Source organism: Neoroseomonas alkaliterrae, from assembly GCF_014199195.1.
Classification (GTDB): Bacteria; Pseudomonadota; Alphaproteobacteria; order Acetobacterales; family Acetobacteraceae; genus Neoroseomonas; species Neoroseomonas alkaliterrae.
In genome coordinates this window covers 219,329-273,719 of the sequence record NZ_JACIJE010000005.1, presented here as the reverse complement: position 1 = coordinate 273,719, position 54,391 = coordinate 219,329, and the positions used below count along the sequence as shown (strand labels likewise).

General features: G+C 72.7%; 56 protein-coding genes and 1 tRNA gene (2 of these 57 cut by a window edge). 38 read left to right on the top strand and 19 right to left on the bottom strand.

The window, feature by feature from the left end; all coding sequences use genetic code 11:
* Positions 1–155: the 5' end (the start) of a MaoC/PaaZ C-terminal domain-containing protein gene (locus FHS88_RS11020; protein ID WP_184484510.1), read on the bottom strand. It extends 292 nt beyond the left edge of the window; 155 of the gene's 447 nt are visible here — the first part of the coding sequence; its start codon is at positions 153–155; its stop codon lies beyond the left edge, outside the window.
* A gap of 95 nt (positions 156–250) precedes the next feature.
* Here FHS88_RS11020 and FHS88_RS11015 point away from each other — a divergent pair, with 95 nt between their 5' ends.
* From FHS88_RS11015 to FHS88_RS10970, 10 genes are all read left to right on the top strand, one after another.
* Entirely contained in the window at positions 251–1,141 is an 891-nt protein-coding gene (locus FHS88_RS11015; RefSeq protein ID WP_184484508.1) for a hypothetical protein, read from the top strand.
* A 97-nt stretch (positions 1,142–1,238) separates the two neighbouring features.
* Positions 1,239–2,516, top strand: coding sequence for a phosphopyruvate hydratase (gene eno / locus FHS88_RS11010; RefSeq protein WP_184484506.1), 1,278 nt, complete (start codon positions 1,239–1,241; stop codon positions 2,514–2,516).
* 133 nt (positions 2,517–2,649) lie between these two features.
* Positions 2,650–2,970 (top strand): FtsB family cell division protein, encoded by a 321-nt coding sequence (locus FHS88_RS11005; protein ID WP_246419808.1) that lies wholly within the window; start codon positions 2,650–2,652, stop codon positions 2,968–2,970.
* A gap of 306 nt (positions 2,971–3,276) precedes the next feature.
* Entirely contained in the window at positions 3,277–4,299 is a 1,023-nt protein-coding gene (gene pdhA / locus FHS88_RS11000) for a pyruvate dehydrogenase (acetyl-transferring) E1 component subunit alpha (RefSeq protein ID WP_184484502.1), read from the top strand.
* 1 nt (position 4,300) lies between these two features.
* Positions 4,301–5,683, top strand: coding sequence for a pyruvate dehydrogenase complex E1 component subunit beta (locus FHS88_RS10995; RefSeq protein WP_184484500.1), 1,383 nt, complete (start codon positions 4,301–4,303; stop codon positions 5,681–5,683).
* 12 nt (positions 5,684–5,695) lie between these two features.
* Positions 5,696–6,982 (top strand): pyruvate dehydrogenase complex dihydrolipoamide acetyltransferase, encoded by a 1,287-nt coding sequence (locus FHS88_RS10990; RefSeq protein WP_184484498.1) that lies wholly within the window; start codon positions 5,696–5,698, stop codon positions 6,980–6,982.
* The gene (locus FHS88_RS10985; RefSeq protein WP_184484496.1) at positions 6,979–7,467 is read left to right on the top strand and encodes a GNAT family N-acetyltransferase; all 489 of its coding nucleotides are present in this window, start codon (positions 6,979–6,981) and stop codon (positions 7,465–7,467) included. Before FHS88_RS10990 ends, FHS88_RS10985 begins: the two co-directional genes overlap by 4 nt.
* Positions 7,467–8,861, top strand: coding sequence for a dihydrolipoyl dehydrogenase (lpdA, locus tag FHS88_RS10980; RefSeq protein ID WP_184484494.1), 1,395 nt, complete (start codon positions 7,467–7,469; stop codon positions 8,859–8,861). The genes FHS88_RS10985 and lpdA overlap by 1 nt, the downstream gene beginning before the upstream one ends.
* Before the next feature lie 58 nt (positions 8,862–8,919).
* Positions 8,920–9,894, top strand: a complete 975-nt coding sequence (gene lipA / locus FHS88_RS10975; RefSeq protein ID WP_184484493.1) for a lipoyl synthase — start codon at positions 8,920–8,922, stop codon at positions 9,892–9,894.
* Between the two features lies 1 nt (position 9,895).
* Positions 9,896–10,375 (top strand): type II toxin-antitoxin system RatA family toxin, encoded by a 480-nt coding sequence (locus tag FHS88_RS10970; protein ID WP_184484491.1) that lies wholly within the window; start codon positions 9,896–9,898, stop codon positions 10,373–10,375.
* A 21-nt stretch (positions 10,376–10,396) separates the two neighbouring features.
* Here FHS88_RS10970 and FHS88_RS10965 read toward each other — a convergent pair whose 3' ends face one another.
* Positions 10,397–10,942 carry an amino acid synthesis family protein gene (locus tag FHS88_RS10965; protein ID WP_184484489.1) on the bottom strand — a complete coding sequence of 182 codons (546 nt, stop codon included), beginning with the start codon at positions 10,940–10,942 and terminating at the stop codon, positions 10,397–10,399.
* Positions 10,943–11,019: 77 nt separating this feature from the next.
* On the opposite strand from FHS88_RS10965, the gene FHS88_RS10960 reads away from it, so the two are divergent.
* Both FHS88_RS10960 and FHS88_RS10955 read left to right on the top strand, forming a co-directional pair.
* A complete protein-coding gene (locus FHS88_RS10960; protein ID WP_184484487.1) occupies positions 11,020–12,087 on the top strand; it encodes a threonine aldolase family protein in 1,068 nt (355 codons plus the stop codon).
* 37 nt (positions 12,088–12,124) lie between these two features.
* Positions 12,125–12,937: an E3 ubiquitin ligase family protein gene (locus FHS88_RS10955; protein WP_246419838.1), complete on the top strand. Its 813-nt coding sequence runs from the start codon at positions 12,125–12,127 to the stop codon at positions 12,935–12,937.
* A 12-nt stretch (positions 12,938–12,949) separates the two neighbouring features.
* On the opposite strand, the gene FHS88_RS10950 is transcribed toward FHS88_RS10955, so the two are convergent.
* The 5 genes from FHS88_RS10950 to FHS88_RS10930 all read right to left on the bottom strand — a co-directional run bounded on the left by FHS88_RS10950 (position 12,950) and on the right by FHS88_RS10930 (position 17,387).
* Complete coding sequence (locus tag FHS88_RS10950; protein WP_184484484.1) at positions 12,950–13,549, bottom strand: YcbK family protein; 600 nt, start codon at positions 13,547–13,549, stop codon at positions 12,950–12,952.
* A gap of 100 nt (positions 13,550–13,649) precedes the next feature.
* Positions 13,650–14,132, bottom strand: coding sequence for a CinA family protein (locus FHS88_RS10945; protein ID WP_184484482.1), 483 nt, complete (start codon positions 14,130–14,132; stop codon positions 13,650–13,652).
* 2 nt (positions 14,133–14,134) lie between these two features.
* Complete coding sequence (locus FHS88_RS10940) at positions 14,135–14,581, bottom strand: phosphatidylglycerophosphatase A family protein (RefSeq protein ID WP_184484480.1); 447 nt, start codon at positions 14,579–14,581, stop codon at positions 14,135–14,137.
* Positions 14,578–15,429: an alpha/beta fold hydrolase gene (locus FHS88_RS10935; protein ID WP_184484478.1), complete on the bottom strand. Its 852-nt coding sequence runs from the start codon at positions 15,427–15,429 to the stop codon at positions 14,578–14,580. Before FHS88_RS10935 ends, FHS88_RS10940 begins: the two co-directional genes overlap by 4 nt.
* Complete coding sequence (locus tag FHS88_RS10930; RefSeq protein WP_184484476.1) at positions 15,426–17,387, bottom strand: lytic transglycosylase domain-containing protein; 1,962 nt, start codon at positions 17,385–17,387, stop codon at positions 15,426–15,428. The genes FHS88_RS10935 and FHS88_RS10930 overlap by 4 nt, the downstream gene beginning before the upstream one ends.
* Before the next feature lie 106 nt (positions 17,388–17,493).
* Between FHS88_RS10930 and dapA the strand changes: the two genes are divergently transcribed.
* From dapA to FHS88_RS10915, 3 genes are all read left to right on the top strand, one after another.
* Complete coding sequence (gene dapA, locus FHS88_RS10925; protein ID WP_184484474.1) at positions 17,494–18,372, top strand: 4-hydroxy-tetrahydrodipicolinate synthase; 879 nt, start codon at positions 17,494–17,496, stop codon at positions 18,370–18,372.
* A 157-nt stretch (positions 18,373–18,529) separates the two neighbouring features.
* Positions 18,530–19,003: an SsrA-binding protein SmpB gene (gene smpB, locus FHS88_RS10920; RefSeq protein WP_184484472.1), complete on the top strand. Its 474-nt coding sequence runs from the start codon at positions 18,530–18,532 to the stop codon at positions 19,001–19,003.
* Positions 19,004–19,164: 161 nt separating this feature from the next.
* Positions 19,165–19,827 (top strand): hypothetical protein, encoded by a 663-nt coding sequence (locus tag FHS88_RS10915; RefSeq protein ID WP_184484470.1) that lies wholly within the window; start codon positions 19,165–19,167, stop codon positions 19,825–19,827.
* A gap of 279 nt (positions 19,828–20,106) precedes the next feature.
* Here the strand turns inward: FHS88_RS10915 and FHS88_RS10910 are convergent, their stop codons facing one another.
* Positions 20,107–20,589 carry a hypothetical protein gene (locus FHS88_RS10910; RefSeq protein WP_184484468.1) on the bottom strand — a complete coding sequence of 161 codons (483 nt, stop codon included), beginning with the start codon at positions 20,587–20,589 and terminating at the stop codon, positions 20,107–20,109.
* 149 nt (positions 20,590–20,738) lie between these two features.
* On the opposite strand from FHS88_RS10910, the gene FHS88_RS10905 reads away from it, so the two are divergent.
* Positions 20,739–21,407, top strand: coding sequence for a sulfite oxidase-like oxidoreductase (locus FHS88_RS10905; protein WP_184484466.1), 669 nt, complete (start codon positions 20,739–20,741; stop codon positions 21,405–21,407).
* Positions 21,400–21,942 (top strand): glutathione peroxidase, encoded by a 543-nt coding sequence (locus FHS88_RS10900; protein WP_184484463.1) that lies wholly within the window; start codon positions 21,400–21,402, stop codon positions 21,940–21,942. The genes FHS88_RS10905 and FHS88_RS10900 overlap by 8 nt, the downstream gene beginning before the upstream one ends.
* On the opposite strand, the gene FHS88_RS20815 is transcribed toward FHS88_RS10900, so the two are convergent.
* Positions 21,934–22,569 carry a uracil-DNA glycosylase family protein gene (locus FHS88_RS20815; RefSeq protein WP_184484461.1) on the bottom strand — a complete coding sequence of 212 codons (636 nt, stop codon included), beginning with the start codon at positions 22,567–22,569 and terminating at the stop codon, positions 21,934–21,936. The two genes, FHS88_RS10900 and FHS88_RS20815, sit on opposite strands and share 9 nt — an antisense overlap.
* Entirely contained in the window at positions 22,566–23,231 is a 666-nt protein-coding gene (locus FHS88_RS20810; RefSeq protein WP_246419801.1) for a LabA-like NYN domain-containing protein, read from the bottom strand. Before FHS88_RS20810 ends, FHS88_RS20815 begins: the two co-directional genes overlap by 4 nt.
* 59 nt (positions 23,232–23,290) lie before the next feature.
* Here FHS88_RS20810 and folK point away from each other — a divergent pair, with 59 nt between their 5' ends.
* The 8 genes from folK to recO all read left to right on the top strand — a co-directional run bounded on the left by folK (position 23,291) and on the right by recO (position 30,202).
* Positions 23,291–23,809, top strand: coding sequence for a 2-amino-4-hydroxy-6-hydroxymethyldihydropteridine diphosphokinase (folK, locus tag FHS88_RS10885; protein WP_184484459.1), 519 nt, complete (start codon positions 23,291–23,293; stop codon positions 23,807–23,809).
* Positions 23,810–23,921: 112 nt separating this feature from the next.
* Positions 23,922–24,314 (top strand): DNA-directed RNA polymerase subunit omega, encoded by a 393-nt coding sequence (rpoZ, locus tag FHS88_RS10880; protein ID WP_184484457.1) that lies wholly within the window; start codon positions 23,922–23,924, stop codon positions 24,312–24,314.
* A 12-nt stretch (positions 24,315–24,326) separates the two neighbouring features.
* A complete protein-coding gene (locus tag FHS88_RS10875) occupies positions 24,327–26,603 on the top strand; it encodes a RelA/SpoT family protein (RefSeq protein WP_184484455.1) in 2,277 nt (758 codons plus the stop codon).
* Positions 26,600–27,007: a holo-ACP synthase gene (gene acpS / locus FHS88_RS10870; RefSeq protein WP_184484453.1), complete on the top strand. Its 408-nt coding sequence runs from the start codon at positions 26,600–26,602 to the stop codon at positions 27,005–27,007. The genes FHS88_RS10875 and acpS overlap by 4 nt, the downstream gene beginning before the upstream one ends.
* A gap of 61 nt (positions 27,008–27,068) precedes the next feature.
* Complete coding sequence (gene lepB, locus FHS88_RS10865; RefSeq protein WP_246419797.1) at positions 27,069–27,845, top strand: signal peptidase I; 777 nt, start codon at positions 27,069–27,071, stop codon at positions 27,843–27,845.
* Positions 27,842–28,510: a ribonuclease III gene (gene rnc, locus FHS88_RS10860; RefSeq protein WP_184484451.1), complete on the top strand. Its 669-nt coding sequence runs from the start codon at positions 27,842–27,844 to the stop codon at positions 28,508–28,510. The genes lepB and rnc overlap by 4 nt, the downstream gene beginning before the upstream one ends.
* A complete protein-coding gene (era, locus tag FHS88_RS10855; RefSeq protein WP_184484449.1) occupies positions 28,507–29,397 on the top strand; it encodes a GTPase Era in 891 nt (296 codons plus the stop codon). Before rnc ends, era begins: the two co-directional genes overlap by 4 nt.
* Before the next feature lie 67 nt (positions 29,398–29,464).
* The gene (gene recO / locus FHS88_RS10850) at positions 29,465–30,202 is read left to right on the top strand and encodes a DNA repair protein RecO (protein WP_184484447.1); all 738 of its coding nucleotides are present in this window, start codon (positions 29,465–29,467) and stop codon (positions 30,200–30,202) included.
* On the opposite strand, the gene FHS88_RS10845 is transcribed toward recO, so the two are convergent.
* Complete coding sequence (locus FHS88_RS10845; protein WP_184484445.1) at positions 30,199–30,510, bottom strand: hypothetical protein; 312 nt, start codon at positions 30,508–30,510, stop codon at positions 30,199–30,201. The genes recO and FHS88_RS10845 overlap by 4 nt on opposite strands.
* 101 nt (positions 30,511–30,611) lie before the next feature.
* On the opposite strand from FHS88_RS10845, the gene parC reads away from it, so the two are divergent.
* A complete protein-coding gene (gene parC, locus FHS88_RS10840) occupies positions 30,612–32,837 on the top strand; it encodes a DNA topoisomerase IV subunit A (protein WP_184484443.1) in 2,226 nt (741 codons plus the stop codon).
* 111 nt (positions 32,838–32,948) lie between these two features.
* Here the strand turns inward: parC and tyrS are convergent, their stop codons facing one another.
* Positions 32,949–34,175: a tyrosine--tRNA ligase gene (gene tyrS, locus FHS88_RS10835; RefSeq protein WP_184484441.1), complete on the bottom strand. Its 1,227-nt coding sequence runs from the start codon at positions 34,173–34,175 to the stop codon at positions 32,949–32,951.
* 81 nt (positions 34,176–34,256) lie between these two features.
* On the opposite strand from tyrS, the gene FHS88_RS10830 reads away from it, so the two are divergent.
* Complete coding sequence (locus FHS88_RS10830; RefSeq protein ID WP_184484602.1) at positions 34,257–35,351, top strand: anhydro-N-acetylmuramic acid kinase; 1,095 nt, start codon at positions 34,257–34,259, stop codon at positions 35,349–35,351.
* A 40-nt stretch (positions 35,352–35,391) separates the two neighbouring features.
* Complete coding sequence (locus FHS88_RS10825; protein ID WP_184484439.1) at positions 35,392–36,450, top strand: site-2 protease family protein; 1,059 nt, start codon at positions 35,392–35,394, stop codon at positions 36,448–36,450.
* Between the two features lie 425 nt (positions 36,451–36,875).
* On the opposite strand, the gene FHS88_RS10820 is transcribed toward FHS88_RS10825, so the two are convergent.
* Positions 36,876–37,544 carry an alpha/beta hydrolase gene (locus FHS88_RS10820; RefSeq protein WP_184484437.1) on the bottom strand — a complete coding sequence of 223 codons (669 nt, stop codon included), beginning with the start codon at positions 37,542–37,544 and terminating at the stop codon, positions 36,876–36,878.
* Positions 37,545–37,929: 385 nt separating this feature from the next.
* Between FHS88_RS10820 and FHS88_RS10815 the strand changes: the two genes are divergently transcribed.
* The 9 genes from FHS88_RS10815 to fdhF all read left to right on the top strand — a co-directional run bounded on the left by FHS88_RS10815 (position 37,930) and on the right by fdhF (position 47,528).
* Positions 37,930–38,412: an Rrf2 family transcriptional regulator gene (locus tag FHS88_RS10815; RefSeq protein WP_184484435.1), complete on the top strand. Its 483-nt coding sequence runs from the start codon at positions 37,930–37,932 to the stop codon at positions 38,410–38,412.
* Entirely contained in the window at positions 38,409–39,506 is a 1,098-nt protein-coding gene (locus tag FHS88_RS10810; protein WP_184484433.1) for a cysteine desulfurase family protein, read from the top strand. The genes FHS88_RS10815 and FHS88_RS10810 overlap by 4 nt, the downstream gene beginning before the upstream one ends.
* A gap of 120 nt (positions 39,507–39,626) precedes the next feature.
* A complete protein-coding gene (locus tag FHS88_RS10805) occupies positions 39,627–40,817 on the top strand; it encodes a cysteine desulfurase family protein (RefSeq protein WP_184484431.1) in 1,191 nt (396 codons plus the stop codon).
* Positions 40,818–40,819: 2 nt separating this feature from the next.
* Entirely contained in the window at positions 40,820–41,149 is a 330-nt protein-coding gene (locus FHS88_RS10800; RefSeq protein WP_184484429.1) for a ferredoxin family 2Fe-2S iron-sulfur cluster binding protein, read from the top strand.
* A gap of 10 nt (positions 41,150–41,159) precedes the next feature.
* Positions 41,160–41,891, top strand: a complete 732-nt coding sequence (locus tag FHS88_RS10795) for a TenA family protein (RefSeq protein ID WP_184484427.1) — start codon at positions 41,160–41,162, stop codon at positions 41,889–41,891.
* On the top strand, positions 41,884–42,990 hold the full coding sequence (mnmA, locus tag FHS88_RS10790) for a tRNA 2-thiouridine(34) synthase MnmA (RefSeq protein ID WP_184484425.1): 1,107 nt from the start codon (positions 41,884–41,886) through the stop codon (positions 42,988–42,990). The genes FHS88_RS10795 and mnmA overlap by 8 nt, the downstream gene beginning before the upstream one ends.
* 20 nt (positions 42,991–43,010) lie before the next feature.
* Positions 43,011–43,087: transfer RNA gene (locus FHS88_RS10785), tRNA-Met, on the top strand.
* Between the two features lie 77 nt (positions 43,088–43,164).
* Positions 43,165–44,790, top strand: a complete 1,626-nt coding sequence (locus FHS88_RS10780; protein WP_184484423.1) for an NADH-ubiquinone oxidoreductase-F iron-sulfur binding region domain-containing protein — start codon at positions 43,165–43,167, stop codon at positions 44,788–44,790.
* The gene (gene fdhF, locus FHS88_RS10775) at positions 44,787–47,528 is read left to right on the top strand and encodes a formate dehydrogenase subunit alpha (RefSeq protein ID WP_184484421.1); all 2,742 of its coding nucleotides are present in this window, start codon (positions 44,787–44,789) and stop codon (positions 47,526–47,528) included. Before FHS88_RS10780 ends, fdhF begins: the two co-directional genes overlap by 4 nt.
* A 9-nt stretch (positions 47,529–47,537) precedes the next feature.
* Here the strand turns inward: fdhF and hmgA are convergent, their stop codons facing one another.
* The 3 genes from hmgA to FHS88_RS10760 form a co-directional block, all read right to left on the bottom strand.
* Positions 47,538–48,851, bottom strand: coding sequence for a homogentisate 1,2-dioxygenase (gene hmgA, locus FHS88_RS10770; protein WP_184484419.1), 1,314 nt, complete (start codon positions 48,849–48,851; stop codon positions 47,538–47,540).
* A 64-nt stretch (positions 48,852–48,915) separates the two neighbouring features.
* On the bottom strand, positions 48,916–49,773 hold the full coding sequence (locus FHS88_RS10765; protein WP_184484417.1) for an amidohydrolase family protein: 858 nt from the start codon (positions 49,771–49,773) through the stop codon (positions 48,916–48,918).
* Positions 49,773–50,813 carry a uroporphyrinogen decarboxylase family protein gene (locus FHS88_RS10760; RefSeq protein ID WP_184484415.1) on the bottom strand — a complete coding sequence of 347 codons (1,041 nt, stop codon included), beginning with the start codon at positions 50,811–50,813 and terminating at the stop codon, positions 49,773–49,775. The genes FHS88_RS10765 and FHS88_RS10760 overlap by 1 nt, the downstream gene beginning before the upstream one ends.
* A gap of 126 nt (positions 50,814–50,939) precedes the next feature.
* Between FHS88_RS10760 and FHS88_RS21210 the strand changes: the two genes are divergently transcribed.
* The gene (locus FHS88_RS21210; RefSeq protein WP_338146525.1) at positions 50,940–52,547 is read left to right on the top strand and encodes a GMC family oxidoreductase; all 1,608 of its coding nucleotides are present in this window, start codon (positions 50,940–50,942) and stop codon (positions 52,545–52,547) included.
* A gap of 88 nt (positions 52,548–52,635) precedes the next feature.
* On the opposite strand, the gene FHS88_RS10750 is transcribed toward FHS88_RS21210, so the two are convergent.
* The 3 genes from FHS88_RS10750 to FHS88_RS10740 all read right to left on the bottom strand — a co-directional run.
* Complete coding sequence (locus tag FHS88_RS10750) at positions 52,636–53,376, bottom strand: PEP-CTERM sorting domain-containing protein (protein WP_184484413.1); 741 nt, start codon at positions 53,374–53,376, stop codon at positions 52,636–52,638.
* 203 nt (positions 53,377–53,579) lie between these two features.
* On the bottom strand, positions 53,580–54,347 hold the full coding sequence (locus FHS88_RS10745) for an arginyltransferase (RefSeq protein ID WP_184484411.1): 768 nt from the start codon (positions 54,345–54,347) through the stop codon (positions 53,580–53,582).
* Between the two features lie 37 nt (positions 54,348–54,384).
* Positions 54,385–54,391 carry the end of a penicillin acylase family protein gene (locus FHS88_RS10740; protein WP_184484409.1) on the bottom strand. Its footprint extends 2,393 nt past the window's final position, so the window shows 7 of its 2,400 coding nt (coding positions 2,394–2,400); its start codon lies beyond the right edge, outside the window; it ends in the stop codon at positions 54,385–54,387.

The following is a 54,391-nucleotide window of genomic DNA, read 5'->3' as shown; positions in this document are numbered from 1 at the left end:
ATGCTCTCGCGCGCCGCCTCGGGATCGAGATGGAAGTATTGCGGGTCGTACTTGGCGGCGAAGGCGACGACCTCCTCGTGCGAAAGCGTCAGCGTGCCGAGGTCCCAGGCCATGCCGGGGGCGAGGTCGTCGAGGGAGCGGATCGGTTCGGTCATCGGGGCCGAGCCTAGGCGGCCCGCGCGCGGAGCGGGAGGCCTTGCGGCGGCCCGGCAGGCTGGCGCAGGCTCCGCCGCCGTCGAGGAGGGCCGCCATGACGCCGATGCCGAACCCGTCACGCCGCGCACTGACCGCGGGGCTTCTCGGCCTGCCGCTGGCCGGCTGCGTGGTGGTGGGGCCGCCCGCAGCGCAGGGGCCGGCCGCGCGCCACGCCGCGCTCGTGATCGCCGCCGATGCCGCGGCGGGGCAGGTGGTGGACCATCTCGCCGCCCGCGAGAGGGTGGAGACGGAACAGGCGGCGGCGCTGCGCTTCGGCGCGGGCGCGATGCCCCGCAGCCCGGCCGCGCCGGTGACGCCGCTCGTGGGGCAGGTGCTGGACCCGGGGATGGACCTCATCGTGCTGCAGGCGCGGCGGCTCGCGGTGCTGGCCGGGGCGGGCGCGGCGACGGAGGGGCAGGAGGGGGCGGCGATGCTCGCGCGCCTCGATGCCGCGCTCGCGGGGCTGCGCGGCCTGCCCGGGCGCTGGCCCGCCGAGGCGGTGCGCCGGCGCGGTGTCGCGGGCTTCGGGATGCTTGCCCAGCCGGCGCCGGCGGGGGCGGATGCGGCCTCGCTCGCCGCCGCGCGCCAGCAGGGGCTCGCCGATGCCGTGGCGCTGCTGCGCGCCCTGGTGGGCGAGGATCAGCGCTCGGGCCTGCGCGCGGCGCTCGCGCAGCGGCACCAGGCCTGGCGGGAGGCGCAGAACGCGATGCTCAACGCCGCGCGCAACGACCGCAGCCTGAGCGGGGTGGACCGGATGGAGTTGTGGCGCGCCACGCAGCAGCGCCTCGCCGGCGATCCGCCCGATGTCGCCGCGGCGGAACTGTTGCGCCTGCTCGGCGCGCTGCCGGCCGCCCATGCCGCCGCGGGGGCGGGCGATGCGGCGGGGGTCGAGGCCTTCGCCGCCGAGGTCGCGCGATTCCAGGCGCTGGCCGCCCAGGCGCGCTGAGCGGGCCTTAGCCCCGCGAAGGCCGGCGCGGGGGTTGGCGCGCGGCGGGACGCGGTGTAGCCAGCCGCCACCGCAGCCCGACCGGAGTGAGTGCGCCATGGCCGCCATCGCCGACATCATCGCCCGCGAAGTCCTCGATTCCCGCGGCAACCCGACCATCGAGGCGGAGGTGGTGCTGGATTCCGGCGCGCGCGGCCACGCCATCGTGCCCTCCGGCGCCTCGACCGGCGCGCATGAGGCGGTGGAGCTGCGCGACGGCGACAAGGCCCGCTACGGCGGCAAGGGCGTGCTGAAGGCCGTGGCGAATGTCGAGGGCGAGATCTTCGACGCCATCTCCGGCATGGAGGCGCTCGACCAGGTCAAGATCGACGAGACGATGATCGAGCTCGACGGCACGCCGAACAAGGCGCGCCTCGGGGCCAATGCGATGCTGGCGGTCAGCCTCGCGGTGGCCAAGGCGGCGGCGGCGGATCTCGGCATCCCGCTCTATCGCCATGTCGGCGGCGTCTTTGCGCGCACCCTGCCGGTGCCGATGATGAACATCATCAATGGCGGCAAGCATGCCGACAACCCGATCGACATCCAGGAATTCATGATCATGCCGGTCGGCGCCGGGACGGTGGCCGATGCGGTGCGGATCGGCTCCGAGGTGTTCATGGCGCTGAAGAAGGCGCTGCACGATGCCGGGCATTCGACCAATGTGGGCGACGAGGGCGGCTTCGCGCCGAATATCGGCTCGGCCGACGAGGCGCTCGGCTTCATCGCCCGCGCCTGCGAGGCGGCCGGGCACCGGGTGGGGGAGGATGTGGTCTTCGCCCTCGACTGCGCGGCGACCGAGTTCTTCCACGACGGAAAGTACGTGATGGAAGGGGAGGGCAAGACCCTCGATGCCGGCGGGATGGTGGAGTACCTCGCCGCGCTGACCGCCAAGTGGCCGATCGTCTCGATCGAGGACGGCATGAGCGAGGACGACTGGGAGGGCTGGAAGGCGCTGACCGACCGCCTGGGGGGCAAGGTGCAGCTCGTCGGCGACGACCTGTTCGTGACCAACCCGGAGCGGCTGCGCCTGGGCATCGAGCGGCAGACCGCCAACGCCATCCTGGTGAAGGTGAACCAGATCGGCACCCTGACCGAGACGCTCGAGGCGGTGGAGACCGCCCATCGCGCCGCCTATCGGGCGGTGATGAGCCACCGTTCGGGCGAGACGGAGGATGCGACCATCGCCGACCTCGCGGTGGCGACGAATTGCGGGCAGATCAAGACCGGCTCGCTGTCGCGCTCCGACCGGCTGGCGAAGTACAACCAGCTCATCCGGATCGAGCAGGATCTGGGCCCCGCGGCGCGCTATGCGGGGCGTCTCGCGCTGCGGCGCTGATGCGGGGGTGAGTCCTGCGGGACTCGCCGCAGGAAAAATCTGCGCAGGGCGCCATTTTTCCTGGACGAAGCGGATGACACGGAGTCGCGGCGGCGACTAGAATCGCCGCACGTCTCGATCCCGGATGTGGTCCTTGCGGTTCCTCAAGCGCGTCGTCCAGGCCATCGCCATGCCCTGCCTGTTCCTGGCGCTGACCGGCTATGCCGGCTGGAATGTCATGCATGGCGACCTCGGGCTCATCGCCAAGCAGCAGCGCATGGCCGAGATCGCGGCTGCGCGGGAGGAACTCGCGCGCGCCGAGGCCGAGCGCGACGCGATGGAGCGGCGCGTGGCCGGGCTGCGCGGCGAGCGGCTGGACCGGGACCAGCTCGAAGAACGGGCGCGGTCCCTGCTGAACCTCGTCGGGCGCGACGAGATCGTTGTGCCCTACGGGCCGGAGCGACGCCTCTACTGACACGGGCCTGACCGCCAAGCGGCGGGGCTGGCCGGGCCTCGTGCCATGCCCCCGCCTTGGGCGCGCGTGTTCCTTTGTGTCGCGATTCACCCGGCAGGCGGCCGGCGCCTTCCGCGATGGTCCCGTGGCTGCGACAGGAAGTTGCGTGCAGCCCGGCCATCGCATGGCGCAACAATGGCTTAACTGATATTCGGTTAAACGTCGTATTGCATTGCAAAAACAGGCTTTTTTCGGGCGAGGGCGCTTGCGCGAAGCCGCTTGCGGGCCCTATTGCGCTGGATAGGGATCTATCCGGAGGAGACGCGCATGGCCCAGGCCGCCGAGTCCAGTTCCAAGCGTCGCGGCAAGGCGAAGGAACCGCCGATCTCGCGGGAGGATCTGCTCCGCGCCTACCGGGACATGCTGCTGATCCGCCGCTTCGAGGAGAAGGCCGGCCAGCTCTACGGCATGGGCCTGATCGGCGGCTTCTGCCACCTCTACATCGGCCAGGAAGCGGTCGTCGTCGGCATGCAGATGTGCCTCAAGGAGGGCGACCAGGTCATCACCTCCTACCGCGACCACGGGCACATGCTCGCCTGCGGGATGGAAGCGCGCGGCGTGATGGCGGAACTCACCGGGCGCATCGGCGGCTATTCCAAGGGCAAGGGCGGGAGCATGCACATGTTCTCGCGCGAGAAGGGCTTCTACGGCGGGCACGGCATCGTGGGCGCGCAGGTCAGCCTCGGCGCGGGCCTCGCCTTCGCCAACAGGTACCGCGGCAACGACCATGTCGCGCTGACCTATTTCGGCGAGGGCGCGTCGAACCAGGGGCAGGTCTATGAGAGCCTGAACCTCGCCGCGCTGTTCAAGCTGCCCTGCATCTTCATCATCGAGAACAACAAGTACGGCATGGGCACGAGCGTCGAGCGCGCCTCCGCCTCGCGCGACCTCTCCCAGAACGGCGCGCCCTGGGGCATCCCGGGCGAGGCGGTGAACGGCATGGACGTGATCGCGGTCCGCGAGGCGGGCGAGCGCGCCGTCGCCCACTGCCGCGCCGGCAAGGGCCCGTATCTGCTGGAGATGAAGACCTACCGCTACCGCGGCCACTCCATGTCCGACCCGGCCAAGTACCGCACGCGGGAGGAGGTGCAGAAGATGCGCGAGACCTCCGACTGCATCGAGACGGCGCGCAAGATCCTGGTCGAGCAGTTCGCGGTGACCGAGGCGGAGCTGAAGGTGATCGACGACGAGGTGAAGGCGATCGTGCAGGACAGCGCCGACTTCGCGCAGCAGAGCCCCGAGCCGCCCGAATCCGAACTCTGGACCGACGTGCTGGTGGAGGCCCGCTGAGATGGGTGCTGTGATCCTGATGCCCGCCCTCTCGCCGACCATGACCGAGGGCAAGCTCGCGCGCTGGCTGAAGAAGGAAGGCGATGCGGTGAAGTCCGGCGACGTGATCGCCGAGATCGAGACCGACAAGGCCACGATGGAGGTCGAGGCGGTGGACGAGGGCACCATCACCGCCATCCTGGTGCCCGAGGGCACCGAGGGCGTGCAGGTCAACAGCCCGATCGCCGAGCTCGACGGCGGCGCCAATGGCGGGGCGGCGCAGACCATGCACGGCATCACGCAGAAGAACCCGCGCGAGAACGAGAAGATGATCGCCGATGCCGGCGCGGCGCAGCGCCTGGATGCGACCGTTCCCGCCGCGCCGCGCGCGCCCGAGGTGCAACCCGAGCGCGACTGGGGCCCGACCAGGCCCATCACGGTGCGCGAGGCGCTGCGGGATGCCATGGCCGCCGAGATGCGTGCCGACCCCGACGTGTTCCTGATCGGCGAGGAGGTCGCGCAGTACCAGGGTGCCTACAAGGTCAGCCAGGGGCTGCTCGACGAGTTCGGGCCGAAGCGCGTGATGGACATGCCCATCACCGAGCACGGCTTCACCGGCATGGCGGTCGGCGCGGCCTTCACCGGCCTCAAGCCGATCGTCGAGTTCATGACCTTCAACTTCTCGATGCAGGCGATCGACCAGATCATCAACTCGGCCGCCAAGACGCTCTACATGTCGGGCGGGCAGCTCGGCTGCCAGATCGTCTTCCGCGGGCCGAACGGTGCGGCCTCGCGCGTCGCCGCACAGCACTCGCAGTGCTACGCCTCCTGGTATGCGCATTGCCCGGGGCTGAAAGTGGTCGCGCCGTGGTCCTCGGCCGATGCCAAGGGGCTGCTGCGCGCGGCGATCCGCGACCCGAACCCGGTCATCGTTCTCGAGAACGAGATCATGTACGGGCAGACCTTCGATTGCCCGACGGATGAGGACTTCATCCTGCCGATCGGCAAAGCGAAGGTGGAGCGTCCGGGCACGGACGTGACGATCGTTGCCTTCTCGATCATGGTCGGCATGGCGATGCAGGCCGCCGAGAAGCTCGCCGAGCAGGGCATCAGCGCGGAGGTGATCAACCTGCGCTCGCTCCGGCCGCTGGACACGCAGACGATCGCGAATTCCGTCCGCAAGACCAACCGCCTCGTCACGCTGGAGGAGGGCTGGCCCTTCGCCGGCATCGGCGCCGAGGTCGCGATGCAGATCATGGAGACCTGCTTCGACCACCTCGACGCCCCGCCGGTGCGCGTGACGGGCGCGGACGTGCCCATGCCCTATGCGGCGAACCTCGAGAAACTCGCGCTGCCCCGCCTCGAGCAGGTGGTCGAGGCGGCGCGCCGCGTGACCTACAAGTGAGGGGCTGAGACGATGGCGACCAACATCCTGATGCCCGCGCTCTCCCCCACCATGACGGAGGGCAACCTGGCGCGCTGGCTGAAGAAGGAAGGCGAGCGCATCAAGGCCGGCGACGTCATCGCCGAGATCGAGACCGACAAGGCCACGATGGAAGTCGAGGCCGTGGACGAGGGCATCCTCGGCAGGATCCTGGTGCCCGGCGGCACCCAGGGCGTGAAGGTGAACGACGTGATCGCGGTGCTGGTGGAGGAAGGCGAGGCGGTGCCCGCTGCCGGCGCACCGGCCGCCGCGCCCGCGCCCGCGGCCACGCCGGCACCGGCTGCCACCCCGTCCCCTGCCGCGACGAAGGGTTTTGACCCGCAGCCGGACCCGCCGGTGAAGGGCGAGCGCATCTTCGTCTCTCCGCTCGCGCGGCGCATGGCGCAGCAGGCGGGGCTCGACCTCGCGCGCATCAAGGGCTCGGGGCCGAACGGGCGCATCGTGAAGGCGGATGTGGAGGCGGCGCTCGCGCGCGGGCCGGCCGCCGCACCCGCCTCGGCGGCAGCCGCGGCCGCTCCCGCGCCCGCGCCGAAGCCCGCCCCGGCGCCGGTCGCCATCACCGCGCCGCACACCGCCGTGCCGAACAGCACGATGCGCAAGGTGATCGCCCGCCGCCTGTCGGAATCCAAGGCGACCATCCCGCATTTCTACGTGACGATGGACATCGAGATCGACGCGCTGCTGAAGCTGCGCGCCGACCTCAATGCGCGTTCGCCCAAGGACGGCCCGGGGGCCTACAAGCTCAGCGTCAACGACCTCGTCATCAAGGCCACGGCCGCCACGCTGCGCCGCTTCCCGCAGTGCAACGCGAGCTGGACGGAGGAGGCGATCCTTCAGTACCACGACGTGGACATCTCGGTGGCGGTGTCCATCCCGGAAGGGCTGATCACGCCGATCGTGCGGCAGGCGGACAAGAAGGGCCTGGCTGCGATCAGCAACGAGATGAAGGATCTCGCGGCGCGCGCGAAGGCCGGCAAGCTGAAGCCCGAGGAGTTCCAGGGCGGCGGCTTCTCCATCTCCAACATGGGGATGTATGGCGTCAGCGATTTCAGCGCGATCATCAACCCGCCGCAGGCCGGCATCCTGGCGGTCTCCGCCGGGCTGCAGAAGCCTGTGGTGAAGGATGGCGCGCTGGCGATCGCGACGGTGATGACCTGCACGCTCTCGGTTGACCATCGCGTGATCGACGGGGCGCTGGCGGCGGAGTTCATGCAGGCGCTCAAGCGCACCATCGAGGATCCGCTGAGCCTGCTGCTGTGACGGCCCTGGTCATCCGGGAGGCGGTGCCCGCCGACGTGCCGACCATCACGCGCTTCGTCCATGCGCTGGCCGCGTACGAGAGGCTCGCGCACGAGGCGCGCGGCACCGAGGCCGATTTCCACGCCGCCATCTTCGGCACCCCGCAGCGCGCGGGGTGCCTGGTGGCGGAGTGGGAGGGCGAACCGGCGGGCATGGCGCTCTACCACTGGACCTTCTCGACCTTCCTCGCGCGGCACGGGCGGTGGCTCGAGGATCTCTGGGTGGAACCGCGCTTCCGCCGCCGCGGCATCGCCAGGGCGCTGTTCGCCCGGCTGGCGAGGGACACGCTGGAAGAAGGCGGCGGGCGGCTCGCCTGGAACGTGCTGGACTGGAACCAGCCTGCCATCGCGACCTATGACGCGATGGGCGCGGAGAGCATGAAGGAATGGATCACGCGGCGCCTGGCCGGCGACGCGCTCGCAACGCTTGCGAAGGAGGCTGCGTGATGGCCGAGCAGTTCGATCTGGTGGTGGTGGGCGGCGGCCCCGGCGGCTATGTCGCCGCGATCCGCGCCGCGCAGCTCAAGATGAAGGTCGCGCTGGTGGAGCGCGAGCACCTCGGCGGCATCTGCCTCAACTGGGGCTGCATCCCGACCAAGGCGCTGCTGCGCGCTTCCGAGATCAACCACCTGCTGCACAGCCTCGACGCCTATGGCTTCGCCGCCGACAATGTGCGCTTCGACTTCGCCAAGGTGGTCAAGCGTTCGCGCGCGGTGGCGGGCCAGCTCTCGATGGGCGTGAAGGGGCTGCTGAAGAAGAACAAGGTCACGGTCTTCGACGGGCACGGCGCGCTGGCCGGCCCCGGCAAGGTGGCGGTGACCAAGGACGGCAAGCCGGTCGCGGAACTGGCGGCCAAGCACATCATCCTCGCCACCGGCGCGCGGGCGCGCGTGCTGCCGGGGATCGAGCCCGACGGCAGGCTGATCTGGACCTACAAGGAAGCGCTGGTGCCGCCGGCCATGCCGAAGCGCCTGATCGTTATCGGCTCGGGCGCGATCGGCTCGGAATTCGCCTCCTTCTTCCTCAACATGGGCGCCGAGGTCACGCTCATCGAGGTGATGGATCGCATCCTGCCGGTCGAGGATGCCGAGGTTTCCGCCTTCGTGCAGAAGGCCTTCGTCAAGCAGGGCATGAAGGTCATCACGGGCGCCAAGGTCCAGGGCGTCCGCAAGGAGGGCGATGGCGTCGCCGCCATCGTCGAGGCCGGGGGCAAGGTCACCGAGATCAAGGCCGACCGGCTGATCTCGGCGGTTGGCATCGTCGGCAATGTCGAGAACATTGGCCTGGAAGGCTCCAGGGTGCAGGTGGACCGCACGCATGTCGTGACGGATGCGATGTGCCGCACGGGCGAGCCCGGTGTCTATGCCATCGGCGACCTGACCGGCCCGCCCTGGCTCGCCCACAAGGCGAGCCACGAGGGCATCGTCGCCGTCGAGGCCATCGCCGGCCTGCACCCGCATCCCATGGACACATCGAACATCCCGGGCTGCACCTATTGCCGCCCGCAGGTGGCGAGCGTCGGGCTCACCGAGGCCGCCGCCAAGGCCAAGGGCCACGAGGTCAGGGTCGGCCGCTTCCCCTTCATCGGCAACGGCAAGGCAATCGCCCTCGGCGAGCCGGAGGGCTTCGTCAAGACCGTGTTCGATGCGAAGACCGGCGCGCTGCTCGGCGCCCACATGGTCGGTCCCGAGGTCACCGAAATGATCCAAGGCTACACCATCGCCCGCACGCTCGAGACGACGGAGGCGGAACTGATGCACACCGTCTTCCCGCACCCCACGGTGAGCGAGGCGATGCACGAATCCGTCCTCGACGCCTATGGCCGGGTGATCCACATCTGAGGCGGGGCAGCCTCGCGCAAGCCGCGGGAACCCCCTATATGGCGGGCCGGAACACCCCATGACGACCCGCATCGAGATCGACCACCGGAAGCCCCGCACGGGTGCCGAGAGGCACCCGGAGAAGGCGCATCGCCCGGACAACCCGATCCAGCGCAAGCCCGCCTGGATTCGCGTCAAGGCCCCGACGCACCCGGTCTATCACGAGACGCGCACCCTGATGCGCGAGCAGAAGCTGGTCACGGTCTGCGAGGAAGCCGCCTGCCCGAACATCGGTGAATGCTGGTCGCAGCGCCACGCCACCATGATGATCATGGGCGAGACCTGCACCCGCGCCTGTTCCTTCTGCAACGTCGCCACCGGCATCCCGCGCCCCCTCGATGCCGACGAGCCGCGCCGCGTGGCCGAGGCGGTCGCCGCCCTCGGCCTGCGCCATGTGGTGGTGACGAGCGTGGACCGCGACGACCTGCCCGATGGCGGGGCGGAGCATTTCGCGCGGACCATCCGCGCCATCCGCGCCACCGCCCCCGGCACCACCATCGAGGTGCTGACGCCGGATTTCCTGCGCAAGGACGGCGCGCTGGAGGTGGTGGTCGAGGCCCGCCCGGACGTCTTCAACCACAACCTCGAGACTGTGCCCGCGCTCTACCCGACGATCCGGCCCGGTGCGCGCTACTACCATTCGTTGAGGCTGCTCGACCGGGTGAAGCAGCTCGATCCCTCGGTCTTCACCAAGTCCGGCCTGATGGTGGGCCTCGGGGAGAAGCGGATCGAGGTGCTGCAGGTGATGGACGACCTGCGCTCGGCCGATGTCGATTTCCTGACCATCGGCCAGTATCTGCAGCCGACCGTCAAGCACGCCGCGGTGGACCGCTTCGTGACGCCCGAGGAGTTCGAGGACTACGCCAAGGCCGCGCGCGGCAAGGGATTCCTGCTGGTCTCGGCGACGCCACTCACGCGCAGCAGCTACCACGCCGATCGCGACTTCGCCGCCCTGCGCGCCGCGCGCGAGGCACGCCTGCCGGCCCGCGCCTGACATGCCGACCCACGCCGAGAAGAAGATCCTCCGCTACACGCCGGAGCAGATGTTCGACCTGGTGGCGGATGTGCGGCGCTACCCGGAGTTCCTGCCCTGGTGCGTCGGCGCACGCATCCTCTCGCGCGACGAGCAGGTGCTGGTCGCGGACCTGACCATCGGCTTCAAGATGTTCCGAGAGACCTTCCGCTCGCGCGTCGGCCTCGACCGGCCGGGGCACATCCACGTCACCTACGAGACGGGCCCCTTCCGCTACCTCAACAACCACTGGCGTTTCAGCCCGGTGCCGCAGGGCTGCGAGGTGGACTTCTTCGTGGATTTCGAGTTCCGCTCGCGCATCCTGCAGATGGCGATCGGCGTGGTGTTCAACGAGGCGGTGCGCCTGATGGTGCGCGCCTTCGAGCGCCGCGCCATGGCGCTCTACGGGCGTAGCACGGCCGCGGTGGCGCCGGGCAGCGCGGCGCCCTCCGCGACGGGCTGACCCGCGCGCGCGGCGCCGGGCTCAGCGCTTCGCGCCTTCGCCGATCCGGTGCAGCAGCCGCCCGCCATCGGCCAGCGCGATCGCGACCAGGATCTCCTCCGGGCGCGGCGCATCGCCGAGGCTGACGGTGATGGCGTCGAAATGCCCGCGGGACCAGGCATCGTCCTTGTGGCCGAGCGGCAGGTCCAGCGCCGCCCCCGGCGCCCCGATCTTGGCCGCCGAGGGGATGAGCGCCGCGCCGCCGCCGATCGCCGCGCGCAGCGGCGCGCCCATCTTCGGGTGCAGCAGCGCGTGGCCGTGCTCGATCTCGCCCGCCGTGCCGATGATCGCCCCCTTGCCGTAGGAGACCGCCGGTCCCGGCAGCAACCGCACCAGATCCGGGGCGACGCGCGCGGCGATCATCCCGCCCGCCTCCACCAGGGCGGAAAGATCCGCGACGAAGCGCCCCGCGCAGGGGTTGGCGATCGCCACCAGCGCCACCGCGCGCACGACCGGCCGCGCGCCGGCCTCGCCGAGTTCGGAAGAGGCTTCCTCGCGCAGCAACGCGATCTTGCGGATGGCGACCATGGCGGAACTCCCCCCTCTGGCCGGATGCTCGCGCGGCGGGCATCCTCGGCGCAACCGCATCCAGGACAGGACGAGACATGGTCCACGCCCCCCTTCGCCCGCCCGCCGGCGCGCCGCCCGTGCGCATCAACCTCTATTCCGACACCCAGACGCGCCCGACGCCCGCGATGAAGGAGGCGATGATGCGCGCCGAGGTCGGCGACGAGCAGCACGGCGACGACCCGACGGTGCACGAACTCTGCGACCGCATGGCGGCGCTGATGGGCAAGGAGGCGGCGGTGTTCCTGCCCTCCGGCACCATGTGCAACGTCATCGCGATCCTGACGCATTGCTCGAAGGGCGATGAGGTCGTCGCGCACGAGACGAGCCACATCCTGCACAGCGAGGGCGGCACCCATGCCGCGCTGGCCGGGGTGCAGATCATGCCGCTCAAGGGCCCGCGCGGGATGTTCACCGCCGAGGACGTGCGCGCCGCGATCCGCCCGCGCACGCGCTACGCGCCGCCGCAGCGGCTGCTCGAGGTGGAGCAGACGGCGAACATCGGCGGCGGGGCGATCTGGCCGCTCGCGCAATTGAACGCGGTCGCGGATGTCGCGCATGAGCAGGGCTGGGCGACGCACATGGATGGCGCGCGGCTGATGAATGCCTGCGTCGCCGCCGGCATCGCGCCGAAGGACATGGTGGCGAACTACGACAGCGTCTGGCTCGACTTCACCAAGGGGCTCGGCGCGCCGCTCGGCGCCGTGCTGTGCGGCAGCGCCGAGTTCATCGGCCAGGCCTGGCGGTGGAAGCAGCGGCTCGGCGGCTCGATGCGCCAGGCCGGCATCTGCGCCGCCGCCTGCCTCTACGCCCTCGACCACCATGTGGACCGGCTCGCCGAGGACCATGCCAATGCCAAGGCGCTCGCGCGCGGGCTGCGGCAGATCCCCGGCGTGGTGGTGGAGGAGCCCGACACCAACCTCGTCTTCTTCGACATCAAGGGATGCGGCATGACGGTCGCGCAGCTGCAGGAGAGGCTCCGCCTGCGCGGCGTGGCCGTCTCGGGCCTCGGCGGGCGGGTGCGCGCCTGCACGCATCTCGACGTCACGGCACCGATAATCGAGGAGGCCGTCTTGGAGATCCGCGCCGCGCTCGCCGCGGCCTGACGATCCCGCCGCGGGAGGAGGAACCGCCGTGAGCACGATGCCCTTCGCCTTCTTCGCCTTCTTCATGCTCTTCCCCCTCGCGATGATCGTGATGGGGATCGGCATCGCGATCTGGTCGAAATGGGTCGCGCGCACCATGCGGCGGATGCGCCCGGTGGAGGTCTCGGACCTCGCGCCCGGCTATGGCGTGGTCTGGGGGAAGGTCGCCGAGGGGAACCTGCGCGCGCCGCTCTCCGGGCGGCGCTGCGCCTGGTTCGAGGCCTGGGTGGAGGAACTCCGCCCCCCGCCGCTCACCCAGCGGGACCGGCCCGGCGACACCGGCCCGCGCTGGGAGCGCATCTTCGAGCAGACCAGCGCGCAGCCGATCCACGTGACCGACGGCAAGGCGACCTGCCTCGTGATGCCCGAGGGCGCGCGCGTGCACGAGACCGGCTGGAGCGCCTGGGAGGGCGCCGAGGAGCGCCCCGCCCCCGGCGCCGCCGAGCCCGAGCTGCAGCCGGGCAGCTACACCCCGCCCGTCCTCCGCGTCTCGGGCGGATTCTCCTCCATCCTCGGCAGCACGCCGACGCGCTATCGCTATGTCGAGCGCTACATCCTCGCGGGCGATCCGATCTTCGCGATGGGGGAGGCCGAGCCGCGCCGCGCCCGCGGCCGGGGCGAGGCGGGCGACGGCCCGGCCCCGGCGCGGATGCGGATCCGCAAGCCGGAGGGCCGCCAGCCCTTCGTCGTCTCCACCCAGGATCCCTCCGCGGTGCATGCGGAGAACGAACTCGCCTCCACGGGCGGCATCATCCTCGCGGTGATGGGCGCGGTCGGCGCCTATGTGCTCTGGCGGCTGCGCTACGGGTAGGCGCGCGCGGCGCTACAGCATCCGCGACCAGGACGCCTTCGGCCCGATGTCCACATGGGTGAAGGAGCCGTACCAGCCGATCCCCATGAAGCCGAGATGGTGCGAGAGCAGCATGGCATGGGCGCAGACATCCGCCTGCGCCATGCCCGGCACCACGATGTCGGCCGCCATGCCGCGCATGTGCAGGCTGTTCGGCGCGGCGAAGGGCAGGGAGGCGTTGGTCTGCGGCGTGCGGTAGCCCGAGATCACGTGCAGCGGCCGCGTATAGCCGATGCGTTCCTGGATCAACGAGAGCATGTCGAGCAGCAGCGCGGGCACCGGCCCCGCCACATCGGCGCGCAGGTCGCGCAGCAGGCGCTGGATGCGCACCATCGCGCGCAGGTCGTAGTCCTGGCCCGCGCGGTAGGCGACCGCGACCTCCTCGCCGACATTGTTCTGCAGCCACAGCCAGCGTTCGCGCGGCGGCAGCGTGGCGGGCACGGGCAGCGGCACATCGCCGTAGCCGAGCAGGTCCGCCCGCGCGGACGGCACGCCGAGCGCCGCCGCCCCCATGGCGCCGAGCCAGGCGCGGCGCGGGATACGGCGGGGCTTGGCGGCATCCTCGCTGCTCATGCGGGCATCCTGCCTCCGCGCCGTGCAGGCGAGCAACGTCGCGGCCGAGTCGCGCCGCACGCGCATCGCCGCTGTGGCCTTCGCGCCGCAGTCCCGGCGCTCAGCCCGGCATCGCGAGGCGCAGCGCCGCCGCGACCGTCGCCGCGCGCACCGCCGTCCGGTCCCCGGGAAAGACGTGGCGCTCGACCCGCGTCGCCGCGCCGCGCCGCGCGCAGCCGATGAACACCAGCCCGACCGGCTTGCCCGGCGTCGCCCCGCCGGGGCCCGCGATGCCGGTGCAGGAGAGGGCGACATCCACCTCCGCGCGCGCCAGCGCGCCCTCGGCCATCTCGCGCGCGACCGGCTCGCTCACCGCGCCATGGGCGGCCAGCGTCTCGGCCCGCACGCCGAGCATGCGGATCTTGGCCTCGTTGGAATAGGTCACGAAGCCTGCCATCACCACCGCGGAGGACCCGGCGATCGCCGTCAGCGCGGCGGCGATCAGCCCGCCGGTGCAGGATTCGGCGGTGGCGAGCGTCTGCCCGCGCGCCTCCAGCGCGGCGAGCAGCGCGCGAGCCTCATCGAGTGTGGCCTCGGGCAGCATGGTCACAACAGGCCGGGCGCGATCGCGCCCAGCGCCAGCAGCACCGCCGCGGCCATCGCCCCGGCGAGGATGTCGTCCAGCATCACGCCCGTCGCGCCCTCCTGCCTGTCGGCCCAGGATACCGGCCAGGGCTTGAGGATGTCGAAGGCGCGGAACAGCAGGAAGGCCAGCGCCACGCCGGCCCAGCCCGCCCCGGCCGGCAGCGCGGCGAGGGCGAGCAGCATCCCCGCCGCCTCGTCCACCACGATCCAGCCGGGATCCTGCGGCCCGTCCGCCGGCAGCGCGCGCACCGCGAGCCAGCCGGCCACGGCCGCGACGGCGGCGAGCAGCAGCGCGCCCGCGGGGCCGAGGAGGGCCGCCGGCAGCACCGCGAGCGAGCCCCAGGTGCCCGGCCCCGGCCGCAGCCGCCCGATCCCGCCGAGGGTCGCGACCATCATCGCCGCGCTCATGGCTGCGCCGCGATGAAGGCGTCGAGGGCCGCGATGGCCGCCGCCTCGTGCAGGCTCGGCGCGTGGCCGGTGCCGGGCAGGGCGGTGACGGCCATGTCGGGCCGTGCGGCGCGCATCGCCGCGACCGTTGCGGCGGTCAGCAGCGTGCTCGCCTCGCCCCAGACCAGCATCAGCGGCAGCCGCCGCAGCGCGCCGAAGAACGCCCAGAGGTCCGGCGGCTTGCCCGCCGCCGCGCCGATCGCCTGCTGCCCGATGCGGATGTCCCAGCGCGGATGCCAGCGCCCGTCCTCGCCCGGCGCGAAGGTGCGGGCGGTGAAGGCGCGCCAGCCTTCCTCGTCGAGGCCGGGCAGCGGCGGGTGGTGGGCGCGCAGCCAGGAAGCGGCCTCGTCCAGCGAGGCGAGTGCGGGGTCGCGGCCGATCAGGTCGAGCACCGCCTCGCGCGCTGCCGGCGCGATCTCCGGGCCGATGTCGTTCAGCGCCACGGCGGCAAGCGCGGCCGGGCGCATCGCGCCGATCGCCATGGCGCAGAGGCCGCCGAAGGATGTGCCCACCAGCACCACGCGGTGCAGGTGCAGCGCGGCCATGGCGTCGAGCACGTCGCGGATCAGCGCCTCCGGCCGGTAGCGGGCGGGATCGGCCGCGCGCGCGCTGTCGCCATGGCCGATGTAGTCGAGCGCGACGACGCGCCGCCTGCCCGCATGCCGCGCGCCGAGGGCCGCGAAGTCGAGCCGCGTTCGGCAGATGCCCGGCAGGCACAGCACCGCCGCCCGATCGCGCGCGCCGGGCCATTCGGTCGCCGCGATGCGCAGCCCGTCGCGGGCGCAGAGCGCGACCTCCCGCGCCGTCACCGCGCCTGCCGCAGCCAGGGGGAGAGGGGATGGTCGAGTGCTGCGCTCGCCGCGTCGCGCGCGCGATAGACGATGACGTTCTCGATCACGCGCTGGACGTAGTTGCGCGTCTCGGTGAAGGGGATCTGCTCGATCCAGTCGAGCATGTCCACATCGCCCCCGCGCGGGTCGCCATAGGTGCCGAGCCACTGGTCCACCCGCCCCGGGCCCGCATTGTAGGCGGCGGCGGCGAGCGGCAGCGCGCCGGCGTAGCGCTCGAGCATCTGCTCGAGATAGGCGGCGCCGAGGCGCATGTTGGTCTCGGGGCTCTGGGTGAGCTGCGCCACGCTCACCTGCATGCCGAGCCGCCGCGCGACCACCGTCGCGGTCGAGGGCAGGAGCTGCATCAGCCCGCGCGCATTGGCGCCGGAGACGGCCTCGGTGTCGAAATTGCTCTCCTGGCGGGTGATGGCGTGGATGAGGGCGGGCTCGGGGCTCGTGACCGGCGGGCGGTAGGGCGTCGGCCAGCCCTCGGGGAACAGGATGTCGCCCGCCGCACCCGCGCGGCGGGCCACCCACACGGCATGGTCGGGGCGGCCGATATGGTTCGCGAGCCGCGCGGCGAGCATCCGGTCGGTGCCGTCATTCGCCATGTCCTCGAGGCGCAGCAGGAAGATGCGGGCACGCCGCGTGTCGCCGAGATCGGCGAGCGTCAGCACCGCGCGCGCCAGTTCGCGCGCCGCGAAATCCGCCGCGCGCGGCGTCGTCACCGGCGGCGCCGGGGCGCGGGCGATGCGCGCGGAGAGCTGCGCCGTGCTCTCGCCGAGCGCGAGGGCGGAGAGCTGGCCGTAGAAGGCGACCGGCAGCTCGGCCCCGGCGGCGTAGCGCGCCCGCGCCGCGCCACGGTCGCCGCGCGCCTCGAGCGCCCGCCCCTGCCAATAGGCGGCGCGGGCGCGGGTGATGACCGAGCGGCTGTCCTGCCCGACCAGGCCGAAATGGCGCTCGGCGGCGGCGGGGTCGTTCAGCCGCCGCAGCGCGATGAAGCCGGCGAGGAACTCGGCCTCCTGGCGCGGCTCGCCCGGGGTGGCGATGCCGTGGCCGGCGGCGGTGCGATAGGCCTCGCGCTCCTGGCCGAGGCGCAGAAGCTTGCGCGAGAGCACCTGGCGCTCGGCCCAGATGGCCCGCGCGGCCTCGGGCTCGGCCGGCAGGGGCAGGCGCTCGGCGGCGGCCCAGACGGCGGCGGCCTCGCTGTCGCGGTCGCGGCGGCGCAGCAGCCGCGCCTGCTCGAAGGCGAGGCCGATATCGGCGGGGCGCGCGGCGAGCCCGGCGTCATCCTCGCGGGCGAGGGCGAGCCGCGCATTGGCCGCCGCGGCGCGGGCGCCCGAAAGGCGCTGCGCGGCGCGCGCCGCCCCCGCGAGGTCGCGCGCGAAGGCGAGACGGTCGAAGCGCTGCCAGTGGTGCTCCTCGGTCAGCGCGCTGCCGAAGCGCAGCAGCAGCGTCTCCTCCGCGAGCGGGTCGGCGCCGAGGCTCGTCCAGCCCGCGCGCACGACCGCCTGCGCCTCGGCGGCGCGCCCGGCGCGGGCGAGCGTCTCGGCATGGCGCAGCGTGCCCTGCAGGGTGCGGGCGGGGTGGCGCGCGAAGTGCCGCAGCGCGAGCGCATCCTCGCCCTCGACGGCGAGCGCGGCCTCGGCCCGGCGGATCATGGCGTCCTGGAAGGGCCAGTCGGGGTTCTCGGCGAGGAAGGCCACGAGTTCCGCGGCCGAGGCCGGCGCGGTGCGGTTCGACAGGCGGATCCACAGCGCGATCTTGGCGGCGAGCGGGTCGGCCGCGGCGGCGAAGGACTCCGATTCCCCCCAGCGCCCGGCGGCGGCGGCGGCGAGCGCCTGGCGCCCGGCCGCGCGCGCGCCCTCGGGCGCCCAGGGCTGCGCGGCGGCGGGGAGCGGCAGGGCGAGGAGGGCGAGGATCAGCAGGCGGCGCATGGCTGCTTCCTAGCCGATCCGGCCCCCGCTTGTCCCGGCGGCCTTGTCCCATGACCGGGCGGAGCCTAGGTTGCGCGCCATTGCCGGATATCGGGAGGATGCCGTGATGTTCAGGGGTTCGATGGTCGCGCTGATCACGCCGATGCGCGCGGACGGATCCCTGGACGAGAAAGCCTTCCTCGACCTCGTGGACTGGCAGATCGCCGAGGGGACCGAGGCGCTGATCCCTGTCGGCACCACCGGCGAGAGCCCGACGCTCTCGCATGACGAGCACAAGCGCGTGGTCGAGATGTGCATCGAGGGTGCGAAGGGCCGCGTGCCGGTGATCGCCGGGGCGGGGAGCAACTCGACCGCCGAGGCGATCGACCTCGCGGACCATGCGAAGAAGGCCGGGGCGGACGCGATCCTCGTCGTCACGCCCTACTACAACAAGCCGACGCAGGAGGGGATGTTCCTGCACTTCACGGCCATCGCGGATGCCGTGGACATCCCGATGTTCATCTACAACATCCCCGGGCGCAGCGTGGTGGACATGTCGGTCGAGACCATGGCCCGGCTCGCGCGGCACAAGAACATCGTGGGCGTGAAGGACGCGACCGCCAACCTCACGCGCCCGCTGCACACCAGGCGCGCCTGCGGGGAGGCGTTCATCCAGCTCTCGGGCGAGGACCACACGGCGCTCGCCTTCAACGCCTCGGGCGGGGTGGGCTGCATCAGCGTGACCGCGAATGTCGCCCCGCGCCTCTGCGCCGAGATGCAGAAGGCCTGGCGCGAGGGGCGCACGCGCGAGGCGATGGCGATCCAGGATCGCCTCGTGCCGCTGCACGACGCCCTGTTCTGCGAGACCTCGCCGGGCCCGGTGAAGTATGCGGCGAGCCTGATCGGCCGCAGCACCGAGCATTGCCGCCTGCCGCTCGCGCCGCTGGCCGAGCAGAGCAAGGCGCGGGTGCGCGAGGCGATGGTCTCGGTGGGGCTACTGAACTGACCCGGCCGGCACGGACCATCCAGGGCGGCCCGAGGCCTTGCCTCGGGCCGGAAGCGCGAAGCGCGACCGCGCCGAGACCGCCTGTTGCGACCGGGGCGACAGTGCGGGGCGCGAAGCCAAGGCGCGCGGAGGCGCGCCGCCCGGCATCTGAGGGCACATGAAAAAGGGCCTCATCTCGCACGGCGTCGCGGCGCAGAACCGCAAGGCGCGCTTCGACTACAAGATCGGCGAGACGATCGAGGCCGGCCTCGCGCTGATCGGCCCCGAGGTGAAGTCGCTGCGCGCGGGCCGCGCCACGCTGTCCGAGGCCTGGGCGGGCGAGCGCGACGGGGAGATGTGGCTGTTCAACTGCTACATCCCCGAATGGCAGGCCGGATCCTTCATGGCGAAGTTCGAGCCGCGCCGGCCGCGCAAGCTGCTGCTGCACCGCAAGCAGGTGCAGTCCCTGACCGGCGCCATCACGCGCGAGGGGGCGACGCTGGTGCCGCTCGACATCCACTTCAACGAGCGCGGGCGGGCCAAGGTGCTGCTCGGCCTCGCGGAGGGGAAGAAGAAGCACGACAAGCGGGCTGCCATCGCCGCGCGCGACTGGCAGCGCGACAAGGCGCGGCTGATGCGCGAGAAGGGGTGAGGCGGCGTCGGGATTCCTGACACTTCCGCCTCACCCGGCCGGGCGGCGCCTGCGAAGTGCCTGGAATGTCTCGATGTCCGGGACCGGCACGGATCGTGCTTCCTGATTTGCGTCGTTTGTCTCGAAAACCGAGACGCTTCTTCTTGCGCTCGGAATGACACATGATCCTGCGCTCTCTCGCGGCCGCGCTTGCCGGCCTCGCGATGCTGGGCGGCGCCGCCTCCGCCTCCTCCCTGATCGTCAATGGCGGTTTCGAGGCCGGATATTCGGGCTTCGCCACCGAACTCGCGCCTGTGGCCGCCCCCGGCGGCTTGGGGCTGTGGGCGGAAGGCCGCTACGCCATCGCCGGCACCGCGCCGGGGCGGGAGGTGCCCGCCTTCCACCCGCTGTTCTCGGGTGCGCCGCATTCGGGTTCGGCCTTCATGGCGGTCAATGGCGCGGCCGCCGGCAGCGGCCTCGTCTGGTCCACGGCCGCGCCGCTCGGCGTCCTGCCGGGCACGGTCTATGCCTTCACCGGCTGGATCACGCTGCTCTATCCGGATGCACCGCCGAGCCTGTCGCTGGCCATCAACGGGGAGGAGATCCTGCACTTCACGCCCTCGGCGACGGTGGGCGCCTGGGTGCCCTTCACCGCGCGGTGGTCATCGGGAACGGCGGAGACGGCGAGCATCGCCCTGCGCAACGCGAACCGTGTCGCGGTCGGGAACGATTTCGGGCTGGACACGCTCTCCTTCGTGGCCGTGCCGGGGCCGGGCCCGGCGCCCCTGCTGGCGGCCGGGCTTGCGGGCCTGTTCGGGCTCGGGCGGTTCCGCCGGCGCCGCTGACGGCACCGTCCAGGCAAGCGGGGATCGGGCGGCCGCGCGGGACACGCTGGGCCGTCGACACGCCGGGAAGGCGCGATTGCTTGACCGCGCGCGGGGCGCTTCCCGGATGGCCGGGCCGTCGAGGGGCGTCGGCCGGCCGGCCCGGGGCGTTCCATGCCCGGCCGGGCAGGGGTGGCCAGGGCCTCGCCGGCCGCCGCGCTCGCCGCGACGTCTCCGGCCGCGTGCCGGTGCGGGGCGCCCCATGCCGTCCTGCCCCGCGGCTCCTCGCCGCCCCGCCCCTCACGGGCGCCGCCGCAGCGCCTCCTCCTCGCAGGCGATGGCGCCATCGGCGGCGCGCAGGAAGCGCACCCGCGCGGTGGCGTCGAAGCTGCGCCAGCCTGCATCCCCGGCGGCATGCAGGCGGATCGGGCGGTCGCGCTCGGCGTTCGTCGTGCAGATCTCGCGCCAGGCGCCGTCCGGCCCGCGGGTCAGGACGAAGACGCTGCAGCCCGCCGAGCCGCACCAGCCGCGCAGGCTCATGTGCAGCAGCACCTCGGGCCGGCCGTCCCCGTTCAGGTCCACGCTGATCTGCCGCAGCCCCTGCGCCGGGGCGAAGCGGGCGGCGCGGACCTCGGCGGCAAGGTCCGGATTGGCCGCGAGCAGCGCGCGCCAGGCGGCATCCCCCGCGGCATCGGGCGCGCGCCAGCGCAGCGCGGGCTCGCCCTCGGCGAGCGCCGGCGCGGCGAGCAGGCAGAGAAGGGCAGAAAGGCTTCGCAGTCGCATGGCATCCCCATCAGGGCCGGCGCGCCATCCCTCGCGGCGCCGCTCCGGGGATGCAGCATGCTGCATGACGGCGGCGCATCGTCCAGGGGGGCCACGGGGCTTGCATCCGCGCGCCACCCGCGCACCTAGTGGGGGCGAGGAGGGCCCCGATGGCCGAGGACGACATCCCGCTCACCGGCGCGGTGAAGGAGAATCTGATCCGCACCAAGGAACGCTGGGCGGAGGAGGGCCGGCTGCTGACCGGCACCACCGCCGACCCGGCGCGCGAGCGCCTGCCGCCGGGCCAGACCCTGGTGCGCGACTGGCCGGTGCTCGATCTCGGCGTGCAGCCGGACATCGCGCGGGAGAAGTTCCGCCTGCGCGTGGAGGGCCTCGTCGAGAACCGCCTCGCGCTCGACTGGGACGGCTTCATGGCCCTGCCGCAGAGCGAGATGGTGGTGGACATCCACTGCGTGACGCAATGGAGCCGCTACGACAACCGCTTCGCCGGGGTGAAGGTGGCCGACATCCTCGCGCTCGCCCGGCCGAAGCCGGAGGCGCGCTTCGTCAGCCTCACCTGCTACGACGGCTACACGACCAACCTGACGCTCGAGGATTTCGCCGCCCCCGACGTGATGTTCGCCCATTCCTGGGAGGGCGAGCCGCTGAGCCGCCAGCATGGCGGGCCGGTGCGCCTCGTCCTGCCGCGCCTCTATTTCTGGAAGAGCCCGAAATGGGTGACGCGGGTGGAACTGCTCGCCGCCGACCGGCCCGGCTTCTGGGAGGTGCGCGGCTACCACAACCGCGGCGATCCCTGGATGGAGGAACGCTATGGCTGAGATCGCGCGCCGTGCCCTCCTGGCCGCCCCGCTGCTGATGGCCGCCGCACCGGCCGCGGATGCCTGGTCCTTCCGCTTCCCCGCCCTCGAAGGGGGCGAGCACGACCTCGCCGCCTGGCGGGGGCGGGTGCTGCTGGTGGTCAACACCGCCTCCTTCTGCGGCTTCACCCCGCAATACGCGGCGCTGCAGCGGCTGCACGAGCGCTACCGGGAGCGCGGGCTCGTGGTGTTCGGCGTGCCCTCGAACGACTTCAACCAGGAAGCGCGCAGCAACCGCGAGGTGCGCGAGTTCTGCGACGCGCAGTTCGGCATCGACTTTCCGATGGCCGCCATCTCGCATGTGCGGGGCCCGCAGGCGCATCCCTTCTTCGCCTGGGCGGCGGCGCGGGCGGGCGGCGAGCCGCGCTGGAACTTCCACAAGTATCTCGTGGCGCGGGACGGGCGCAGCGTGCGCGGCTTCGCCACGCGCGTCGCCCCCGACAGCGCGGAGATGATCCGCGCGATCGAGGCCGCGCTCGCCGCGCCCTCAGCCTGACAGGCGGGCGAGCAGGGCGGCGACCGCGGCCTCGAACATCTCGGCCGTCAGCCGCCTCGTCGAGGTGTTGTAGCGGCTCACGTGGTAGGAATCGGCGAGCAGCAGCCCGTCCGGCAGCGTGTGGATGGCGCCATGGGCGAAGCCGAAGCGGCTGGCCGGGATGGCTTTCGCGCGCAGCAGCGCGTTGTGCGCCACCACGCCGAGGGCGAGCACCGCGCGCAAGCCGGGCATGGCCGCGAGCTCGGCCTTGAGGAAGCCGTTGCAGGCGCGGATCTCGGCCGGCGTCGGCAGGTTCTCCGGCGGCACGCAGCGCACCGCATTGGCGATGCGGCAGCCGGTCAGTTCCAGGCCGTCATCGGGGCTTTCGCGGAACTCCCCGCGCGCCTGGCCGAAGCGCAGCAGCGTCGCGTAGAGCAGCCGCCCGGCATAATCGCCCGTGAAGGGGCGGCCGGTGCGATTCGCCCCGCGCAGGCCGGGGGCGAGGCCGAGCACCAGCAGCGGCGCCTCCCGCGGCCCCCAGGAGGGCACGGGCGCGTTGTGCCAGTCCGGGTTGGCGGCCCGGTTCGCCTCCCGGTAGGCGACGAGGCGCGGGCAGAGCGGGCAGTCCCGCCCCGGCGCCTCGCTCACGCCTCGGGCTCCCCTGAGGTGTCGGCGTAGGGGTCGGCGGGGGTGGCGCGGCTCGGGCGCGGCGCTGACGCCGGGGGCGGGAGCGGGGCGCGGCCGCGCGGCTCGACCTGGCGGCGGGTGAACTCCGGCGCGATCTCCGCGATCTCGATGAAGGCATCGGCCTGGCGGCGGAGTTCGTCGGCGATCATCGGCGGCTGGACGCGCGTGCTGGAAACCACCGTCACCCGCACGCCCATGCGCTGCACCGCTTCCACCAGCCGGCGGAAAGCCCCGTCGCCCGAGAACAGCACCACATGGTCGAGCTGCGGCGCAAGCTCCAGCATGTCCACCGCGAGTTCGACATCCATGTTGCCCTTGAGGCGCAATCGCCCCGCGGGATCGGCCTGCTGCTTGGCCGGCTTGGTCACCACCTGCCAGCCATTGTAGGCGAGCCAGTCGGTCAGGGGCCGCAGCGGGGAGTAGTCCTCGGTCTCGACCAGCGCGGTGTAGTAGAAGGCGCGCACGAGGTAGGTGCCGCCGCGGAAATAGTCGAGCATGGCGGCGAAATCGATCTCGAAGCCGAGGGCGCGCGAGGTGTGGTAGAGGTTCGCCCCGTCCACGAAGAGCCCGACCCGCTCCATCCCGCCGCCGCGCCGCATGCCCGTGCCCATCCTCGACTCCATCGCCCCGGGCCCGCCTGCGGCCGGGGTGCCGTCCGCTACACCCTCCGCCCGGCGCTGTCATGGCGGTTGAGGCGGCGCTGGTCGCGCTCGGCGCCAACCTTCCGCGCGCGGACGGCGCGAGCCCGCGCGAGACCTGCGAATGGGCGGTGCGGGCGCTCTCGCGCGTGGCGGGGATGCGCGTGCTCGCCGTCTCCTCCTGGTGGGAATCGGCGCCGATCCCGCCCGACCCGGCCTCGCCGCCCTTCGTGAACGGGGTGGTGCGGATGGAGGGCGAGACGACGCCCGAGGTGCTGCTGTCCGCCCTGCACGCCATCGAGGCCGAGGCCGGGCGGGCGCGGCCCTATCCGAACGCGCCGAGGGTGCTCGACCTCGACCTGATCGATCTCGGCGGGCGGGTGCAGGCGGGGCCGCCGGTGCTGCCGCATCCGCGCGCGCATGAGCGTGCCTTCGTGCTCCGCCCGCTGGCCGAGGTGGCGCCGGGCTGGGTGCATCCGGCCCTCGGCCTGCCGGTGGAGGCGCTGCTCGGCGGTGTGGAGGGCCAGGAGATCCGCCGCCTCGGCGCGGCCGGGCAGGGCTGAGGGCTGCCGGCATCTTGCACCGCAGCGCGGCGCTGTCTATGTGGGGAGGTTACCGGACAGACCAGGGCGCACGGCCCCCAAGCCGCGCGCCCCTCTACCCATTGGAGCCTCCATGGCGCGCGTCACCGTCGAAGACTGCATCGAGAAGGTCCCCAACCGCTTCGAGCTCGTGCTGCTCGCGGCCCAGCGGGCGCGCAACATCAGCCGCGGCGAGGCGATCGAGGTCGAGCGCGACAACGACAAGAACCCGGTCGTGGCCCTGCGCGAGATCGCGGAGGAGAAGGTGGACCTCGCCGCGCTGGAGCAGGACCTGATCAAGTCCCTCAGCCGCGCGCCGGAGCCCGAGCCGGCCGAGGAGGAGGTCATCGACATCGTCGCCACCGACGAGAACATCTTCGGCATCATGGAAGTCCAGGAGGAGACGCTGCCCGAGGCCGCGTCCGAGGACCTCTCGCCCGACGATCTCGAGGCCGCCATCGCCGCGGAACTGGGCGGCAAGCGCTAAGGGCGCGCGCGCATGGGCCAGGGCGCCGGCGGCACCCGAGCAACCGGCCCCGCGCTGGCCCCCGAGGGGCTGCGCACCCAGGAGGCGACGAGCCCCGGCACCGAGCTCGCGGCCAAGGTCGCCGCCTACGACCCGCGCGCCGACCGCCGCCTGATCGAGGACGCCTACGCGCTGGCCGCCGAGGCCCACGCGCCGCAGAAGCGCGAGGACGGGCAGCCCTACATCGTCCATCCCCTCGCGGTGGCCGAGATCCTCGCGGGCTACCGGCTCGACGCCGCCACCATCGCCACCGCCCTGCTGCACGACACGGTGGAGGACACCGGCGTCACCCTGCCCGAGCTCGAGAAGCGCTTCGGCAAGGAAGTCGCGCGCCTCGTGGACGGCGTCACCAAGCTGACGCGCCTCGAGCTGCAGTCCGAGCGCACCAAGCAGGCGGAGAACTTCCGCAAGCTGGTGCTGGCGATGAGCGAGGACATCCGCGTCCTGCTCGTCAAGCTCGCCGACCGGCTGCACAACATGCGCACCCTCGGCGCCAAGGGCAGCCCCGAGAAGCGCCGCAAGACCGCGCGCGAGACGCTCGAGATCTACGCCCCGCTCGCCGAGCGCATCGGCATGGACGCGCTCAAGACCGAGCTCGAGACGCTTGCCTTCCGGGAGATGAACCCGGATGCCTGGCAGACCATCGCCGCGCGCCTGACCTATCTGCGCGGCCAGGGGGCGGACCTGATCGAGGAGATCGAGCAGGATCTCAGGCGCGTGCTGCGCGAGGCCGGCGTCGAGGCCATCGAGGTGCAGGGGCGCGAGAAGTCGCCCTACTCGATCTGGCTCAAGATGCAGCGCAAGAACGTGGCGTTCGAGCAGCTTTCGGACATCATGGCCTTCCGCGTCATCGTGAAGGACAAGCACGACTGCTACGCCGCGCTCGGCGCCATCCATTCCGCCTATCGCGTGGTGCCCGGGCGCTTCAAGGACTGGATCAGCACGCCCAAGACCAACGGCTACCAGTCGCTGCACACCGGCGTGACCGTGCCCGAGCGCCGCAACGCCAAGATCGAGGTGCAGATCCGCACGCGCGAGATGCACGAGGTCGCCGAGTTCGGCGTCGCGGCCCACTGGGTCTACAAGCAGGGCGAGCAGGCCGCGCGGGACCGCAAGCGCTACCCCTGGGTGCGCGACCTGCTCGAGATCCTGGAATCCGCCGCCGAGCCGCAGGAGTTCCTCGAGCACACCAAGCTCGAACTGCACCGCGACCAGGTCTTCTGCTTCACACCCAAGGGCGACCTGATCGAACTGCCGCGCGGCGCGACGCCGGTCGATTTCGCCTACCAGGTGCACAGCCAGGTCGGCGACAACACGGTGGGTGCGAAGGTCAACGGCAAGATCGTGCCGCTGCGCCACACGCTCGAGAACGGCGACCAGGTCGAGATCATCACCGCCCGCGGCGGCACGCCCAACCCGGCCTGGGAACGCTTCGTCGTCACCGGCAAGGCGCGCGCGCGCATCCGCCGCTTCGTCCATGCCCGCCAGCGCGCCGAGCAGAAGGAGGAAGGCCGCGCGGCCATCGCCAAGGCCTTCCGCGCCGCGGGGCTCGACTTCAGCGAGAAGATCGCCGAGCCCGCGCTCAAGCCGCTGAAGCAGCCGGATTTCGAGACGCTGTGCATCGCGGTGGCCGCGGGCAACATCTCCCCGCGCGAGGTGCTGCACGCCGCGGTGCCCGAGCTTCGCGCCCCCGCGCGCAGCGTGGACCAGATGCCGCTCGCGCGCCCGCGCGGCCGCCTCGGTGCGGGGCCGACGCTGACGCCGGGCAAGGCCGAGCGCCCCGCCGCGCGGCGCGAGGCGGCGATGGGCGTCACCGGCCTCGTCGCCGGCATGGCGGTGCATTTCGCCGGCTGCTGCCACCCGCTGCCGGGCGACAGGATCGTGGGCATCGTCACGACCGGGCGCGGCGTGACCATCCACAAGAACGACTGCCACGGGCTCGAGGCCTTCGCGGCCACGCCCGAACGCTTCATCGACGTGGACTGGGAATATGACGGCGGGGCGCGCGGCGGCCATGTCGGGCGCATCGAGCTGACGGCCGAGAACAACGCCGGCGCGCTCGCCGGCCTGACCACCGCGATCGCGCGCCAGGAGGGGGCGGTGAACAGCCTGCGCATCGTCAACCGCTCCGGCGAATGGTGCGAGGTGCTGGTGGATGTCGAGGTGCGCGACACCGGCCATCTCGCTTCCATCCTCGCCGCGCTGCGCGCCTGCCCGGGCGTCACGCAGGTCGAGAGGGCGCGCGGATGATCATCGGCATCGGCTCGGACGTGCTGGACATCCGGCGCATCGAGAAGACCATCGCCCGCCACGGGGACCGTTTCCTCGAACGCATCTTCACCCCCATCGAGCGCGCCAAGGCCGAGCGGCGGGCCGAACGCATCCGCACCGCCACCTACGCGAAGCGCTTCGCGGCGAAGGAGGCGGCGTCGAAGGCCCTTGGCACCGGCTTCCGCGCCGGGGTGTTCTGGCGGGATCTCGGGGTGGTGAACCTGCCCTCCGGCCAGCCGACGCTGCACATGACGGGCGGGGCGGCGGCGCGCCTCGCGGCCATCACGCCCCCCGGCCACCGGGCCGAGGTGGCGCTGACCATGACCGACGAGTTCCCCTACGCCCAGGCCATGGTGGTGATCACCGCGGTGCCCCTGCCTTGACCTGCGAATCGCCTTCTGGCGCGAGAGCGGCGCCCGTGCCACAAGGCGCGCGCGCAACCCCATGACCAGGCCGTCCTACAGCACCATGGCGAAGAAGAAGTCCGGCGGCTGGCTGGAGAGCATCAAGACCATCGTCTATGCGGCGCTGATCGCGATCGGCATCCGCACGGTCGCCTTCGAGCCGTTCAACATCCCCTCCGGCTCCATGATCCCGACGCTGCTGGTGGGGGACTACCTTTTCGTCTCGAAGTATTCCTACGGCTATTCGCGGCACTCGCTGCCCTTCAGCCCGAACCTGTTCTCCGGCCGCATCTTCGGCGCCCTGCCGCGGCGCGGCGATGTCGCGGTGTTCAAGCTGCCGCGCGACGGCAGCACGGACTACATCAAGCGCATCGTCGGCCTGCCCGGGGACCGCATCCAGGTCCGCGGGGGCATCCTGCACATCAACGGCCAGGCGGTGCGGCGCGACAGCCTCGGGCCCTTCACGGTGGAAGGGGACGGGCCGCGCATGACCGTCCGCCGCTTCCTCGAGACGCTGCCCGCGCTCGACGGCCAGCCCGGCGTCTCGCACCAGATCCTCGAAGCCACCGACGACGGGCCCTTCGACAACACGCCCGAGTTCCGCGTGCCCGAGGGCCATGTCTTCGCCATGGGCGACAACCGCGACAACAGCCTCGATTCGCGGGCGATGAACGCGGTCGGCTTCATCCCGGTCGAGAACCTCGTGGGCCGCGCGGAGTTCATCTTCTTCTCCGTGGACGGCTCGGCGGCCTGGTGGGAGGTCTGGGGCTGGCCCTTCGCCATTCGCTGGAGCCGCCTCTTCACCGCCGTGCGATGAGCCCGATCGAGGAGCGCCTCGGCCACGCCTTCGCCGACCCCGCCCTGCTCGCGCAGGCGCTGACCCATCGCAGCGCGGCCGATGCCCGCGCCGGGCAGCTCGATTCCAACGAGAGGCTGGAGTTCCTCGGCGACCGCGTGCTCGGCCTCGTGATGGCGGAATGGCTGATCGAGCGCTTCCCCGCCGAGCGCGAGGGGAGCCTGACGCGGCGCCTCTCGGCGCTGGTCGCCTGGGAGACGCTCGCGCGCGTGGGCGAGGCGCTGGGCCTCGAGGCGGAGATCCGCGTCCCGCCCGGGGAGGAGCGCGCCGGGCTGCGCGCGCGCCAGACCGTGCTGGCCGATGCGATGGAGGCTTTGCTCGGCGCGATCTACCGCGACGGCGGGCTGCCGGCGGCGCGCGCCGTGATCCGCCGCCACTGGGCCGGGCTGATCGGGGCGGACGCCAAGCCGCCCGTCTCGGCCAAGAACCGGCTGCAGGAATACACGCTCGGGCGCGGGCTCGGCCTGCCCGAATACCGGCTGGTCTCATCGAGCGGGCCGTCGCATGCGCCGCTCTTCGTCGTCAGCGTCGCCGCCGGCGGGCGGGAGGCGGAAGGCGCGGGCGAGACCAAGCGCGCGGCCGAGCAGGCGGCGGCCGAGGCCTGGCTGGCCGGGGCCGCGCCATGACGCGCTGCGGCCTCGTCGCCATCCTCGGCGCGCCCAATGCGGGCAAGTCCACGCTGGTGAACCGGCTCGCGGGCACCAAGGTCAGCATCGTCTCGCCCAAGCCGCAGACCACGCGCTTCCGCATCCGCGCCGTGGTCATGCATGGGCAGAGCCAGATCATCCTGGTGGACACGCCGGGCATCTTCGCCCCGCGCCGGCGGCTCGACCGCGCCATGGTCGCCGCCGCCTGGGGTGGCGCGCAGGATGCCGACCTCTCGCTGCTGGTGGTGGATGCGCGGGCGGGGCTGACGGATGCGGTGCGGCGGATCGTGGAGACGCTCGCGAAGTCGCGCCGGCCGGTCTGGCTCGCCCTGAACAAGACCGACCTCATTCCGCGCGAGCGTCTGCTGCCGCTGGCCGCCGAGCTCAACGCCATGATGACCTTCGCCGAGACATTCATGGTCTCGGCCGAGACGGGGGACGGGCTCGACCGGCTGGAGGCGAGGCTCGCCGCGGCGATGCCCCCCGGGCCCTACCTCTTCCCCGAGGACGAGCTGACCGACCTGCCCAACCGGATGCTCGCCGCCGAGATCGTGCGCGAGCAGATCCTGCGCCAGACGCACCAGGAGGTGCCGCACCACGCCTCGGTCGAGACCGAGCAGTGGACGGAGAATGCCGACGGATCGGTGCGGGTGGACTGCACCATCTACGTCTCGCGCCGCACGCAGAAGGCGATCCTGATCGGCGAGAAGGGCGCGCGGATCCGCGCCATCGGGCAGTCGGCGCGGATGGAGCTCGCGAGGCTGCTCGAACGCCCGGTCCACCTCTTCCTCAACGTCAAGGAGCGCGAGGGCTGGGACGAGGAACGCGCGCGGCTGCGCGCGATCGGCCTGGAGGATGCCGGATAGCCCCGGCCTCGCGGCGCACGCCGACGGGGCGCTGGCGCCGTCCCGGCCCTCGCTCCATATGCGGGCGATGGAATGGCAGGCCCCCGCGGTGGTGCTCGATGCCCGGCCCTATGGCGAGGGCGCGGCGGTCGTCACGCTGCTGACCGAGGCGCATGGGCGCCATGCCGGGCTCGCCAAGGGCGGTGCCTCGCGCGTGCAGGCCGGGCTCTGGCTGCCCGGGAACCTCGTTGAGGCGCGCTGGACCGCGCGGCTGGCCGACCAGCTCGGCGCGCTCTCGGGCGAGCTCGTCCACCCGGCCGCGGCGCTGGCGATGGAGGACCCGCTGGCGCTGGCGCTGCTCTCCTCCGCCTGCGCCATCGCCGCGGATGCGCTGCCCGAGCGCGAGCCGCATCCGCGCGCCTTCCAAGCGCTGGTCTCGCTGATCGGCCATCTGGCCGGCGGGGCGGAAGGGGTGATGGCCGACTACGTCCGCTGGGAATGCATCGTGCTCGCCGAGCTGGGCTACGGGCTCGATCTCGGCGCCTGCGCCGTGACGGGGGTGCGGGAGGGGCTGACGCATGTCTCGCCGCGCACCGGGCGGGCGGTCTCGGCCGGTGCGGCCGCGCCCTATGCCGGGCGGCTGCTCGACCTGCCGCGTTTCCTGCTCGATGGCGGCGCGGGCGGGCCGCGGGGCTGGCAGGCCGGGCTGCGCCTGACCGGGCATTTCCTGGAGCGCGACGCCTTCGGCGCGCGGCACCGCCCGGTGCCCGAGGCCCGCCACCGCCTCGCCGACCGCATCGCGGCGCTGGCTGGCGCGGAGGACTAGGCGGCGATGAAACCCGCCTGGATCAGCACCTGTGCGGCGGCGGCGAGCGCCAGCGCGGCGGCGAGGCCGCGCGCCCAGCCGGGCGTTGGCGGCGCGTCCTCGCGCACCGAGACGGTGCGGCGCAGCGCCGCGCCGAGCGCGAGGACGAAGGCGATCACGGCAAGCAGCGTGCCGGCGTAGTTCACCTGGTATTCGCCGACGACCTCGCCGTTCACCACCGTCCGCCCCGTCTCGCCGACGAAGACCACGAGCGGCAGCGCCAGCAGCAGCGCGATGAGGCCGAGCCTCTTCCAGATCATCGTTTCCATGCCGCCTCGTCCCCCGCGCGCCGTCCCCCGTGCCGTCGCTGGCGCCGTTCCGCCGGCCGGTGCTAGTCAGGCGCCCCGACAGGCAGGACCGAATCCCACCCATGCCCGACGACGTGAAGACCCCGGCCGAGGATGGCGGCGCGACGCGCGAGACGCGCCTCGCCGACGCGCTGTCCGAACGCTACCTCGCCTATGCGCTGTCCACCATCACCGCCCGCTCGCTGCCCGATGTGCGGGACGGGCTGAAGCCGGTCCATCGCCGCCTTCTGTGGGCGATGCACCAGCTGCGCCTCGACCCCGAGGCGGGCTTCAAGAAATGCGCGCGCATCGTCGGCGACGTGATGGGCAAGTATCACCCGCACGGCGATTCCAGCATCTACGAGGCGCTGGTGCGCCAGGCGCAGGATTTCGCCGCGCGCTACCCGCTGGTCGAGGGCCAGGGCAATTTCGGCAACATCGACGGCGATAACGCCGCGGCCATGCGCTACACCGAGGCGCGGCTGACCGAGGTCGCGCAGGCGATGCTCGACGGCATCGAGGAGAACGCCGTCGATTTCCGCGCCACCTATGATGGCGAGGAGCGCGAGCCCGTCGTCCTGCCGGCCGCCTTCCCGAACCTGCTGGCCAATGGCGCGGCGGGCATCGCGGTGGGCATGGCGACCTCCATCCCGCCGCACAACGCGGGCGAGCTGTGCGACGCGGCGCTGGCGCTGATCCGCGACCCGGATGCCGACCTGATGGAGCACATCGCGGGCCCCGATTTCCCGACCGGCGGCGTGCTGGTCGAGCCGAAGGAGGCGATCCGCGAGGCCTACGAGACCGGCCGCGGCGGCTTCCGCGTCCGCGCGCGATGGGAGCGCGAGGCGCTGAAGAACGGCACCTGGCAGATCGTGGTGACGGAAATCCCGTACCAGGTGCAGAAGGCCAAGCTGATCGAGCAGATCGCCCAGTTGCTCGAGGAGAAGAAGCTTCCGCTGCTCGCCGATGTGCGCGACGAGAGCACGGATGTGGTGCGCCTCGTGCTGGAGCCGAAATCCCGCACCGTCGAGCCCGCCGTGCTGATGGAGACGCTGTTCCGCGCCACCGCGCTGGAATCGCGCTTCGCGCTGAACATGAACGTGCTGGATGCCGATCGCACGCCGCGCGTGATGGGCCTGCGCGAGGTGCTGCGCGCCTGGCTCGACCATCGCCATGCCGTGCTGGTGCGGCGGACGGAGCATCGCCTGGCGGCGATTGCGCGGCGGCTCGAGATCCTGGACGGCTACCTGATCGTCTATCTCAACCTCGACGAGGTGATCCGCATCATCCGCAGCGAGGACGAGCCGAAGCCCGTACTGATGGCGGCCTTCTCGCTGACCGACCTGCAGGCGGATTCCATCCTCAACATGCGCCTGCGCAGCTTGCGCAAGCTCGAGGAGATGGAGATCCGCAAGGAGCACCGGAAGCTCAGCGCCGAGCAGAAGAAGCTGCAGGGGTTGATGGCCTCCGAGAAGAAGCGCTGGGAGGCGATCGCCGAGCAGATCGCCGAGACGCGCGCGAGGTTCGGCGACGGGCCGCTCGGCCGCCGGCGCACCGAGGCCGGCCGCGTGCTGCCCGCGGTGCTGGTGGACGAGACCGCCTTCGTCGAGCGCGAGCCGATTACCGTCATCCTCTCGGAGAAGGGCTGGATCCGCGCGCAGAAGGGGCACATCCCGCTCGACGGCGAGATCCGCTTCAAGGAGGGCGACGGGCTGCTCGCCGCGCTGCACGCGCAGACGACCGACCGCATCGTGATCTTCGCGACCAACGGCAAGGCTTACACGCTGAAGGCCGATGCCATCCCGCGCGGGCGCGGCGACGGCCAGCCGGTGCGGCTGATGGTGGACCTGACCAACGAGGATGCGGTCGTGTCCATGTTCGTCCATGAGGAGGGGCGGCGCTTCCTGCTCGCCGCTTCGGACGGCAAGGGCTTCGTCGTGAAGGGCGAGGACCTGCTGGCGGAGAAGCGCACCGGCAAGCAGGTGCTGAATGTCGATCCGCCGGTCGAGGCCGCGGTCTGCGCGCCGGTCGAGGGCGACAGCGTGGCGGTGATCGGGGAGAACCGGAAGCTGCTGGTCTTCCCGCTGGAGCAGGTGCCGGAGATGACGCGCGGGCGCGGCGTGCAGCTGCAATCCTACCGCGATGGCGGGCTGTCGGACGCCAAGGTGTTCTGCCTCGCCGAGGGGCTGACCTGGACGCTCGGCGGGCGGACGCGGACGGAGACGGATCTGCGGCCCTGGATCGGCAACCGGGCGGGGGCGGGCAAGGCGCCGCCGAACGGGTTCCCGCGCTCGAACAGGTTCGAGTAACGACGCGCGGCGGGGCTCCCCGTTATCTGCAGCCTGCCGGGCGGCAAGCGGGTTACACGGGGGTTCCGGCCCTTGGCGGGACGGCCAGGGAGAGCAGCGCCCTCCCGGGGATCACCCCGCCCGCACCAGCACGTGCCGCTTGCGCCCCGCGCTCAGCTTCGCCGCCCCGTCGCGCAGGTCGGCCGGCGTGACGCTCAGCGCCACGTCGCTCACCACCGCATCGTTCAGCCGCAGCCCGTTCTGCGCGATCAGCCGCCGTGCCTCGCCCTTGCTCGCCGCCAGCCCCGCCTGCACCACGAGGTCCACGAAGGGCGCGGGCAGCGCGGCGACGATGCTCGGCAGCGTCTCGGCCGCCGCCCCCTCCTCGAAGGCGCGGCGCGCCGTCTCGGCCGCCTGCTCGGCTGCCGCGCGGCCATGCAGCAGCGCCGTCGCCTCGGTGGCGAGCACCTTCTTCGCCTCGTTCACCTCCGCGCCCTGCAGCGCGCCGAGGCGGCGGACCTCCGCCATCGGCAGTTCGGTGAAGAGGGCGAGGAAGCGGCCGACATCCGCATCCTCGGTGTTGCGCCAGAACTGCCAGTAGTCATAGGGGCTGAGCCGGTCGGGGTTCAGCCACACCGCCCCCGCCGCGGTCTTGCCCATCTTGGCACCCGAGGCGGTGGTCAGCAGCGGCGTCGTCAGCACATGCGCGTGCCCGCCCGCCATGCGGCGGATCAGCTCCGCGCCCATGACGATGTTCCCCCACTGGTCGGAGCCGCCCATCTGCAGCACGGCGCCGTGGCGGCGGTGCAGCTCGAGGTAGTCGTAGGACTGCAGCAGCATGTAGTTGAACTCGAGGAAGGAGAGCGAGTGCTCGCGCTCGAGCCTGAGGCGCACGCTGTCCATCGTCAGCATGCGGTTGACGCTGAAGTGCCGGCCGACATCGCGCAGGAAGGGGATGTAGCGCAGCTCGTCCAGCCACTCGGCGTTGTCGAGCATCATCGCGCCGGCCTTGAAGTCGAGCAGGGATTCGAAGGTGCGGCGGATGCCGGCCTTGTTCGCTTCGATCTGCGCCTCGCTCAGCAGCTGGCGCGCCTCGTCCTTGCCGGAAGGGTCGCCCACCTTGGTGGTGCCGCCGCCGATCAGCGCGATCGGCCGCCCGCCGGTCTTCTGCAGCAGGCGCAGCAGCATGGTCGGCAGCAGGTGGCCCACATGCAGGCTGTCCGCCGTGCAGTCGTAGCCGATATAGGCGACCAGCCCCCCCTTGTTCAGCGCGGCATCCAGCGCCTCCTCGTCGGAGGTCTGGTGGACATAGCCGCGTTCCTTGGCGATGCGGAGGAAGTCGCTGGTGGGGCCGCTCATCGTGCTGTCCTGATGCGCCGGGGGCTTTCGCCGGAAGGGCAGCGGGGCTAGCACGGCTCAGGCATCACGGCAAAAGGCATGCTGAGAACCATCGGGCTGATGAGCGGCACCTCCCTCGACGGGGTGGACGCCGCATGGCTGGAGACGGACGGGGAGACGATCGCCCGGCTGGGGCCGCGCCTGACCCTGCCCTACGACCCGAAGCTCCGGCGGTCGCTGCGCGGCCTGCTCGACCGCGCCGAGACGCTCGCCGAGGACGACCCGGAACTGCTCGACGCCGTGAAGCGCCTGACCGACCGCCATGCCGAGGCGGTCGAGGCGCTGCGGCTCGAGGCCGACATCATCGGCTTCCACGGCCAGACCATCCTGCACCGCCCGCCCGTCAGGGGGCGCAGCGTCAGGCCCTTCACCTGGCAGGTCGGCGATGCCGCGGCGCTCGCCAAGCGCACCGGCATGACGGTGGCCTATGATTTCCGCTCCGCCGATGTGGCCGCGGGCGGGCAGGGGGCGCCGCTCGTGCCCGTCTTCCACCGCGCGCTGGCCGCGCCGCTGCCGAAGCCGCTCGCCATCCTCAACCTCGGCGGCGTCGGCAACGTCACCTGGCTCGGCGCGGAGGGGGAGATGCTCGCCTTCGACACCGGCCCGGCGAATGGCCCGCTCGACGACTGGGCGCGCAAGCATACGGGCAAGGACTACGACGCGGCGGGCCGGCTCGCGCTGGCGGGGCAGGCCGATGGCGCGGTGCTGGGGCGGCTGATGGCCCATCCCTACCTGACCGAGCCGCCGCCGAAATCGCTCGACCGGCTCGATTTCGACCGCGCGCTGAAGGAGGCGGGGGCGGCGGAACTCTCGGCCGCCGATGGCGCGGCGACCCTCTGCGCCTTCTGCGCCGTCTGTGTCGCCGCCGCGGCGCGGCTGTTTCCCGAACCGCCCCTGCAATGGCTGGTGGCCGGCGGGGGGCGGCGCAACCCGGCGATCATGAAGGCGCTCGCGGGCGCGCTGGAGGAGCCGGTGCGCCCGGTCGAGGTGGCCGGCTGGGACGGTGACGCGCTGGAAGCCCAGGCCTTCGGGCTGCTCGCCGCGCGCGTTGCGCGCGGGCTGCCCATCACCTTCCCCGGCACGACGGGGGCGCCGCGGCCGCTCACCGGCGGGCGGATCGTGGGCTCGCTGCTGTAGCGGGGCGCGCGGGCCCCGCAACCGGGCTAGGCTGCGGGGCATGAGCTGGTCCTTCCCCATCGCGACCGTGCGCGGCACGGTCATCCGCATCCACGTCACCTTCTTCCTGCTGCTCGCCTGGATCGGGGCGATGCACGCCACGCGCGGCGGCATGGCCGAGGCCTTGGCCGGCATCGCCTTCATCGCCGCGGTCTTCGCCTGCGTGGTGCTGCACGAACTCGGCCATGCCGCCGCGGCCAGCCGCTACGGCATCGCGACGCCGGACATCACGCTGCTGCCGATCGGTGGTCTCGCGCGGCTCGAACGCATCCCCGAGGAGCCCTGGCGGGAGATCGCCATCGCCCTTGCCGGGCCGGCGGTGAATGTCGCGATCTGCCTGCTGCTGCTGGTCGTGATCGGCGCCATGCCCGCGCCGGAGGAAGGGCTGGCGGTGGAGGACCCGCGCACCGGCTTCCTCGCGCGGCTGTTCTGGGTCAACGCCTTCCTCGTCATCTTCAACATGATCCCCGCCTTCCCGATGGATGGCGGGCGCGTGCTGCGCGCGGCGCTGACCTTCCGCATGGGCCATCGCCGCGCCACCCATGCGGCGGCGACGGTGGGCCAGGCGGTCGCCATCATGCTCGGCTTCGCGGGGCTGTTCGGCGCGCCGCTGCTGATCTTCATCGCGCTCTTCGTCTGGCTCGGCGCGGCCGCGGAATCGGCCGAGGTGGACCTGCGCGCGACCACCCGCGGGATGCTGGCCGCGGATGCGATGGAGACGCGCTTCGAGGCGCTTCCGCCCGAGGCCGATGTCGCCATGGCGGCCGAGGCGCTGCTGCGCACGCCGCAGCAGGATTTCCCGGTGGTGGATGGCCGCGGGCGCATCCTCGGGCTGCTCACGCGCGATGCCATCATCCACACGCTGCGCCAGCAGGGGCCGGAGACGCCGGTGGCGGATGCGATGCGCGAGGTGCCGCGCGTGCCGCGCCGGATGCCGCTGCAGGATGCGATCAAGGGGCTTCAGGAATCGCCGGCCGTCGCGGTGGAGGACGCCGACGGCAGGCTGGCCGGGCTGCTGACGGCGGCCAACCTCGCGGACCTGCTGGCGCTGCGGGGCTGACACCCAGCGGAAAGAGGATCAACCGTTGTCGGCAGGGCTTCGGGATCCGGGGCCGCGCGACCGCCCCACCAGCCCCGCGCGCCATGCCGGCGAGCGAAAGGCCGAACCTTTCGCTCGCCGGCATGAGGCCGGCAGGCGGGCGGCCGAACCATCCGCCTGCGGGCCTCGCGGGAGGGGTCGGCGCGGTGATCGCGCAAAGCCGGCCGTCATGGCGGGCGGGCGAGGGATCATCCCCGCCCGCCATGCACCGCCTGCGGCGGCCGGCGATGCGGCCCCGCCGTCCGCGGCGTGATGCAGGTCGCAGCGGCGCGGGGGCGCGGCGTGCAGGCTCGCTCCGGTTCCCATCGCGCGCCGCGGGCGCGCACGAAAAAGGGCCGCCGGCGGCTCCCCCGGCGGCCCCATCGGCCCCGATCCGGGGCGAAGGCTCAGTCGGCGGCGAGCGCCATCCGGCCGCGGTTCAGCACGCCCATCACGTGGTCCTCGGCGGCGTCCACCACCTTCTCGGTCTGCTCGGGCGTGAAGACATGGCCGGCGCCGGGCATCACGCGGTAGTCGATGGTGATGCCCTTCTGGGTGTTCAGCTTGTCCACCAGCTTGCGCACCGAGGCTTCGGGCACGAGCTCGTCATCCGCGCCGTGGAAGATCAGCCCGTTGCAGGGACAGGGGGCGAGGAAGCCGAAATCGTAGTGCGAGGCCGGCGCGCTGATGGAGACGAAGCCGCCCATCTCGGGCCGGCGCATCAGCACCTGCATCCCGACATAGGCGCCGAAGGAATAGCCCGCGACCCAGAGCATCGAGGCGTTGGGGTTCACCGCCTGCAGGAAGTCGAGCCCGGCGCAGGCGTCCGAGACCTCCCCGATGCCGCCGTCGTAGCGGCCCTGGCTGCGGCCGACGCCGCGGTAGTTGAACCGCAGGACCGAGAAGCCCATCGCCTGGAACCGCTGGTAGAGGCTGTAGGTCACCCGGTTGTTCATGGTCCCGCCATGCAGCGGGTGGGGGTGGAGGATCAGGGCCACCGGGGCATTGGGGCGCTTCGAGTGATGGTATCGTCCCTCGAGCCGGCCATCCGGCCCGGCGAACATGACCTCGGGCATCGTGCGTTCAGTCCAATGCTCTTGCCGCAGGCCGCATGTTCCCTGCCCGCCCCCGAGGGGGCCTGGGCCTGGCACGGCGGCGACCTGCCGCAGTTTGGGGAACCTCGCTCGTCGGCGCGGCGGCGCCGGCACGCGGGGCGCATCCTGGAACCCAATTCTTGACCGGCCCGGTCGGGAACAATAGCGTGCTGCCCACGCCGCGTTGCCCGACAGGCAATGCCGGAAAATCAAGCCCTTGGATGCGAACCGTGTGTCTCCGGGGAAGGTTCCCGTGTCCCGGAGCGGCGGCAATATACGGATCCGGCGGCTGATCGCATAACAGAATCGCCACAGAGTGCCCATGTGCGAGGCGGGCATCTGGGTTGCGAGGATAGCGGAGTAGAGGATGCGACTTTCCACCCGCGGACGCTATGCCGTCATGGCCATGGTGGAGATGGCGGCCCGGGAGGGCCGCAACGAGGCCTGCCAGCAGGGCCGCCCCGTGACGCTGAACGAGATCGCCGCCGCCCAGCACCTCTCGGTCGCCTATCTCGAGCAGCTCTTCGGCCGGCTGAGGCGCGCGGGGCTGGTGGCCTCCGCCCGCGGGCCCGGCGGCGGCTACCGCCTCGCGCGCCCCGCCGCCGAGATCCCCATCGCCGCCGTGGTCGAGGCGGCCGACGAGCCCATCATCGCCACCCGCTGCGAGGATGGCGGCCCCGGCTGCCTCGCCGGCGATCGCTGCCTGACCCACGACCTCTGGGCCGAGCTCGGCGACCAGATCCGGCTCTTCCTCGGCGGCATGACGCTCGCCGACGTGGTGGAGCGGCGCGTGACCGGCCGCGCCCGCCCGCCCGCCCCGGCCGAGGGGGCGCGGCCTGCCGCCGAATGAACACGCCGCTCGACCTCGACGCCAACGCCACCGAACCGCTGCGCCCGGAGGCGCGGGCGGCGGCGATCGCGGCGCTCGACCTGCCGGGCAATCCCTCCTCCGTGCATGGCGGCGGGCGCGCGGCGCGGCGCCTGCTCGAGGACAGCCGCGCGCGGCTGGCCGCCCGCTTCGGCGCCCGGCCGCAGGATGTCGTCTTCACCGCCGGCGGCACGGAGGCGAATGCGCTGGCGGTGCGCGGGCTCGCGCCGGGCCGGCGAGTGCTGGCGGGGGCGACGGAACATCCCGCCGTGCTGCGCGCCGCCCCCGATGCGGTGCTGCTGCCGGTGCTGGCCGATGGCCGGCTCGATCTCGCCGCGCTCGATGCCGCGCTGGCCGCCGCCGGCCCCGCCCTGGTCTGCCTGATGGCGGCGAACAACGAGACCGGCGTGCTGCACCCGATCGCCGAGGCCGCCGGGATCTGCCGCCGGCACGGCGCGCTGCTGCATGTGGATGCGGTGCAGGCGGCGGGCCGCGTGGAGGCTGCGTGGAACCTCGCCGACAGCCTGGCGCTGTCGGGGCACAAGATGGGCGGGCCCAAGGGGGCGGGGGCGCTGCTGCTGCGCCCGGGGCTCGATGTCCCCGCGTTGGTCGCCGGCGGCGGGCAGGAGCGCGGGCGGCGGGGCGGGACGGAGCCGCTGCCGGCCATCGCCGGCCTCGCCGCGGCGGCCGAGGCCGCCACGCCCGATGCCGCCCTGCGTCTCGCGCCCCTGCGCGACGCCATCGAGGCCGCGATCGCCGCCATTGCCCCCGAGGCCCGCTTTCCCGGCCGCGGCGCGCCGCGCCTTCCCAACACCACCTCCATCCTGCTGCCCGGCGTGCCGGCGGAGACGCAGGTGATCGCGCTCGACCTCGCGGGCGTGCGGGTCAGCGCGGGGGCGGCCTGTTCCTCGGGCAAGGTCGGGCCTTCGCATGTGCTGGCGGCGATGGGGCTCGGCGCCGACGCCGCCTGCGCGATCCGCGTCTCGCTGCCATGGAACGCGGCGGAGGACGCCGCCGAGCGCTTCGTCGCGGCCTGGGCGGCGATGCGGGCGCGGCTCGTGCGGGTGGCGGCGTGACGCCCCGGCCGCACCCGGCCGCGCTGCGGCCGCCACGGCCCGCGCGCAGCCCGGAGGCGCAGGGCGGGCATGCAGCGCCGCCGCCTTCCGCCGCTGGCCGCCACGCCCCAGCTTGACGCCATGACCGCCGGACCGAACCGCCCGATCTACCTCGATTGCCACGCCACCACGCCGGTGGATCCGCGCGTGCTCGCCGCCATGCGCCCATGGTGGGAGGAGAACTTCGCCAACCCCGGCTCCGTCGAGCACGCCATGGGCCGCGCGGCGGAGGAGGCGGTGGAGCAGGCGCGCGCCCTGATCGCCGAGCTCATCGGCGCCGAGGCGCGGGAGATCGTGCTGACCTCCGGCGCGACCGAGGCGAACAACCTCGCGATCAAGGGTGCGGCCCGCTTCGCCGCCTCCCAGGGCAGCGAGCGGAGGCGCATCGTCACCGTCGCGACCGAGCACAAATGCGTCCTGGAAAGCGTGAAGGCGCTGGCCGATGAGGGCTTCGAGCCCGTCATCCTGCCGGTGGACGGCAACGGGCTGCTCGACCTCGGCGCGCTGCGCGCGGCGGTGGACGGGCGCACGCTGCTGGTTTCCGTGATGGCGGTGAACAACGAGATCGGCGTCATCCAGGACCTTGCCGCCATCGGGACCATCGCCAAGGAGGCCGGGGCGCTGTTCCACACCGACGCCGCCCAGGCCGCGGGGCGAATCCCGCTCGATGTGGAGGAGATCCGCGCCGACCTGCTCTCGCTCTCGGGCCACAAGGTCTATGGGCCGAAGGGCATCGGCGCGCTCTATGTCCGCCGCCGGCCGCGGGTGCGGCTCGCGCCGCTGTTCTCGGGCGGCGGGCAGGAGAGGGGCCTGCGCTCGGGCACGCTGCCCGCGCCCCTGGTGGTCGGCTTCGGCGAGGCCTGCCGGATCGCGGCCATCGAGGGGATGCTCGATGCCGGGCGCATCGCCGGGCAGCGGGACCGCTTCCTCGAGGCGCTGCGCGCGGCCGTGCCGGGGGTTGCGATGAACGCGCCCGATGCGCCCCGCGTGGCGGGCAACGCCAGCATCGCCCTCCCCGGCGGCGTCTCGGCGCAGGCGATCATGGCCGCGGCGCCGATGCTCTGCGTCTCCACCGGCTCGGCCTGTTCCTCGGCCGAGGTCGAGCCCTCCCATGTGCTGAAGGCGATCGGGCTCGACGAATCGCGGGCGCGGGCCACCTTGCGGATCGGCATCGGACGCTTTACCTCGCCCGCCGATGTGGACCAGGCCGCCGCGATGCTCGGCAGGGCCTGGGGCGCGGCGGTTTCCGGAACAGGCAGGGCGGCGGAGTAGCGATGCCGAAGATGGTCTTCATCGAGCGCGACGGGACGCGCAGGGAAGTGGATGCGCCGCTCGGGCTCTCCGTGCTCGAGATCGCGCACCGCCACGGCGTGGACATCGAGGGCGCCTGCGAGGGTTCGCTCGCCTGCTCGACCTGCCATGTGATCGTGGACCCCGCCTGGTTCGGCAAGCTCGCCAAGCCGACCGAGGACGAGGAGGACATGCTCGACCTCGCCTTCGACCTGCAGGAGACGAGCCGCCTCGGCTGCCAGATCATCATGACCGAGGCGCTGGACGGGCTCGTGGTCAAGCTGCCGGCGGGCAGCCGCAACGCGCAGGGCTGAGGCGATGGAGATGGCCGCGCCGCGCTGGGAGACGGATTTCGGCGCCCCGGGCGGCCTGTTCCGGCGCCTGCGCGCGGCCGCGGCCGAGGCGTGGTCGGGCTATACGTGGCACCCCTTCGTGCAGCGGCTGTCGGACGGCACGCTGCCGCTGCCGGCCTTCCGCACCTATCTCATCCAGGACTATCTGTTCCTCATCCACTTCGCGCGCGCCAAGGCGCTCGCGGTGGTGAAGGGGGAGAGCCTTGCGGCGATGCGCGAGAAGGCGGCCGCCGTGCTCGCCATCCTCGACGAGACGAAGCTGCATCTGAAGTATTGCGCCGATTGGGGCCTCGCCGAGGCCGATGTGGTCGCGACGCCGGAAAGTGCGGAGACCGTCTCCTACACGCGCTGGGTGCTGGATCGCGGGCTGCACGGGGACATCCTCGACCTCGAGGTGGCGCTGGCGCCCTGCACGGTGGGCTATGGCGAGGTGGCGCTGCGGATCCTGGCCGATCCTGCCCGCCGCGCCGAGGGCAATGCCTACCAGTCCTGGATCGACACCTACGCCGCCGAGGACTACCAGGCGATGGCGCGCGCGGCGGCGGCCAGGATCGACGCGCTCGGGCTCTCGCATGGCGGGGAGTCCCGCTTCGCCCGCCTCGCCGCGGATTTCGCCGAGGCGGCGCGGCTCGAGCAGCGCTTCTGGCAGCAGGGACTCGATGCCGTGACGGGCGGCGGGGGCGAGGGGAGCGTCCATGGCTAGGATCCTCGTCGCCATGTCGGGCGGCGTGGATTCGAGCGTGGTCGCGGGCCTGCTGGCCGAGCAGGGCCACGAGGTCATCGGCGCGACGCTGCAGCTCTACGACCATGGCGCCGCCATCCAGAAGAAGGGCGCCTGCTGCGCCGGGCAGGACATCCACGACGCGCGCAGCGTGGCCGACCGCCTCGGCATCCCGCACTACGTGCTGGACCGCGAGCAGGTGTTCCGCCGCGAGGTGATCGGCGACTTCGCCGACACCTATGCCCGCGGCGAGACGCCGGTGCCCTGCATCCGCTGCAACCAGACCGTGAAGTTCCGCGACCTGGTGGCGCTGGCGCGCGACCTCGGCTGCGAGGCGCTGGCCACCGGCCACTATGCCCGGCGCTTGGAGGGGCCCGACGGGCCCGAGCTGCACCGCGCCGCCGACCCGGCGCGGGACCAGTCCTATTTCCTGGCCGCGACCACGCGCGAGCAGCTCGCCTTCGCGCGCTTCCCGCTCGGGGGGATGCCGGACAAGGCGGCGGTGCGGGCCGAGGCGGCGCGGCTCGGCCTGCCGGTGGCGGCGAAGGCCGACAGCCAGGACATCTGCTTCGTGCCCGAGGGCCGCTACGACGGGCTGGTGGCGCGGCTGCGCCCCGACGCCGCCGCGCCCGGCGAGGTGGTGCACCAGGATGGCCGCGTGCTCGGCGGCCATGCGGGCATCGTGCGCTACACGGTCGGGCAGGGCAGGGGCCTCGGCGCGGCCTCCTGGGATGGCGGGCGCAAGCTCTATGTCGCGGCGGTCGAGCCGGGAACGCGGCGCGTGGTGGTGGCCCCGCGCGAGGCGCTCGCCACGCGCGAGGCCGAGGCGGGCGAGGTCAACTGGCTCATCGCCCCGCCAACGGCGCCGCTGCGCTGCACGGTGAAGCTGCGCGCGCGCGAGGCGCCGCGCGCGGCGCGCATCGCTTGGGACGCCGGGGCGGGGCTGCTGCGCATCAGCCTGGAGGAGCCCGGAATCGTCGCCCCCGGACAGGCCTGCGTGATGTATGATGGTGATCGCGTCCTCGGCGGCGGCTTCCTGCGCGCGCGGGGATCGGTTGACAGGGGGCGGGCCGCGGCCTAACTCGCGGCTCCCGTCCGGATGGCGGCGTAGCTCAGCTGGTTAGAGCACGGCACTCATAATGCCGGGGTCAGCGGTTCAAGTCCGCTCGCCGCTACCATCCCCCGCTTGCCCCCGTCGCGCTATGCCCCGAGACTGTCCGCCGGAGGACAGCGCCATCGCCACGGAACGCGAGGGATGAACGCGCGCGAGGCAACGCCGCGCCGGGGCCGCCGGAGCACGCCGGAGGCGCGGGAGGCCGTGCAGGCCGCACTTTCGGGGATGCCGCTGCGCCGCGACCTGCTCATCGAGCATCTGCATCGCCTGCAGGACCGTCACGGCGCGCTGCGCGAGGGGCATCTCGTCGCGCTCGCCGAGGCGCTCCGCCTCGCCCCGGTCGAGGTCTTCGAGGTCGCGACCTTCTACGCCCATTTCGAGGTTCTGCCGGACGAGGCCGCGGCGCCGCGGCCGGTCATCCGCGTCTGCCAGGGCCTGCCCTGCGCCATGGCCGGGGCGGCCACGCTCGCCTCGGCGCTCAGGGCTTCGCCGCCGGGCGGGGCACGCATCCTCGACGCGCCCTGCATGGGCGCCTGCGACCGGGCGCCTGCGGCGGCCCTGGGGCATGCGTGCATCGGCCACGCCACGCCGGCGCGCCTCGCCGCGCCTGCGGTGAAGGAGGCCGGCGCGCCGGGGCTCGAGGACTACCGCGCGCGCGGCGGCTACGCGACGCTCGCCGCGCAGCGCGACCCGCAGGCGATGGTGGCGGCGCTCGAGGCGTCGGGGCTGCGCGGCCTTGGCGGCGCGGGCTTTCCCGCCGCGCGCAAGTGGCGGCTGGTGATGGCGCAGCCGGGGCCCCGCCACCTCGTCGTCAACGCCGACGAGGGCGAGCCCGGCACCTTCAAGGACCGCCACTGCCTCGAAACCGAGCCGCATCGCGTGCTGGAGGGGATGCTGCTCGCCGCCCGCGCGATCGAGGCCGAGGCGTGCTGGATCTACCTGCGCGACGAGTATCCGGAGATCCGCGCCCTGCTCGCCCGCGCCATCGCCGAGATCGAGGCCGCCGGGCTCGCGCCCTGCCCGATCCATCTGCGCCGCGGCGCCGGGGCCTATATCTGCGGCGAGGAGACGGCGCTGCTCGAAAGCCTGGAAGGGCGGCGCGGCTATCCGCGCCACAAGCCGCCCTTCCCGGGCGAGCACGGCCTCTTCGGCCGCCCGACGCTGATCCACAATGTCGAGACGCTGTGGTGGCTGCCGGAGATCCTCGCCTCGCCGGAGGCCGCCGCGCGCTTCGCCGCCGCGGGGTTGCGCGGCCAGGCCGGGCGGCGGCTCTACAGCCTCTCGGGCCGGGTGCGCCGGCCAGGCGTGGTGGATGCGCCGGCCGGCATCACCGCCCGCGAACTGATCGAGACGCATGGCGGCGGCGTGGCCGAGGGCCACCGCTTCGCCGCCTTCCTGCCGGGCGGGGCCTCGGGCGGCATCCTGCCGGCCTCGCGCGCCGACCTGCCGCTCGGCTTCGGCACGCTGGAGGCCGAGGGCTGCTTCATCGGCTCGGCGGCGATCGTGGTGCTGTCGGATCGCGACGACCTTGCCGGGGCGGCGCGCAACCTGCTGCGCTTCTTCCGCGACGAGAGCTGCGGCCAATGCACGCCCTGCCGCGTCGGCACCGCCAAGGCGGTGCGGCTGCTCGAGGCTCCGGCATGGGACCGCGCGCTGCTCGGCGAACTTGCCGAGGCGATGGCGGATGGCTCGATCTGCGGCCTCGGCCAGGCGGCGATGAACCCGGTGCGCTCGCTGCTGCGCCATTTCCCGGAAGCGGTGCCATGACGATCGCCTTCACCCTCGATGGCGTCGCGGTGCAGGCGGAGGCGGGCGAGACGATCTGGGAGGCCGCACGGCGCGCGGGCACCGCGATCCCGCATCTGTGCCACCTTCCGCGCCCGGGCTACCGGCCCGACGGCAATTGCCGTGCCTGCCTCGTGGAGATCGAGGGCGAGCGCGTGCTCGCCGCCTCCTGCATCCGCCGCCCCGTGCCGGGGATGGTGGTGCGGAGCGCGAGCGCGCGCGCGGCGCGGGCGCGGCGGATGGTGTTCGAGCTGCTGCTCGCGGACCAGCCGGAAGGCACTGCGCGCGACGGCACGGGGGGCTTCGCGCACTGGGCGGAGCGGCTCGGCGTCACGCGCTCGCGCTTCGCGCCCGAGGAGGCGCGGCCGGCGCCCGACGTGACGCACCCCGCCATGGCGGTGAACCTCGATGCCTGCATCGCCTGCGGGCTGTGCGAGCGCGCCTGCCGCGAGGTGCAGCACAACGACGTGATCGGCTTCGCCCATCGCGGCATGGGGGTGCGCGTCGCCTTCGACCTGCTCGACGCGATGGGCTGCTCCTCCTGCGTCGGCTGCGGGGAATGCGTCGAGGCCTGCCCGACCGGCGCGCTGATGGCGAAGTCGGTCGCCGACGAGGCCGGGCGGCGGCGCGGCGCGCCCGCTCCCGAGACTGCGAGCGTCTGCCCCTATTGCGGCGTCGGCTGCCAACTCGGCTTCCGCGCGCGCGAGGGGCGGATCGAGGAGGTGGTCGGCCGCGACGGGCCGGCCAATCGCGGGCGGCTCTGCGTGAAGGGACGCTTCGGCTTCGACTACGTCGTCCATCCCGAACGGCTGACGCGGCCGCTGGTCCGCCTCGAGGGCGCGGCGAAGGATCCGGCCGATTGCCTCGATCCCGCCCGCGCGCGGGCGAAGTTCCGCGAGGCGGATTGGGAGGAGGCGCTGGATCGCGCCGCCGGCGGCTTCGCGGCCATCCGCAGCGCGCGCGGACCCTCGGCGCTCGCCGGCTTCGGCAGCGCGAAGGGCTCGAACGAGGAGGCGTATCTGTTCCAGAAGCTCGTGCGCACGGGCTTCGGCACCAACAACGTGGACCATTGCACGCGGCTCTGCCACGCCTCCTCGGTCGCGGCCCTGCTGGAGGGGATCGGCAGCGGCGCGGTGACGGCGCCCTTCACCGCCGCGGCCGAGGCCGACGTGATCCTGGTCATCGGCGCGCGGCCGACCGAGAACCACCCCGTCGCGGCGACCTTCCTCAAGGACGCCGCGGCGCGCGGCGCCGGGCTCATCGTGATGGATCCGCGCGGGACGGGCCTCGACCGCTTCGCCGAGGAGGTGGTGCGATTCGCCCCCGGCCAGGATGTCGCGCTGCTCAACGCGATGCTGCATGTGGTGATCGCCGAGGGGCTGCACGACCGCGACTTCGTGGCGCGCCGCCTCGCCGGCTTCGAGGCGCTGGCCGAACACGTGAGGGCCTATGCGCCCGAGGCGGTCGAGGCGCGCTGCGGCGTGCCGGCGGCGCAGATCCGCCGCGTCGCGCGCCGCTATGCGCGGGCGGAGCGCGCGCTGATCCTGTGGGGCATGGGCGTCTCGCAATCCGTGCATGGGACGGACAATGCGCGGGCGCTGATCGCGCTCGCGCTCGTCTGCGGGCAGGTGGGGCGGCCGGGGACGGGGCTGCATCCCCTGCGCGGGCAGAACAACGTGCAGGGCGCCTCCGATGTCGGGCTGATCCCGATGGCGCTGCCCGACTACCAGCGCACCGACGACGATGCGGCGCGCGCGCGGCTCGAGGCGCTGTGGGGCGCGCCGGTCCCCGCCGCACCCGGGCTGACGGTGGTGGAGATCACCGAGGCCGCGGGGCGGGGCGCGATCGAGGGCCTCTATGTCATGGGCGAGAATCCGGCGATGTCGGACCCCGATCTCGGCCATGCGCGCGCCGCGCTGGCGCGGCTGCGGCACCTCGTGGTGCAGGACCTGTTCCTGACCGAGACCGCGGCACTCGCCGACGTGGTGCTGCCCGCGAGCGCCTGGCCGGAGAAGACCGGCACCGTGACCAACACCAACCGCCAGGTGCAGCTGGGCCGCGCGGCGCTGGCGCCGCCGGGCGAGGCGCGGCAGGACCTCGACATCATCGTCGCGATGGCGCGGCGGCTCGGCCTCGGCTGGCGGTATGGCGGCCCGCGCGAGGTCTTCGCCGAGATGGCGCAGGCCATGCCGAGCCTCGCCAACATCACCTGGGAGCGGCTGGAGCGCGAGGGCAGCGTGACCTATCCCTGCCACGGCCCCGACATGCCGGGCGAGGGGATCATCTTCCACGACGCCTTCCACACCGCGGATGGCCGGGCGCGGCTGGTGCCCGCCGGCCTCTCGGACCCGGCCGAGTTGCCGGACGCCGATTTCCCCTTCGTGCTGACCACGGGGCGCGAGCTGGAACACTGGCACACCGGGGCGATGACGCGGCGCGCGCGCGTGCTCGATGCGCTGCGGCCCGCGCCGGTCGCGGCCCTCTCGCCGCAGGCGATGCGCAGGCTCGGCCTCGCGCCCGGTGCGCGCGTGCGCATCGCCACCCGGCGCGGGGCGGTGGAATGCGCGGCAAGGGAGGATCCGGCGCTGCCGGAGGGGATGGTGTTCCTCTCCTTCGCCTACCGGGAGGCGCCGGCGAACATGCTGACCGATCCGCGGCTCGATCCCTTCGGCCGCATTCCCGGCTTCAAGTTCAGCGCGGCGCGGGTGGGCCCGGCCTGATCCGCGCCCTCACGGGCGATCGGGCCGGAAATGCCGGCGCAGCGCGAGGCCGTAGGCCGGGTAGTCCGCCTGCAGTTGCGGCAGCCCGGCGGCATAGGCCGTCACGCGCTGGGGGAAGCGCGTCTCGAACATGAAGGCGAGGGTGCCTTCGAGCTTGTGCGGCTTCAGCTCCGCGTTGCTCGCCGCCTCGAAGGCGTCGGCGTCGGGGCCGTGCGGCAGCATGGTGTTGTGCAGCGAGAAGCCGCCGGGCGTGAAGCCGCCGCCGGTCTTGGCGTCGTAGACGCCGTGGATCAGGCCCATGAACTCGCTCATGCAGTTCATGTGGTACCAGGGCGGGCGGAAGGTGTTCTCGGCCACCATCCAGCGTTCGGGGAAGATCACGAAATCCACGTTCGCGGTGCCCGGCGTCTCGGAGGGCGCGGTCAGGACGGTGAAGATGGAGGGGTCCGCGTGGTCGAAGAGGATCGGCCCCACGGGCGAGAAGCGCCGCAGGTCGTATTTGCAGGGCGCGTAGTTGCCGTGCCAGGCGACGACATCGAGCGGCGAATGGCCGATCTCCGCGCTCCAGAGCGCGCCGCCCCATTTCACCGTGAGCAGGGCGGGGCCTTCGCGATCCTCATAGGCGGCGACGGGGGTGAGGAAGTCGCGCGGATTGGCGAGGCAGTTCGCCCCGATCGGGCCGCGCTCCGGCAGGGTGAAGGCGCCGCCGTAGTTCTCGCAGACATAGCCGCGCGCGCGCCCCTCCGGCAGTTCGGCGCGGAACTTCACGCCGCGCGGGATCAGCGCGATCTCGCCCGGCGTGGCGTCGATCACGCCGAACTCGGTGAGGAGGCGCAGCGCGCCCTGCTGCGGGACGAACAGCATCTCGCCGTCGGCGTTGTAGAAATATTCGTCGGTCATCGGGCGCGTCGCGAGATAGACATGCGCGGCAATGCCCGAGAGCGTGGCGGCATCGCCCGCGGTGGTGATGGTATGCATCCCCTCGATGAGCGAGAGCGCCGCACCTTCCGGGAAAGGGATCGGGTCCCAGCGCAGCGGCGCGGGCGGCAGCTCGGCCTCGGCACAGGGCGCGCTGCGCCAGGCGCGCGCATCGGCGCGGCGGAAGCGGCCCCAATGCGCCACGGTCGGGCGGATGCGGTAGAGCCAGGAGCGCTCATTCGTCGCGCGCGGCGCGGTGAAGGGCGAGCCGCTGAGCTGCTCGGCATAGAGGCCGTAGGCGCATTTCTGCGGCGAGTTGCGCCCGACCGGCAGCGCGCCCGGAAGCGCCTCCGTCTCGAAGCCGTTGCCGAAGCCCGACATGTAGCCGGGGGTCAGCGTGGTCATATCCCGTCCTCCCCTGCACGCGGCCCGGTATGTGGGCGGTGCGCGGCCGATCTCCAATGCCGCGTCAGAACCCGTAGAGCCGCGCCGGGTTGTCCACCAGCACCCGGCGGCGCTCGGCCGCCGAGGGCGCCCATTCGCCCAGCCGGTCGAGCAGCACGCCGTCATCGGGCATCCAGGCCGACAGCGAGGGGTGCGGCCAGTCCGTCCCCCACACGCAGCGATCCGGGGCCGCGTCCAGCAGCGCGCGGGCGAAGGGCGCGACATCGTGGAAGGGCGGACCGGCGGAGGAGATGCGGTAGCCGCACAGCTTCACCCAGGCGCGCCCCTCGCCCACCAGCCGCAGCAGCGCCTGGAAGGCCGGCGCGTTCAGCCCGTCCGCGGTGCGCACGCCGCCCATGTGGTCCACCACCACCTCGACCGGCAGGGAGGCGAGGCGCGGCGCGAGGTCCGGCAACTGGTGCCCCTCGGCATAGAGCTGCAGATGCCATCCGAGCGGCGCGATCCGCCGCGCCAGCGCCTCGAGTTGGTCGAGCGGCGTGCCGTTGCCGCTCACGGCGTTGAAGCGCACGCCGCGCACCCCGCGCGTGTGCAGCGCGCGCAGCGCGGCATCGTCGAGGCCCTCGTCCACCACCGCGACCACGCGCGCGCGATCGAGCCCGAAGCGCGCCGCCGCATCGAGCGAGCACGCATTGTCCGTGCCATAGACCGAGGGCTGGACGATCACCATGCGCTGGATGCCGAGCGCCTCGGCAACGCGGAGATAGGCCGGGATCAGCGCCGCCGGCGGGTCGTAGTGCCGCCCGGGATCGAGGGGGAAGCGGTCATAGGGGCCGAAGATGTGGAAATGGCAGTCGCAGGAGAGCGGCGGCGCCACCCAGGAAGGCTTCGGCACGGCATCGAGCGGCGGCAGGCAGGGGCGCATCACGCGGCCCCCGCGATCTCGCGCCGCACGATGGCCGCGCCTTCCACCATGGCGCGCATCTTGCCGTCCGCGACCGCGCGCGGGAGGTACTTCATGCCGCAGTCGGGCGCGACGATGACGCGCCGCGGGTCCACATGCGGCAGCGCGCGGCGGATGCGCGCGGCGACCGTCTCCGGGCTTTCGACATTCATGTCCGCGAGGTCGATCACGCCGAGGATGATGGTCTGGTCCGGCAATTGCCCCAGCACGCTGGTGTCGAGATCGGACTGCGCCGTCTCGATCGAGATCTGCTTCACCCGGCAGTTGCAGAGTTCCGGCAGGAAGGAATAGCCCGTCGGCCGCGCATGGATGATGGCGGCATAGCCGAAGCAGATATGCAGCGCGGTGGTGCCGGTGATGCCCTCGAGCGCGCGGTTCACCGCATCGAGGCCGTATTGCCGCGCCTTCTCGGGCCGCGCCTGCATGTAGGGCTCGTCGATCTGCACGATGTCGGCGCCGGCGGCGAAGAGGTCGCGGATCTCCTCGTTCACGGCTGCGGCGTAGTCCATCGCCATCTCGGCCTCGTCGGCGTAGAAGTCGTTCTGCGCCTGCTGGGCCATGGTGAAGGGGCCGGGCACGGTGATCTTGATCATCCGGTCGGTGTTGGCGCGCAGGAAGGCCACGTCGCGCGTCTCGACCGGATGGCGGCGGCGGATGCGCCCGACCACGCGCGGCACCGGGTTCGGATGCCCGCTGCGGTCGAGCGCGGTGCCCGGGTTGTCGATGTCCACGCCCTCGAGCGCGGTGGCGAAGCGGTTGGAGTAGCTCTCGCGCCGCATCTCGCCGTCGGTGATGATGTCGAGCCCCGCGCGTTCCTGCGCGCGGATCGCGAGCAGCGTCGCGTCGTCCTGCGCCTGTTCGAGATGCTCGGGGGCGACGCGCCACAACTCCCGCGCCCGCACGCGCGGCGGGAAGCGGCCGGCGAGCCTCTGCCGGTCGATCAGCCAGTCCGGCTGCGGGTAGGAGCCGACAAGCGAGGTCGGCAGGATCGTGTTGGTCATGGCGGGTCCTCCGCGCGCCACGCTAGCCGTGCGCGCGCCGCGCGGTAAGGCCGCCGCCGGCGGGGGCCTTCCGCCGCCGCCGGCGCGGTGCGAACATCGCCGCCGCGCTGGGCAGGGGATGGAAACGTGGCGGCATTCGAGGCGGATTACGTGGTCGTCGGCGGCGGCTCCGCCGGCTGCGTCATGGCGGCGCGGCTGTCGGAGGATCCTCTCGCGCAGGTCGCGCTGCTCGAGGCCGGGCCCTGGGACCGCAACGCCTGGATCCACATCCCGATGGGCTTCGCGCGGCTCTACGTGACCCGGAAGTTCGACTGGAACTACAGCACCGAGGCCGAGCCGGAGCTCAAGGGGCGGCAGATCTACTGGCCGCGCGGGCGCGTGATCGGCGGCTCGGGCAGCGTCAACGGCCTTGTCTTCCTGCGCGGATCCCCGCGCGACTACGACCGCTGGGCGCAAGCGGGCGCGCGCGGCTGGTCCTACGAGGATTGCCTGCCGGCCTTCCGCAAGCTCGAGACCTTCGCCGGGCCGGCGAGCGAATACCGCGGCACCGAAGGCCCGGTGCAGGTGGGCGAGGTGCCGGAGCCCTCGCCGGGCTGCCGCGCCTTCGTCGAGGCCTGCGTGCGCCTCGGCTTCCCGCGCAACCCGGACAACAACGCCGCCTGGTTCGAGGGTGTCGCGCCCAACCAGCTCAACGTGCATCGCGGCTGGCGCTGGAGCCCGGCGACGGCCTACCTCAAGCCCGCCCTGCACCGGCCGAACCTCGCCGTGCGCACCGAGCGCCTCGCGCTGCGCATCCTGATCGAGGATGGCCGCGCGGCGGGCGTGATGGTGCGTGGCCCCGAGGGCGAGGAGACCTGGCGGGCGCGGCGGGAGGTCATCCTCTGCGCCGGCGCGATCGAGAGCCCGAAGCTGCTGATGCTCTCGGGCATCGGCGACGGCGCGGCGCTGCAGGCCATGGGGATTCCGGTCACGCACCATGCGCCGGAGGTGGGGCGGAACCTGCAGGACCATTTCATGGTGCGCTTCGCGTTCAGGACGAAGCCCTGCGGGACGCTGAACGAGATCATGGCGAACCCGCTGCGCGCGGCGGGGCTCGGCCTGTCCTGGCTCATGCGCGGGCGCAACCAGATGGCGGTTGGCGCCTCGGAGGCGAGCCTCTTCGCCCGCGTGCTGCCCGGCTCGGAGGAGCCCGAGGTGCAGTTCCAGTTCGTGAACTTCAGCCTCGGCGACCAGGGAACCTCGGCGAGCCGGCTCGCGAAGCATCCCGGCTTCACCTTCAACTTCTGCGTCTGCCGCCCCGACAGCCGGGGCGAGCTGACGCTGCGCGCGCCCTCGGCCGAGATCAAGCCGGTGATCCGCGCGAACTACCTCTCCGCCGCCTCCGACATCCGCATCATGCTCGAGAGCGCGAAACTCGGCCGGCGCATCGCGGCCACGGCACCCTTTGCCGACCTCATCGAGCAGGAACAGTCTCCGGGCCCCGCGACGGAGGGGGATGACGCGATGCTCGACTACATCCGCGAGGCGGGCGTGACCGTCTATCACCCCTGCGGCACGAACCGGATGGGCAGCGACGAGCGCGCGGTGGTGGACCCGGAACTGCGCGTGCGCGGGGTGCGCGGGCTGCGCGTCGCGGATGCGTCCGTCTTCCCGCTCGTGCCGTCCTCGAACATCCACCCGGCGGTGCTGATGCTGGCCGAGCGCGGGGCGGAGATGATCCGCGGCGCGCGCTGACGGCGGCGATCCGCCCGCCGCCGCAACGGAAACGGCCGGCGGGACGCCCCGCCGGCCGCAAGCGAAGGCGCGTCGCCGGGCTTGGCGGCTAGGCCGCCCTGCCGCGCCGCACGATGCCGAGCCCGGCAAGGCCGAGCCCCAGCAGCGCGAGCGACATCGGCGCGGGCACCGGCACGACCTGCTCGATGGAGCCGATGCTGAAATTGTCGAAGCCGAAGACGTCGCCGGTGCCGCCGGTGGTGAGGAAGGCGACGCTCGTGTACTGCGTCGTCGTGTCGTAGAAGCCGAAATACAGGACCGAGCCGTTGGCGGCGTTGCCCGAGGCGGTCGGGACGCTCAGCAGCGTGATGTTGTTGGCCGTGTCGGTCAGTTGCAGCGTGACCGTGCCCTGGAAGTCCCCGATGTCGATGCCGTAGAAGCCGAAGGCGGCGATCGGGTTGCTGAAGGTCACGACGATGCCGCCCGTGCCGGCCGAGGCCTCCCAGTAGCGCGAGGAGGAGGCGGAGGGCACGCTGTAGCGGCCGACGCCGTTGGTCGAGCCCGGCGCGACCGAGGCGACATATCCCGGCCCCGTGATCGTCGCGGTGCCGGCCGCGCCGAAGTCGATGGCGAGCGGGCTCGAGCCGGAGCGCGTCTCGAAGGTTTCCGTGCCAACGCCGACGAGATTCGCGAAGAAGGCGTTGCGCGCCGCGTCCGAGTTCGGCGTGGCGGCGAGCGGCACGGTGTTGCTGCCGTTGGTGTCGATGCCCGAGAAGGTGACGGGCGCGGCCTGGGCGAAGCCGGCGACCAGAAGGGCCGCGGCGGCGAGGATGGGGGTGCTCGTTCGCACGGAGTGCAGCTCCTGAGGCGCCTGGGCGGCGCGGTGTGACCCGGCACTTCGATTGAAGCAAAAACCGTGCCTGAGAAATATCCCGAGCAATTCGAGATGCTTGTGCCGCGCTTCGCCGCGGTCCACGCCCGACATGTAACGGGAGCCTACACTCTGCCCCGCCGGCACCGATCCGTTTTGGAAGGGCCTGGTCGGGCGGGGGCTCAGCCGCCGAGCGTGGCCATCTCGGCCGGGGCCGGTGCGGCGGCGCCGTCCTCGAGCACGCGCCACGCACCGCCCGTGAGCACCTCGCTCGGCCGGAAGCGCGCCTTGTAGGCCATCTTGCGGCTCTCCGGTACCCAGTAGCCGAGATAGACGTAGGGCAGCCCGAGCTCGCGCGCCCGCCCGACCAGCCAGAGCACGGTGAAGGTGCCGAGGGAGCGCCGCTCCTCCGCCGGCTCGTAGAAGGAATAGACCGCCGAAAGCCCGTCGGCGAGGCGGTCCGTCAGGCAGGCGCCGAGCAGGCGGTCGCTGCGGTCGCGCAGCTCGACCACGCTCGAGGTGATCGGCGTGTCCTCGATCATCGCGCGGTAGTCGTAGAAGCCCATCGCCGCCATGTCGCCATCGGCGTGGCGCGCCTTCTGATAGCGGTGGAACAGGGCGAATTGCTCGGCGGTGGCGCGCGCGGGCATCTCGGCCGCGCTCAGGTCGGCATTGGCGCGGGCGACGCGGCGCTGCGTGCGGTCGGGCTCGAAGGCTGAGGCGACGATGCGGATCGGGATGCAGGCCTGGCAGCCGGGGCAGACCGGCGAATAGGCGATGTTGTGGCTGCGGCGGAAGCCGGCGCGGGAGAGGCGGTCGTGCAGCGCCTCGGCATCCGCGCCGGTCAGTTCGGTCACGACCTTGCGTTCCGTCCGGCCGGCCAGATAGGGGCACGGCAGCGGCGCGGTCGTGTAGAAGAACTGCGGTCGTCGGGCGGAACGCTGGAGCATCGCTTCGGTGCCAGTGTCGGGGGGCGCGCGCCGGGAATCAACCA

What these genes read in the sequence shown, in the direction of transcription:
- FHS88_RS10795 (WP_184484427.1), top strand. Translation starts at nt 41,160, where the DNA reads ATGGCCGCGCCGCGCTGGGAGACGGATTTCGGCGCCCCGGGCGGCCTG.
- FHS88_RS10800 (WP_184484429.1), top strand. Translation starts at nt 40,820, where the DNA reads ATGCCGAAGATGGTCTTCATCGAGCGCGACGGGACGCGCAGGGAAGTG.
- FHS88_RS10910 (WP_184484468.1), bottom strand. Translation starts at nt 20,589, where the DNA reads ATGCGACTGCGAAGCCTTTCTGCCCTTCTCTGCCTGCTCGCCGCGCCG.
- FHS88_RS10955 (WP_246419838.1), top strand. Translation starts at nt 12,125, where the DNA reads ATGCCCTTCGCCTTCTTCGCCTTCTTCATGCTCTTCCCCCTCGCGATG.
- FHS88_RS10945 (WP_184484482.1), bottom strand. Translation starts at nt 14,132, where the DNA reads ATGCTGCCCGAGGCCACACTCGATGAGGCTCGCGCGCTGCTCGCCGCG.
- pdhA (WP_184484502.1), top strand. Translation starts at nt 3,277, where the DNA reads ATGGCCCAGGCCGCCGAGTCCAGTTCCAAGCGTCGCGGCAAGGCGAAG.
- FHS88_RS20810 (WP_246419801.1), bottom strand. Translation starts at nt 23,231, where the DNA reads ATGGAGTCGAGGATGGGCACGGGCATGCGGCGCGGCGGCGGGATGGAG.
- FHS88_RS10745 (WP_184484411.1), bottom strand. Translation starts at nt 54,347, where the DNA reads ATGCTCCAGCGTTCCGCCCGACGACCGCAGTTCTTCTACACGACCGCG.
- FHS88_RS10960 (WP_184484487.1), top strand. Translation starts at nt 11,020, where the DNA reads ATGGTCCACGCCCCCCTTCGCCCGCCCGCCGGCGCGCCGCCCGTGCGC.
- smpB (WP_184484472.1), top strand. Translation starts at nt 18,530, where the DNA reads ATGAAAAAGGGCCTCATCTCGCACGGCGTCGCGGCGCAGAACCGCAAG.
- hmgA (WP_184484419.1), bottom strand. Translation starts at nt 48,851, where the DNA reads ATGACCACGCTGACCCCCGGCTACATGTCGGGCTTCGGCAACGGCTTC.
- FHS88_RS10875 (WP_184484455.1), top strand. Translation starts at nt 24,327, where the DNA reads ATGGGCCAGGGCGCCGGCGGCACCCGAGCAACCGGCCCCGCGCTGGCC.
- FHS88_RS10915 (WP_184484470.1), top strand. Translation starts at nt 19,165, where the DNA reads ATGATCCTGCGCTCTCTCGCGGCCGCGCTTGCCGGCCTCGCGATGCTG.
- rnc (WP_184484451.1), top strand. Translation starts at nt 27,842, where the DNA reads ATGAGCCCGATCGAGGAGCGCCTCGGCCACGCCTTCGCCGACCCCGCC.
- FHS88_RS10820 (WP_184484437.1), bottom strand. Translation starts at nt 37,544, where the DNA reads ATGCCCGAGGTCATGTTCGCCGGGCCGGATGGCCGGCTCGAGGGACGA.
- lipA (WP_184484493.1), top strand. Translation starts at nt 8,920, where the DNA reads ATGACGACCCGCATCGAGATCGACCACCGGAAGCCCCGCACGGGTGCC.
- eno (WP_184484506.1), top strand. Translation starts at nt 1,239, where the DNA reads ATGGCCGCCATCGCCGACATCATCGCCCGCGAAGTCCTCGATTCCCGC.
- recO (WP_184484447.1), top strand. Translation starts at nt 29,465, where the DNA reads ATGGAATGGCAGGCCCCCGCGGTGGTGCTCGATGCCCGGCCCTATGGC.
- FHS88_RS10965 (WP_184484489.1), bottom strand. Translation starts at nt 10,942, where the DNA reads ATGGTCGCCATCCGCAAGATCGCGTTGCTGCGCGAGGAAGCCTCTTCC.
- FHS88_RS10825 (WP_184484439.1), top strand. Translation starts at nt 35,392, where the DNA reads ATGAGCTGGTCCTTCCCCATCGCGACCGTGCGCGGCACGGTCATCCGC.
- FHS88_RS10990 (WP_184484498.1), top strand. Translation starts at nt 5,696, where the DNA reads ATGGCGACCAACATCCTGATGCCCGCGCTCTCCCCCACCATGACGGAG.
- FHS88_RS10765 (WP_184484417.1), bottom strand. Translation starts at nt 49,773, where the DNA reads ATGCGCCCCTGCCTGCCGCCGCTCGATGCCGTGCCGAAGCCTTCCTGG.
- dapA (WP_184484474.1), top strand. Translation starts at nt 17,494, where the DNA reads ATGTTCAGGGGTTCGATGGTCGCGCTGATCACGCCGATGCGCGCGGAC.
- mnmA (WP_184484425.1), top strand. Translation starts at nt 41,884, where the DNA reads ATGGCTAGGATCCTCGTCGCCATGTCGGGCGGCGTGGATTCGAGCGTG.
- FHS88_RS10810 (WP_184484433.1), top strand. Translation starts at nt 38,409, where the DNA reads ATGAACACGCCGCTCGACCTCGACGCCAACGCCACCGAACCGCTGCGC.
- FHS88_RS11015 (WP_184484508.1), top strand. Translation starts at nt 251, where the DNA reads ATGACGCCGATGCCGAACCCGTCACGCCGCGCACTGACCGCGGGGCTT.
- folK (WP_184484459.1), top strand. Translation starts at nt 23,291, where the DNA reads ATGGCGGTTGAGGCGGCGCTGGTCGCGCTCGGCGCCAACCTTCCGCGC.
- FHS88_RS10805 (WP_184484431.1), top strand. Translation starts at nt 39,627, where the DNA reads ATGACCGCCGGACCGAACCGCCCGATCTACCTCGATTGCCACGCCACC.
- FHS88_RS10760 (WP_184484415.1), bottom strand. Translation starts at nt 50,813, where the DNA reads ATGACCAACACGATCCTGCCGACCTCGCTTGTCGGCTCCTACCCGCAG.
- parC (WP_184484443.1), top strand. Translation starts at nt 30,612, where the DNA reads ATGCCCGACGACGTGAAGACCCCGGCCGAGGATGGCGGCGCGACGCGC.
- FHS88_RS10815 (WP_184484435.1), top strand. Translation starts at nt 37,930, where the DNA reads ATGCGACTTTCCACCCGCGGACGCTATGCCGTCATGGCCATGGTGGAG.
- FHS88_RS10940 (WP_184484480.1), bottom strand. Translation starts at nt 14,581, where the DNA reads ATGAGCGCGGCGATGATGGTCGCGACCCTCGGCGGGATCGGGCGGCTG.
- era (WP_184484449.1), top strand. Translation starts at nt 28,507, where the DNA reads ATGACGCGCTGCGGCCTCGTCGCCATCCTCGGCGCGCCCAATGCGGGC.
- FHS88_RS10900 (WP_184484463.1), top strand. Translation starts at nt 21,400, where the DNA reads ATGGCTGAGATCGCGCGCCGTGCCCTCCTGGCCGCCCCGCTGCTGATG.
- FHS88_RS10995 (WP_184484500.1), top strand. Translation starts at nt 4,301, where the DNA reads ATGGGTGCTGTGATCCTGATGCCCGCCCTCTCGCCGACCATGACCGAG.
- FHS88_RS10950 (WP_184484484.1), bottom strand. Translation starts at nt 13,549, where the DNA reads ATGAGCAGCGAGGATGCCGCCAAGCCCCGCCGTATCCCGCGCCGCGCC.
- fdhF (WP_184484421.1), top strand. Translation starts at nt 44,787, where the DNA reads ATGACGATCGCCTTCACCCTCGATGGCGTCGCGGTGCAGGCGGAGGCG.
- FHS88_RS10845 (WP_184484445.1), bottom strand. Translation starts at nt 30,510, where the DNA reads ATGGAAACGATGATCTGGAAGAGGCTCGGCCTCATCGCGCTGCTGCTG.
- tyrS (WP_184484441.1), bottom strand. Translation starts at nt 34,175, where the DNA reads ATGAGCGGCCCCACCAGCGACTTCCTCCGCATCGCCAAGGAACGCGGC.
- lpdA (WP_184484494.1), top strand. Translation starts at nt 7,467, where the DNA reads ATGGCCGAGCAGTTCGATCTGGTGGTGGTGGGCGGCGGCCCCGGCGGC.
- acpS (WP_184484453.1), top strand. Translation starts at nt 26,600, where the DNA reads ATGATCATCGGCATCGGCTCGGACGTGCTGGACATCCGGCGCATCGAG.
- FHS88_RS10905 (WP_184484466.1), top strand. Translation starts at nt 20,739, where the DNA reads ATGGCCGAGGACGACATCCCGCTCACCGGCGCGGTGAAGGAGAATCTG.
- lepB (WP_246419797.1), top strand. Translation starts at nt 27,069, where the DNA reads ATGACCAGGCCGTCCTACAGCACCATGGCGAAGAAGAAGTCCGGCGGC.
- FHS88_RS10780 (WP_184484423.1), top strand. Translation starts at nt 43,165, where the DNA reads ATGAACGCGCGCGAGGCAACGCCGCGCCGGGGCCGCCGGAGCACGCCG.
- FHS88_RS10930 (WP_184484476.1), bottom strand. Translation starts at nt 17,387, where the DNA reads ATGCGCCGCCTGCTGATCCTCGCCCTCCTCGCCCTGCCGCTCCCCGCC.
- rpoZ (WP_184484457.1), top strand. Translation starts at nt 23,922, where the DNA reads ATGGCGCGCGTCACCGTCGAAGACTGCATCGAGAAGGTCCCCAACCGC.
- FHS88_RS10970 (WP_184484491.1), top strand. Translation starts at nt 9,896, where the DNA reads ATGCCGACCCACGCCGAGAAGAAGATCCTCCGCTACACGCCGGAGCAG.